This window comes from Rhodoferax saidenbachensis (assembly GCF_001955715.1).
Classification (GTDB): Bacteria; Pseudomonadota; Gammaproteobacteria; order Burkholderiales; family Burkholderiaceae_C; genus Allorhodoferax; species Allorhodoferax saidenbachensis.
Window position 1 is genome coordinate 1190442 of record NZ_CP019239.1, and the last position, 56678, is coordinate 1247119.

A 56678-nucleotide genomic window follows, 5' to 3' on the forward strand; every position below is an offset into this window, starting at 1 on the left:
ATTGGTGGCACCCTGGTGGGGCTGCAGGTCCACGGCCTGCGTGCGCGCATCGCCCAGATCACGGTGGGCAAGCTCGTGGGGCACCCGCTGGCGGTGTTGTTGGTCTTGTTGTGGCTGGTGCCCGTCAATGACCCCGAACTGCGCACTGCAGCCGTGTTGTATGCCGCCATGCCCATGCTGGGTATTTACCCCTTGCTGGCCGAAAAGCACGGCCACCAGGAGCTCAGCGCGGCGACGCTGCTGGTGACGACGGTAGCGTCTTTTTTCACCATCAGCGCGCTGATCGGCCTGCTGCGGTACATCGGCCCCTGGGGCTAACCGCCTGTCCGCAGATGCGGGTTTGGTACCCCACTGGTAACCATCCGCATTCACAAGGTCCCGTTTCCAAGTTACCATCGAACATGTAATTTTGTTACAGAAACGGATTGAAAGCGCCATGTCTAGTTCCTCTGCCCCCAACGCTCTTCACCCCACCGTCTTGGCCGTCACGCGCCGCATTGTTGAGCGCAGTGCCCCCACACGCAGCGCCTACCTGGCGCAACTGGAGCTGGCCGCCAACCGCAAGCCCGGCGCCGACCGCATGGGTTGTGCCAATGTGGCCCACGCCTTTGCCGCCATGCCCGACGCCGACAAGACCCGCGTCACCGGCCTGGACAAGCTCAAGATCGTGGAAGAGAAGGGTGCCAACATCGGCATCGTCAACGCCTACAACGACCTGCTATCGGCCCACGCGCCGTTGCAGCACTACCCCGACCTCATCAAGGTGGAAGCCCGTAAACACGGCGCCACGGCCCAAGTAGCCGGTGGTGTGCCCGCCATGTGCGACGGCGTGACCCAGGGCACTCCGGGCATGGAACTGAGTCTGTTCAGCCGCGATGCCATCGCCATGGCGACCGCCGTGTCGCTGAGCCACGATGTGTTTGATTGCGCGCTGATGCTGGGCGTGTGCGACAAGATCGTGCCCGGCCTGCTGATTGGTGCGCTGCATTTTGGCCATCTGCCCACTGTGTTTGTGCCCGCAGGCCCCATGACATCGGGCCTGTCCAATAACGAAAAAGGCAAGATCCGCGAAAAGGCCGCGCAAGGCTTGGTAGGCCGCCCCGAGCTGCTCGCCGCCGAGAGCGCCGCGTACCACGGCCAGGGTACCTGTACCTTCTATGGCACGGCCAATAGCAACCAGATGCTGCTCGAAGCCATGGGCCTGCATGTACCCGGTACGGCCTTTATCAACCCCGGCCAAGACGTGCGCCAAGAGTTGACGCGCGAAGCCGTGCGCACTGTGCTGGGCATCACCAAGGCCAAGCGTTTTGCGCCCATTGGCCGTGTGGTGGACGAGCGATGTATTGTGAATGCCATGGTCGCTTTGTTGGCCACCGGTGGTTCTACCAACCACCTGATCCATTGGGTGGCCGTGGCCCGCTCGGCCGGTATCGTGATCGACTGGAACGACTTTTCGGCCCTGTCCGACGTGGTGCCCTTGTTGACCCGCGTGTACCCCAATGGCAGTGCGGACGTGAACCAATTCCAGGCCGCAGGCGGCCCCGGTTATGTGATCCGCGAGCTGCTGGATGCGGGCTTCCTGCACCCCGATGTGCTGACCGTGCGCAGTGGCGGTTTGCGTGAATTCACCGCCATCCCTTCCGCGCAGGCCAACGGCGCCTTGCAATGGACAGACGCTGGTGCCAGCAAAGACGAGTCCGTGGTGCGCCCTGCGAGCGCGCCTTTCAGTGCCAGCGGTGGCCTGAAGCTGCTCAAGGGCAATCTGGGCCGCAGTGTGATCAAGGTGTCCGCCGTCCCGGACGACCGCCACATCATTGAAGCTCCGTGCCGCGTTTTTGATTCCCAAGAGGCGCTGCACAAGGCCTTTAGCGCCAACGAGTTGAACCACGATGTGATTTGTGTGGTGCGCTGGCAGGGCCCGCAGGCCAACGGCATGCCCGAGTTGCACAAGCTCACGCCGCCGCTGGCCGTGCTGCAGGGCAAGGGCTTCCGCGTGGCCTTGGTTACCGATGGCCGCATGAGTGGCGCGTCGGGCAAGGTTCCCGCCGCCATCCACGTGTCGCCCGAAGCCGCTGCCGGTGGCCCGTTGGCCAAGGTGCTGGACGGCGATGTGATCCGCCTGGACGCCAATGCCGAGACTTTGCAGGTACTGGTGGACGCAGCCGTGTGGGACACGCGCCCACTGGCCACCATGCCCGCCGATTTGCGCGCTGCCAACGGCATCGGCATGGGCCGCGAACTGTTCGCCAACTTCCGCCGCAATGCGCTCACCGCTGAAGAAGGCGCCTGCACCTGGTTTTAAAACATGCAACACCACACACCGTTCGCTCTGAGCCTGCCCACTCCGTTCGCCCTGAGCGTGTCGAAGGGCTTGCAGGCTTCGACAGGCTCAGCCCGAACGGCATGTGAATTGACTAACTGGACTGAAACACCATGACCACTCCCCAATCCTTTACCGCCCTGCAAGTCATGCAGGACGCCCCCGTGATCCCCGTCATCGTTTTGAATGACGTAGCCCACGCCGTGCCCATGGCGCGTGCACTGGTGGCCGGTGGTGTCCGCATGCTGGAAGTCACGCTGCGCACACCGCAGGCGCTGGCCTGCATAGAAGCCATTGCCAAAGAAGTGCCAGAAGCGGTAGTGGGTGCGGGCACCGTGCGCACCACGTCGGATGCGCAGGCGGCTGCTTTGGCTGGTGCCCGTTTCGCGGTGAGCCCCGGTTACACCCGCGCTGTGGGTCAGGCCTGCCGCGACGCCGGTCTGGCCCTCTTGCCTGGTGTGGCCACCGGCAGCGAAATCATGATGGCGCAGGAAGACGGCTTCACCCAGCTCAAGTTCTTCCCCGCCATGCAAGCCGGCGGCCCCGCCATGCTCAAGGCCTGGAGTGGCCCGTTCTTTGACGTGCAGTTCTGCCCCACCGGTGGCGTGACGCTGCAGAACGCGCCGGAGTTTTTGGCACTGCCCAACGTGGTCTGTGTGGGCGGCTCGTGGATCGTGCCTGCCGATGCGATGGTCAAGGGTGAGTGGGACAAGATCACGCAACTGGCGAAGGATACGCAGGCGTTGCGTAAGTAGGGCGCGCTGGCGTTTGAATATAAAAGGGGGCTGCGGCCCTCTTTCTATTTGCGCGAGCAGCTATTAATTTTGTAGCGTATGGTGCTGCTGGTGTGCAGGCTGCTTCTGATGTTAGAAATCAGATATAACTCAAGGACTTGAAAATATACGGGAGGAAGACATGAGCCCATGCGGCTTTCTTCATAAGACCGGTTTCACTTCCACAACAGGTTAATCCCAATGAATTATGTCCGCGAGAACATCGTTCCAACGTCTATCGGGGCGATCCTGAGTGGGGTGGGCGCGCTGGCGATGAGCATCTACTCAGACTTTCTTCCAGGACTCATCCCAGTGCTAAAGAGCATTGCGCCAGAGATATACATCAAAATTTCGGCGCTTCTGGCTCTTCTCTTTGTTCTCGCTGCAGCTCTTGCACTCGTCGCTTTCATGAAGGCGCGACCATATCGTCCGCGCGCATTGGCAGGGAAAAAGTTTGGCTTTCAATGGACAGCTGAACTTGACTACAGCAACAAGCGCAGCGAAGTAGAGGTTGAGGTTCAGTGGCTTTGCCCGAAGCACGGCGTGCATCTAGGTATTAAGTCCGCAGAGATACCCGAAACGACTTATCACACCCTCTGGTGTATGAAGTGCGACAAGTCTTACCCAATGCAGTCTCACGGAGATGCTGTACATGTCGAGGAGGTGGAACGTCTTGTACGGCGAGAAATACTTGGTAAGTTGCGGCTTGAGTAGTTCCAGGAATTCCCTCTTTACGCAACTCTGTTTAAGCTATTCTGCCGCTCCTCTCGATAACTTTTAGAGACGCCTAGCTTCGGAAATTGAGGCACACTTTCACTCGCACATCAGGGAGACCCCATGTCCAAGCTTCGCGTAGAAAGTTTCACCATCTCCCTAGACGGCTTTGGTGCCGGGCCGGACCAGGATCTGGCCAATCCGCTTGGTGTGGGCGGTACCTCGCTGCATGGCTGGGCGATGTCGACCCGGACGTTTCAGAAACACGTGTTCGGCAAGGATGGAGGGGCAAGTGGTATCGACGAGGACTTTGCCCAGCGCGGTTTCCAGAACATGGGCGCCTGGATCATGGGGCGCAACATGTTTGGCCCCGTGCGCGGGCCCTGGCCCGATGAAAGCTGGCGCGGCTGGTGGGGGGAGAACCCGGTGTACCACGTGCCCGTGTTTGTGCTCACCAACCACGCGCGTCCGCCGCTGGTTATGGAGGGCGGCACGACGTTCCACTTTGTCACCGAAGGCCCGGTCGTCGCGCTGGAGCGCGCCCGTGCTGCGGCTGGGGGCAAGGATATACGTGTGGGTGGTGGCGTGGACACGATCCAGCAGTACCTGCGCCTGCGCCTGATTGACGAGATGCACATTGCCATCTCGCCGGTATTGCTGGGTGCGGGTGAGCGGTTGTTCGAAGGCATCAACCTGCCTGCCTTGGGCTACGCGTGCACCCGGCACGAAAGCTCGCCACTGGCCACGCACGTGGTCTTTACGCGGCAGTGATCACGGTAACGTTGACCCAAGGAGAAGCCCATGACCCCCAAGAACACGATTTGCATCTGGTACGAGGGCGGCGCAGTCGAGGCCGCGACGTTTTACGCCAAGACCTTCCCGGACAGCGCGGTGGGCGCGGTCTACTACGCACCCGGTGACTACCCGGACGGCAAGCAGGGCAACGTGCTGACGGTGGAGTTCACCGTGATGGGCATTCCGTGTCTGGGGCTCAACGGCGGGCCGATGTTCAAACACTCCGAGGCGTTTTCGTTCCAGGTGGCGACGGATGACCAGGCCGAGACAGACCGTTTGTGGAACGCCATCGTGGGCAATGGTGGGCAGGAAAGTGCTTGCGGCTGGTGCAAGGACCGCTGGGGCCTGTCGTGGCAGATTACGCCGCGCGCACTCATGGCCGCCATATCCGATCCCAACCCTGCCGCGGCCAAGCGCGCCTTTGACGCCATGATGCAGATGGGGAAAATCGACATCGCGACAATCGAAGCCGCACGGCGCGGTTGAGATGACTCCATTCTCCAACCCCGAAGTCCAGGCCAGGTTCAACGCGTACCCACCGGGACCGCGCAAACGGCTGCTCGCGCTGCGTGAACTTGTCTTCCGTGTTGCCGCTGCCACACCCGGGGTGGGGGAGATTGCAGAGTCGCTGAAATGGGGTGAGCCGAGCTACACCACCAGCAACAAGGCCGGCAGTCCCTTCCGCATGGACTGGAAGGAAAAATCACCCGACCAGGTCGCGATGTACTTCAACTGCCAGACTGATTTGGTGGAAATCTTCAGAACCCTGTTCCCCCAGGACTTCAGGTTCGAAGGGAACCGGGCGCTGGTCCTTGCGCTGTCCAGCAAGGCGCCTGAAGAGGAACTGGCTTTCTGTATCGCTGCCGCACTCATCTACCGCCTCAAGAAGCGGGAAGGCAAACGTGCGGGAATTTATAGAGAAATTGGGCTCTAGCCCTCGTGGATAGAGCGTGAGCAGCTATTGAAAATATAGCGATTGCGCAACGTCTATTCTGGCTTTTTCCTGGTGTTGCAATAGCCGGTGTCCGCGTAGCCCGGCGCCACCGCGCTCCGCCGGGCTTGGCATTCCTCCGTATTGACAAGCCCACCCTTTCGGCAATTAATGGTGCAAGAACCTGTTCACTTGACTGTCACGCAAGCGAATGGGGGCTTGTCGAAACCACACGTAATTCAAGGGGGAAGTACATGAATTTCAAGAATTTGACGGTTGCTCGCCGGCTGGCCTACGCCTTTGGCGTTGTCCTGGCCATCAGCGTGATTGCGGCCGCGCTGTCCATATCCAAGCTGTCTGACATACAAGACAACCTCAAGGATGTTGTCTTTGACAACAACGTCAAGATCAAATTGAACACGGAGATGTCCGATGCTGTTCACGTGGTTGCGCGGGTGATGCGCAGTGTGGTGTTGTTGAGCGACAAAGCTGAGATGGAGCGCGAGATTGCAAAAATAACCAAGGCCCGTGCTGACTACGACCGCGCATGGGCGGAGTTGGAAAAATTCCCGGCAAGCGAGACGGGGCGGCAGAACCGGCAGAAAATTTCCAGCGCCCGCGATGCAGCGCGCCCGGTGAACAACAAAGTGCTAGAGCTGGGCATGGCCGACAAGGACGACGAGGCCAAAGTGATTCTGTTCAAAGAGGCCATTCCCGCAACGCAGAAGTGGCAGGAGGCCTTGGCCGAGAACATCGCGTTCCAGCAGGCCAAAAGCGAAAAACAATATACCGAGGCGGAAGCCGACTACCAACAGGCGCGCACGCTGCTGATTGCCGCCAACGCCCTGAGTTTTGCGCTGGCCATTGTGCTGGGTTGGCTGGTCACCCGTTCCATCACGTCGCAGCTGGGCGGCGAGCCTGCTGCGGCCGCTGAGGTGGCCAAGGCGGTGGCCAATGGCGACTTGCGCATGCAAATCGTGGTGCGCCCCAACGACAGCACCAGCATGATGCTGCATCTGCAGAAGATGCAGGAGAGCCTGGCCCTGGTGGTGCGCAAAGTGCGTTTGGGCTCCGAAGGCGTTTCCGCTGCCAGTGCCGAGATTGCGCAAGGCAATAACGACCTCAGCAGCCGCACCGAGCAGCAGGCCAGTGCCTTGGAGGAAACCGCGGCGTCGATGGAGGAGCTCAGTGCGACGGTGCAGCAAAACGCCGACAGCGCCCGCCAGGCGAACCAACTGGCGATCAATGCGTCTGCGGTGGCCGTCAAAGGCGGCTCGGTAGTGGGCCAGGTGGTGGAGACCATGCGCGGTATCAACGACTCGTCCAAAAAAATCTCCGACATCATCAGCGTGATTGATGGCATCGCTTTTCAAACCAACATCCTGGCCCTGAATGCCGCCGTGGAAGCCGCCCGTGCGGGTGAGCAGGGCCGCGGTTTTGCAGTGGTCGCCTCCGAGGTGCGCTCGCTGGCGGGGCGCTCGGCCGAGGCCGCGAAAGAGATCAAGGCCTTGATCAGCGCCAGCGTGGAGCGGGTGGAGTTTGGGAGCAATCTGGTCGACCAAGCCGGCGTCACCATGACCGAGGTGGTGGACGCCATCCAGCGCGTCACGGATTTGATGGGCGAAATCAGCGCGGCCAACAACGAACAAAGTTCGGGTGTTTCGCAGATTGGCGAAGCCGTGGTGCAAATGGACCAGGTGACCCAGCAAAATGCGGCCTTGGTGGAGCAAATGGCTGCAGCGGCCAGCAGCCTCAAGGCCCAAGCGCAAGATTTGGTGCGTACCGTGGGTATCTTCAAACTGGGCGAAGAGGGCGCGACACTTCTGCCTGCGCAGGCGGCCCGGCTGGCCCCGATGCAGATGGCGCGCTTGGCGTAAGCGGCAAGCGCCATTGGTGCGGTGGCGACGCTTACGCCGCCCGCCATCCCATCCATAGCGTCCAAACCGCTGTGAGCACCAGCAGCCCCCCCAGCCAATGGCTGAATGCTGTTTGGCTTTTGGAACTGCCCTGTAACCACACGCGCAGTTGCGCGGCGGCCAGTGCCACGCCGCCGTACACCACCATTTGTGCTGTGGCAGTGATGGCACCCAGGACGATGGACTGGGCTGCGATGTTGCCGAGCTGCGGTCGGATGAATTGCGGGAACACCGCCAGCATGAAGATGTAGGCCTTGGGGTTCATCAAGCAGGTGAGGGTGGCGCGCACGAATGTGCTGTGCAAGGGGCGCGAGGGCTGGTCCTGCACGTCGGACAGTGCCTGTGTGTTGCGCAGCAGACCGTAGCCCATCCACGCCACATACAGGCTGCCTGCCAGCAACAACCCATTGAATGCCATCGGAAAGTGCTGCAGCAGCAAACCCACGCCCAGGGCGCCCATGGCTACATGCACCATGCCGCCCAGCACGATGCCCGCCACCGCCGCAGCGCCGGAGCGCCTGCCGTCCACCAGCGTGCTGGCCAGCACAAAGGCCATGTCCATGCCCGGTAGCACCACGATGCCCGCTACCAAAACCGCGTAAAGCCAGAGGTGTTCCATCTCGATTCCTTGTTCATTGGTGAAGATGGGAGCGAGTGTGTGCAGCAATAGCTGCCATCGAATGTCAGCATTTATCGGTACCATGCAGAAATGCGTGCCAGCCGCCTTTTGACCATCCAGATGCTTCTGCAAACCCGCGGGCGCATGAGCGCGCAGGCGCTGGCCCAACTGCTGGAGGTGTCGGTGCGCACGCTGTACCGCGATGTGGACCAACTCACCGCGGCGGGCGTGCCTATTTACGCGGAGCAGGGCCGCAACGGCGGTTTTCAGTTGGTGGAGGGGTGGAAGACCACGCTCACCGGCTTCACGGCGTCCGAGTCGCAAGCCGTGTTCATGAGTGGGCTGGCTGGCCCCGCGACTGAGTTGGGCCTGGGCCAGCAGGTGGTGGACGCGCAGCTCAAACTCATGAGTGCGCTGCCCGTGCACCAGCGCGATGGCGCACAGCGCGTGCAAGCGCGCTTTCACCTGGACCCGGCCGACTGGTACCGCGAGGCAGACCCGGTGCCACACCTGGCCACGGTGGCTGCCGCTGTGTGGCAAGACCGGCAACTGAACCTGCGCTACGACAGCTGGAAGGCCGAAGTGCAGCGCACGGTGCACCCGCTCGGGCTGGTGCTGAAGGCGGGCGTCTGGTACCTGGTGGCCACCCGTGACGCCCAGCCGCGCACCTACCGCATCTCCAACATTCTGGGCGCCGAGCTGCTGGACAAGGCCAGCGCGCGGCCCAAGCGCTTTGACCTACCCGCGTATTGGACCGAATCCATCCAGCGCTTTGAGGCTGCGTTGTACCAAGGGCATGCTGTGGTGCAGGCGACAACCCAGGGTGTGAAGCAATTGCGCCAGCTCAGCAGCGCGGTGGCCAAAGCCGTGGTGGCGCAGGCCCCGTCAATTCAGGCCGGTGAGACGGTGCGCCTCAAGATCCCAATAGAAACGTTGGAGAACGCCAGCTACCAATTGCTGCGCATGGCGCCTGATGTGCAAGTGCTGTCGCCCGTGGCCCTGCGCCGGGCCATAGCGCAGCGCCTGAAGGCGATCCAAGCCTGCTACGCAGACAATTTGTAATGAAATCGGCCTCTAGCCGCCGTGAATATTGCGCAAGCAGCTATCCATTTAATAGCATTTTGGTTGAGGGCAACCCCATACGAATCTACCCGCTGACGATTTCGTCTTGGTGATTGGCGATGTGAAATACATGGGCTTGTGCGAATTCGGCTTTGCTCAGGGCTCCGTAGGCAAAGTGTGGCTTCAGTGGGCCGGTGTTCGCCTCAAACCGTGCAATGGCCGCGCGCAGACGGTTGGCAGCGGGCTTCCAATCGCCCTGGGCGGTGAGGGCGGGGGCACCGGGGATGGGTTCATCTAAACCGTGGCTCATCTTGCCGCGCCACTGAAACACGGCAAACGCTGCAGCACCCAAGGTGTGCTGAAACGCGGCGCTCTTGGGCTGTGGAAAACCATCCAAACTCATCTCTATGCTTTGCGACAGGTGCTCCAGGACGGAGACCAGGGGCCAGGTGCCCGTGGTCTTGGCACCTGGGGCTTTTTCCAACTGGTCGAGCCAGATGCGTGCCTCGGTCAGGGTTTGCACCTTGACCGGCGCAGCCAGGATCAGGCCAGGCCCGAGGGCCAAGCCGGACACTACAAAGTCGCGTCGTTTCATATGGTCTCCCTAGCGCAACCCGCCACCTGCTGCCTGCTCGGCGCGCTGGATCAGCTCGATCTTGTAGCCATCGGGGTCGGTCACAAATGCAATCACCGTGGTGCCGCCCTTGACCGGGCCCGCTTCGCGCGTGACGTTGCCGCCGGCGGCCTTGATCTTGTCGCAGGCCGCGTAGGCGTCAGGTACGCCCAGCGCAATGTGGCCGTAGGCGGTGCCCAGGTCGTAGCTCTCGGTGCCCCAGTTGTAGGTCAGTTCGATCTCGGCCTGGCCGGGGTTGCCGCCGCCAAAGCCGAGGAAGGCGAGGCTGTATTTGTATTCCGGGTTTTCCGAGGTGCGCAGCACCTGCATGCCCAGTACCTTGGTATAGAAATCGATGGAGCGTTGAAGGTTGCCAACGCGCAGCATGGTGTGGAGGAATCGCATGTGCCGATTGTGCCGCAGCCGGCAATTCACGGTTTAAAGCGTAATACCACAAACTTGTATAGACAGCAATACGCCGAAAGTCCCTATACGAACTGCCGTCAGGTGGACTAGTATTGGTTTCGGCAGTCATTTTTGGTGGCGTTTCCTTGCGTTAAGGATTGAAACGGCGGCAAAATAAGCATTCCTGTATATACAAGTACAGGTTGCCTGGTTGGACTGGCGTTAAGCCAGGGTCTTGAAGACGCTGGCGCCAACGGGTCATTTCTTATTCAAAGGGGTTCGTCATGGGTAAATCGGGTTTGAAGATCGCATCGTTGCTGGCCGCCAGTCTGGTGGCTGCGGGCACGGCCTCTACGGCTGTAGCGCAAGAAACAAAAATCGTGTTGGGCATGTCCGGTTGGACCGGCTTTGCACCACTGACCCTGGCCGACAAGGCCGGCATTTTCAAGAAACACGGTCTGGATGTGGAAATCAAGATGATTCCCCAGAAGGACCGCCACCTGGCACTGGCTTCTGAAGCCATCCAGTGCGCAGCCACCACCGTGGAAACCCACGTGGCCTGGAACGCCAACGGCGTGCCCATCGTGCAGATCTTCCAGATGGACAAGTCCTACGGCGCAGACGGCATCGCAGTGCGCGGTGACATCAAGACGTTTGCCGACCTCAAGGGCAAGACCATTGGTGTGGACGCCCCCGGCACCGCACCGTACTTCGGCCTGGCCTGGATGCTCAGCAAGAACGGCATGACGCTCAAAGACGTAAAGACCACTACGCTGTCGCCCCAGGCGTCGGCCCAGGCTTTTGTCGCTGGTCAGAACGATGCGGCCATGACCTACGAACCCTACCTCTCCACCGTGCGTGACAACCCTGCCTCTGGCAAGATTCTGGCCACCACGCTGGACTACCCCATGGTGATGGACACCGTGGGTTGCGCTCCCACCTGGCTCAAGGCCAACCCCAAGGCCGCCAAGGCGCTGGCCGACTCCTACTTTGCTGCGCTGGACATGATCAAGGCTGAGCCCGCCAAGGCCAACGAAATCATGGGCGCTGCGGTCAAGCAATCGGGCGAACAGTTTGCCAAGTCGTCGGCCTACCTGCGCTGGCAAGACAAGGCAGCCAACCAGAAATTCTTTGCTGGTGAGCTGACCGCCTTCATGAAGGATGCCCAAAAGATCCTGCTGGAAGCTGGCGTGATCCGCAAGGCCCCTGAGAACCTGGCAGTGACGTTCGATGACAGCTTCATCAAGTAAAGCCATGCAAGGTGCACCCGCCATTTCCACGCCAGCGGCCGGTGCGCCGGTGCGCCGGCGTGGGCTGGCGCCACTGGAGCCGGTCAGCTTGCGCGCACGCTGGATGCTGGGGCTGGCCTTCTTCGTGGTGTTTGTCGCGGTCTGGTCCTTCTTCACGCTGGGCGGCTTCGTGTCGCCCACCTTCCTGGCCAGCCCGGTCACGATGGCGCGGGAGGGTTGGCTGCTGTTCACCGAGTACAACTTCATCCACGACATCGGCATGACCGTGTGGCGTGTATTGGGCGGCTTTGTGCTGGCCGCCATCGTGGCGGTGCCCCTGGGCATTGCCATGGGCGCGCACAAGGGGGTGGAGGCGTTCCTGGAGCCCTTCGTCTCTTTCTGCCGTTACCTGCCTGCGTCTGCCTTTATTCCGCTGCTCATTCTGTGGGCCGGTCTGGGTGAATTGCAGAAACTGCTGGTGATCTTCATCGGCTCGGTGTTCCAGGTCACGCTGATGGTGGCGGTGACGGTGGGCAGTGCGCGCCGTGATCTGGTGGAGGCGGCCTATACCCTGGGCGCCAACAACAGCGGCATCGTCAAACGGGTGCTGATTCCGGGCGCTGCGCCCGAGATCGCCGAAACCCTGCGTCTGGTGCTGGGCTGGGCCTGGACCTATGTGATCGTGGCGGAGCTGATCGGATCAAGCAGCGGCATTGGCCACATGATCACCGACAGCCAGGCGCTGCTCAACACCGGGCAGATCATCTTCGGCATCATCATCATCGGCCTGATCGGGCTGGTGTCTGACTTTGCCTTCAAGGCGCTGAACCGCCGTCTGTTTGTCTGGAGTGCGATATGAGCGCCAAGTTGTCCATCCAAGGCGTATCGCGCGTCTTCACCAGTCCCAAGGGCGCGAAGACACAAGCGCTCACGCCGGTTGATTTTGACGTGCGCGAAAACGACTTCGTCACCATTCTGGGCCCCTCGGGTTGCGGCAAGTCCACCATGCTGCGCATCGTGGCGGGGCTGGACCAGCCCACCACCGGGCGCGTGCTGCTCGACGGTCAGCCCGTCGACGGCCCGGGCGCGGACCGTGGCATGGTGTTCCAGAGCTACACGCTGTTCCCCTGGCTCACGATTGCGCAGAACATCCGCTTCGGCCTGCGTGAACGTGGCATGCCCGAGGCGCAGCAAAAGGAGCGCTGCGACTACTTCATGGCCAAAGTCGGCCTGCGGGGTTTCGAGCACCATTTTCCCAAGCAGCTCTCGGGTGGCATGCAGCAGCGCACGGCGATTGCCCGTGCGTTGGCGAATGACCCCAAGATATTGCTGCTCGACGAGCCTTTTGGCGCGCTGGACAACCAGACCCGCGTGCTGATGCAGGAGCTGTTGCTCGGCATCTGGGAGGCCGAGCGCAAGACGGTGCTGTTCGTGACCCACGACATCGACGAAGCCATCTTCATGGCCAATCGGGTTGCGGTGTTCAGCGCACGGCCTGGGCGTATCAAGACCGAGCTGGAAGTAGACTTGCCGCACCCGCGGCACTACACCATCAAGACTTCGCCCGAGTTCATGCAACTCAAGGCGCGCTTGACCGAAGAAATTCGGGCCGAGTCCATGGCCGCGGCAGAACACTAAAAACTGCCACCAGAGACAACCCGCCATGAATGCCAAGCTGCACGCCATCACTTCCGCTGCCTCCGCCATCCGGCGGTCGGGGGAGGTGCCGGCCAGCGTGGCGCTGTACCAGCAGATCAAGGACTTCATTGCCAGCCGCATCCAGGACGGCACTTGGCGGCCCGGCGACAAGCTGCCGTCGGAGAACGACCTGGTGGTGCAGTTTGGCATGTCGCGCATGACGGTGAACCGCGCGCTACGCGAGCTGGTGGAACAGGGCCGCATACGGCGTGTGGCCGGTGTGGGCAGCTTTGTGGCCGACGACAAACCGCAGGCCAACCTGCTGCAGATCGCCAGCCTGGCCGAGGACATCCGCCGCCGCGGACATGACTACGCGTGTGACGTGATCGTGGTCGAGCGTACCTCGGCCTCGCTGGAAATCGCCACCGCGCTGGGGCTGACGACCGGCGCCTCGGTGTTCCATTCGGTGTGTGTGCATCTGGAAAACGGTGTGCCCATGCAACTGGAAGACCGCTATGTCAGCCCAGCCATGGTGCCGCAGTTCATCCAGCAGGACTTCGCCCGCGAACAACCGGCCGACTTTCTGGTGCGCACCGTGCTGTTCGACCAGATGGAGCATGTTGTCGACGCCGTGTTGCCCACGGCCGAGCAGGCCCGCCTGCTGCAGATGGATGCGCACCAACCCTGCCTGCTGCTCACGCGCCGCACCTGGCAGCGCGATATTCCCATCACCATCGTGCGTTGCCTGCACCCCGGCATGCGATACCGCCTGGGCAGCCGCTTCCGTACCGACGGCAACGCCCTGTCCAGCTGATACGAAGAACCGCTTTCATTTTTTCGCTGATACCTACTTGTATATACAGGATAAAACATGACAACACCCACTGCATCCACTTTGACGCTGTTGCCCGGCCAGGTGCCATTGGCCCACTGGCGTGCCATCTACCGCGGCGCCACGCCCACGCTGGACGCGTCCTGCGCCGCTGCCGTAAAAGCTAGCGCCGAGACCGTGGCGCGCATCGTCGCCAAGGGTGAGCCGGTTTACGGCATCAACACCGGCTTCGGCAAGCTCGCCAGCGTGCGTATTCCCGCCGAAGACCTGGAAACCCTGCAACGCAACATCGTGCTGTCGCACGCCGCGGGTGTGGGTGAGGCAACCCCCTTGCCCATCGCGCGCCTGATGATGGCGTTGAAGCTGGCGAGCTTGGCGCAGGGCGCATCGGGCATTCGCCCCGCAACCTTGGCCTTGCTCGAAGCCATGTTGGTGCGCGGTGTGATTCCCGTGGTTCCCGGCCAAGGTTCGGTGGGCGCCTCGGGCGATCTGGCGCCGCTGTCCCACATGACGGAAGTGATGATCGGTGTAGGCGAAGCCTTCACCCCCACGGGCCGCATGCCCGCCGTAGAAGCGCTGGCCAGCGTGGGCCTCCAACCTGTGGTGCTCGGCCCCAAGGAAGGCTTGGCCTTGCTCAACGGCACACAGTTTTCCACCGCCAATGCATTGGCCGGTTTGTTCGAGGCGGAGCGTCTGCTGCAGTCGGCCCTGCTGACCGGCGCGCTGTCCACCGACGCGGCCAAGGGCACGGATGCGCCATTTGACGCACGCATCCACCGCCTGCGCAAACACAAGGGCCAGATGGCCACGGCCGAAGCATTGCGCCAGTTGCTGGTTGGCAGTGCCATCCGTGCTTCGCACCTGAGCGGCGACGAGCGCGTGCAAGACCCGTATTGCCTGCGCTGCCAGCCGCAGGTCATGGGCGCATGCCTGGACGTGCTGCACCACGCGGCCGACCTGCTGGAGACCGAAGCCAACGGCGTGTCGGACAACCCGCTGATCTTCCCTGGCGTCAACGGCCAGCCCGACGAGTCCTTGTCCGGTGGCAACTTCCACGCCGAGCCGGTGGCCTTTGCGGCCGACATGATTGCCATGGCGATCTGCGAAATCGGTTCGCTGTCCGAGCGCCGCATTGCCATGCTGGTGGACCCTGCACTGTCGGGACTGCCGGCATTTCTGACCCCCAAGCCGGGCCTGAACTCGGGATTCATGATTCCGCAGGTCACGGCCGCTGCGCTGGTGTCGGAAAACAAGCAACGCGCGTATCCTGCCAGCGTGGACTCCATCCCCACTTCGGCGAACCAGGAAGACCATGTGTCCATGGCCGCCCACGGTGCGCGCCGCCTGATGCCCATGGCCGAGAACGCCATGGCCGTGATTGCCATTGAATGGCTGGCTGCGGCCCAGGGCTGCCATTTCCACGCGCCACTGCAATCCAGCGCTCCGCTGCAGCAAGTGGTGCAACTGTTGCGCACCCAAGTGCCGCACCTGGAGGATGACCGCCACATCCAGCCCGATATGCAGGCCGCGATTGCCATGGTGCGCAGTGGCGCCCTGGTAGCGGCTAGCCAAAGCGTTGCGCTGCCCAGCGTCGCTTGAAGTGCCGTTGATGAAGTCCGTTCCCGTTAAGCTTGTTGAAACGCAGCCCTTGCAAATCCAAGATTGGCAAAAGGCTTCGACAGGCTCAGCCCGAACGGAAGTACTTTTTGCCTAACCCGTTTCTCTCTACCGTACAACGAATGTTCTGAAGGAGCCCACCATGACCACCAACACCGATCCCCGCATTGACCCCACCCGAGTGATCCGCGCCCCGCGTGGCACCGCGCTGACCTGCAAGAGCTGGCTGACCGAAGCCGCGTACCGCATGATCCAGAACAACCTGGACCCCGAAGTCGCCGAGAACCCGCAGGCCCTGGTGGTCTACGGCGGCATTGGCCGCGCCGCGCGCGACTGGGCCTGTTTTGACCAGATCCTGGCGTCGCTCAAAGACCTGAATGACGACGAATCGCTGCTGGTGCAATCTGGCAAGCCCGTGGGCGTGTTCAAGACCCACGCCAACGCGCCGCGCGTGCTGATCGCCAATTCCAACCTGGTGCCCAAGTGGGCCAACTGGGAACACTTCAATGAGCTGGACCGCAAGGGCCTGTTCATGTACGGCCAGATGACGGCGGGTAGCTGGATCTACATCGGCAGCCAGGGCATCGTGCAAGGCACGTTTGAGACTTTTGTGGAGGCTGGCCGCCAGCACTACAACAACAGCCTCGCGGGCAAGTGGATTCTGACCGCCGGTCTGGGCGGCATGGGCGGCGCACAGCCGTTGGCCGCCACGCTGGCCGGAGCCGTCTCGCTGAACATCGAGTGCCAGCAGAGCAGCATCGACTTCCGTCTGCGCACGCGTTATGTGGACAAGCAGGCGCGTGACATCGACCACGCGCTCGAACTCATCGCGCAACACTGCGCCGCGAAAGAAGCCGTCTCTATCGCCCTGCTGGGCAACGCGGCCGACATCCTGCCCGAGCTGGTGAAGCGCGCCAAGGCCGGCGCCATCAAGCCCGACCTGGTGACCGACCAGACCTCGGCGCACGATTTGATCAACGGCTATCTGCCCACCGGCTGGACCGTGGCCCAGTGGAAGACCGCGCAGCGCGACCCCGCACAACACAAACGCCTGACCGATGAAGCTGCCCAAAGCTGCGCGGTGCACGTGCAGGCCATGCTGGACTTCCAGGCCATGGGCATCCCCACGGTGGATTACGGCAACAACATCCGCCAGGTGGCGTTTGACGTGGGCGTGAAGAACGCGTTCGACTTCCCCGGCTTTGTGCCCGCCTACATCCGCCCGCTGTTCTGCGAAGGCAAGGGCCCGTTCCGCTGGGTGGCACTCTCTGGCGACCCGGAAGATATCTACAAGACCGACGCCAAGATCAAGGAACTGTTCCCCGAGAACAAACACACGCACCGCTGGCTCGACATGGCGCGCGAGCGCATCAGCTTCCAGGGCCTGCCCGCACGCATCTGCTGGCTCGGTCTGGGTGAGCGCCACATCGCCGGTCTGGCCTTCAATGAGATGGTGAAAAACGGCGAACTCAAAGCGCCGATCGTCATCGGCCGCGACCACCTGGACACCGGCTCGGTGGCTAGCCCGAACCGCGAAACCGAAGCCATGAAGGACGGCACCGATGCTGTGTCCGACTGGCCGCTGCTCAACGCGCTGCTCAACACTGCTGGCGGCGCCACCTGGGTCAGCCTGCACCATGGCGGTGGCGTGGGCATGGGCTACTCGCAGCACTCCGGCATGGTCATCGTGGCCGATGGTACCGATGCGGCCGCCGAGCGCCTGGCGCGTGTGCTGGTCAACGACAGCGGCTCGGGCGTCATGCGCCACGCTGATGCCGGTTACGACATCGCTGTCGCTACCGCGAAGAAGCAGGGCCTGAAACTGCCGATGATCAAGTGATAGGAAATCCGTTCGCCCTGAGCCTGTCGAAGGGCCCTTCGTCCTTGCTCAGGATAGGCTTCGACAGGCTCAGCCCGAACGGGACTCTTGACACACTGCAACTTCAATAAAACATGCTGCACCGCTTTGACATTGCCACCTTGCCTGCCACACCGTGGAAAAACGGCGGTGGCAGCACACGTGAAATCGTGTGTCGCCCCGAGGGCGCGGGCATGGATGGCTTCGACTGGCGCGTCAGCATTGCCACCATCGCACAGCCCGGGCCGTTCTCGGCCTTTCCGGGAGTGGACCGTGTGATCATGTTATTGGACGGCGATGGCGTGTTGTTGCAATCGGCCAGCGGCATCAACCATAGGCTGGGTGAAGCCTATGCGCCATTTGCCTTCTCCGGCGATGTGGCGCTGGACTGCACACTCTTGGGCGGTGCGTCTACCGACTTCAACGTGATGACGCGGCGCGGCGCCGTACGCGCGGAGGTGCAGGTGCTGCGGTCTGCTGCAGACCTGATGGCCTCAGCGCACGGTCTGCTATTGGCCCTGCAAGGGGATTGGCAGTTGCAGGGCGCGCAAGCTACCCTGTCTTGCACTGCAGGGCAGGGACTGTGGTGGGACGGTGCGCAACACGGCTGGCAAGCCACGCCGCAGCGCAGTGATGCGGCCCTGGTGTGGGTACGTCTGGACACGTAGGAGCCTGAAATTTATGAAAAAAGTGCCTGTAGCCCCCATGCAGTCTGCGCAAGCAGCTACGCATTTGATAGCAAATTTACCTAGCGCCAACGGTGTCTGGACGCATCTGCACCCCATGCCCGGTGCACTGGCCGATGGCGACATGCCTGCGGGTGAAGTCAGCCTGGTGGTGGAGCAGGGCCTCATTCGCTGGATCGGTGCAGGCGATGCCGTACCCGCCGCCTATGCTGCCTTGCCACGCTTTGACGGTGGCGGTGCGCTGCTCACGCCCGGCCTGGTCGACTGCCACACCCACTTGGTCTACGGCGGCCAGCGCGCCAATGAGTTTGCGATGCGGCTGGCCGATGCCAGCTACGAAGAGGTGGCCAAAGCAGGCGGAGGCATTGTCTCCAGCGTGCGCGCCACGCGTGAGGACGATGAAGACACGCTGTTCGCATCGGCCGCCCGTCGGCTCGAAGAGCTGCTGGCCGAGGGCGTCTGCGCGATAGAGATCAAATCCGGCTACGGCCTGGCACTCGAACACGAACGCAAGCAGTTGCGCGTGGCACGCCGCCTGGGCGAGGCCTATGGCGTCACCGTGCGCACCACCTTTCTAGGCGCGCATGCATTGCCGCCCGAATACGCAGGCCGCAGCCAGGACTACATCGATGTGGTCTGCAACGAGATGCTGCCAGCACTCGCCGCCGAGGGTCTGGTGGATGCAGTTGATGTGTTCTGCGAACGCATAGGCTTCTCGCTGGCCGAGACCGAACAAGTTTTCAAAGCGGCGAAGGCTTTGGGTTTGCCAGTCAAGTTGCATGCCGAACAACTCTCGGACATGGGCGGTTCGGCGCTGGCCGCACGTTATGGCGCGCTGTCGTGCGACCACATCGAACACTTGAGCGCGGAGGGCATTGCCACCATGAAGGCCGCGGGCACGGTGGCCGTGTTGCTGCCCGGCGCCTACTACACGCTGCGCGACACCCACCTGCCACCGATCCAGGCGCTGCGCGATGCCGGTGTGCCGATGGCGGTGAGCACTGACCACAACCCTGGCACCTCACCGGCCTTGAGTTTGCTGCTGATGGCGAACATGGCTTGCACGTTGTTCCGTCTGACGGTGCCGGAGGCGCTGGTCGGTATCACGCGCAACGCGGCGTTGGCGTTGGGGTTGCAGGACACCCATGGCACGATTGGTGTTGGGCGGCCGGCCAACTTTGTGTTGTGGGGTGTGCAGGAGGCTTCGGAGTTGGCTTATTGGTTTGGGCAGCGGCCGGTGAGGACGGTGGTGCGGCAGGGTAGGGTGGCGGTGTGACTGCCTCTCTTCTTTTGAGGGGTGCCTGCCGGCGGGGCAGGTCGGGTTGTGCGCCCGACAGATGGTTTGGCCGGGTCTCGCCCCGGCGGGCGACTCACTTTCTCTTGCTTCGCCAAGAGAAAGTAAGCAAAGAGAAGGCGACCCTACTGTCTGCGACCCTCCGCTGCGCTGCGGGCAACCTGCGGTGCTCGGGGTCGGGGGGGTCTGGCTCGAACTCGCCCTGCGGGCTCAAACAATCGCCAGCCCTCATCCGCCGCCCCCTGCGCTCCTCGGCGTATACAGAAGGGATTGGGGGAATACACGCCATCGCTGCGCTCGGCGCGTCCGCGCGCAGGCGCGGACGGGATGTTGGTAGTTGCTACCCGGTGGTTACTGTCACCGCCGTAATGAGGAGGCGAGTAGCGCAGGTTTGGGCGGATCAGGGCTGGCGATTGTTTGAGGCGATAGCCGAGTTCGAGCCAGACCCCGCCCAAACCGAGCAACGCAGCGTGCCCGTAGCGAAGCGCAGGGCCGACGAATCCGGCTCGCCTTTCTTTGCTTACTTTCTTTGGCGAAGCAAAGAAAGTGAGTGCGCTGTCGGGCGCATATCCCGACATGCCACGCAACCAAAACAATCACCATGAATAAAACACTATTCGCCCAGGACGCTTTGTTACCCACCGGCTGGGCCAAAAACGTCCTGCTGCAATGGAACGCGCAGGGTCAACTCACCCAAGTGCAAACCAACAGCACCCCCGACAGCACGGCGCAAAAGGCAATAGGGCCAATCATCCCCGGCACTCCCAACCTCCACTCCCACGCCTTCCAACGCGCCTTCGGCGGCCTCACCGAATACCGCGGTCAAAGCCTGGATGGAGGGCAAGACAGCTTCTGGAGCTGGCGCACGCTGATGTATCGCTTCGCGCAGCGCATCACGCCCGCACAGCTGGAGGCCATCGCCACCTGGCTCTACATCGAGATGCTGGAGGCGGGTTACACCTCTGTCTGCGAATTCCACTACGTGCACCACGACCAAAGCGGCCAGCCTTATGCCGACGACGCGACGCTGGCCCAGTGCCTGCTGCGCGCCGCGCAGAAGACCGGCATGGGTCTGACGCTGCTGCCCGTGCTGTACCAGACCAGCGGTTTTGGTGCCACGCCACCGTCTGAGGGCCAGCGCCGATTTATCCGCAGCACCGACAACATGCTGCGTTTGCTGGAGCGCTTGAAGCCTCTGTGCGAAGCGCAGGGCGCGCGCCTGGGCCTGGCGCCGCATTCGCTGCGTGCCGTACCGCCCGATGGACTGCGCGATGCGCTCGCGGGCTTGAATACCATCGACGCCACTGCCCCGGTGCACATCCACATCGCTGAGCAGACCGGCGAGGTCGATGCCTGCGTGGCCTGGAGCGGCCAACGTCCGGTGGAATGGTTGCTGAACCATGCCGAGGTCAACGCACGCTGGTGCCTGGTACACGCCACGCACATGAACGAGGCTGAGTACCAGCGCGCCGCACAAAGCGGCGCCGTGGCCGGCATTTGCCCCAGCACGGAGGCCAATTTGGGCGATGGTATTTTTGACATGCCACGCTGGCTCTCAAACGGTGGCGCCTGGGGTGTGGGCTCGGACAGCCACGCCACGGTGAATGCCGCCGAAGAACTGATGCTGCTCGAATACGGCCAGCGCCTGCACCTGCGCCAGCGCAATGTGCTGGCCACTCCCCAGCAGTCGCAGGTCGCCACTGCCATGACTTTGCAGGTTTTGCAGGGTGGTGCGCAAGCCGCAGGCCGCACCATTGCTGGCCTGACCGTGGGCCAGCAGGCGGACTTTGTGGCGCTCGACGCCCAGCACATTGCACTCGCAGGTTTGTCCGCGCCCGAGATGCTATCTGCCCATGTGTTTGCTAGCCACCGCACCTCCGCATTGGACGGCGTCTGGGTTGCGGGCCAGCAGCAGGTACAGGCCGGTCGCCATGCATTGCACGACGAGGCCGCACAGGCGTTTGTGCAGGCGCGTCGGCGTCTGCTGGTTGAATAACGTGAAAAATCCGTTCGCCCTGAGCCCGTCGAAGGGCTTCGACAGGCTCAGCCCGAACGGTGTTGATATGAAAGTTCGAAAACCATGACCATCACCACCGAAGCCCCTTTCATCTTTCATCAGGGCACCCGTCCCCTGCTGATTTCCATGCCGCACGTGGGTACGCATGTGCCGCCAGCGATTGCCACGCGCCTGACGCCCGAAGGCCGCGAGGTGCATGACACCGACTGGCATCTGGGCCGCCTCTACGACTTCGCCAAGGCAATGGGCGCTTCCATCCTCATGGCCACGCATTCGCGCTATGTGGTGGACCTGAACCGTCCGCCCGATGGCGCCAGCCTCTACCCGGGCCAGAGCGTCACAGGCCTGTGCCCGGTCGATACTTTCAATGACACGCCGTTGTATGCCGATGGCAATGGGCCTGATGAGGCCGAGATCGCCGCGCGGCGCGAGGCGGTCTGGCGGCCGTACCATGACCAGCTCGCTGCCGAGTTGGCACGTATCAAGGCCCGGCATGGCATCGCGATGCTGTGGGACGCACATTCCATCCGTTCGGTCGTTCCGCGCTTCTTCGAGGGCAAGCTGCCCGATTTCAACCTCGGCACCGCCGATGGCGCGAGTTGCGACCTGGTGCTGGCGCAGCAACTGCTGGCGATTGCCCAGGCCTCGCTGGGCTACACCGCCGTGCTCAATGGCCGCTTCAAGGGCGGTCACATCACCCGCCACTACGGTCAACCCGCACACAACGTCCATGCGGTGCAATTGGAGATGACGCAATGCAGCTATATGCAGGAGCACATGCCGTTCGACTACCTGCCCGACGTAGCCGAGCGTGTGCAGCCTACGCTGCAAGCGCTGCTGCAGACAGTGCTTGCCTTTGCTGAGCGCCGAGACCATTGAGATGACGACGCCAAGCTTGATCGAAGAACTGGTTGCGGCATTGGGTGCTGATGCGGTGCGCAGCGGTGACGCCATTGACGCGCGTTACCAGGCTGACTGGAGTGGTACAGCACCCGTACTTCCTTTGGCTCTGCTGCGGCCCGCCAGCACCGAACAGGTGGCAGCGGCCTTGCGCATCTGCCACACGCACCGGGTGCCCGTGGTGCCACAAGGCGGTATGACCGGCCTGGCCGGCGGCGCTGTTCCGCAGCTTGACGGTGTGGCTTTGTCGCTGGAGCGTATGAACGCTATCGAGCGGGTCGATGCCGCAGCGGCCACCATCACGGTGCAAGCCGGTGCCACATTGCAGGCCGTGCAGGAAGCTGCATTGGCGCAGGGCTTGCTGTTTGGCGTGGACCTGGGCGCGCGCGGCACCTGCCAGATTGGCGGCAACCTGGCCACCAATGCCGGTGGCAATGGCGTAGTGCAGTACGGCATGGCGCGCGAGCAGGTGCTGGGGCTGGAGGTGGTGCTGGCCGATGGCACGGTGTTGCCCATGCTGCGCCCCATGCTCAAGAACAACACGGGTTACGACCTCAAGCACTGGTTCATCGGCTCCGAAGGTACGCTGGGCATCATCACGCGCGCCGTGCTGGTACTGCGTCCGGCGCCGCGCGCACGCGTCAGTACGCTGGTGGCCTTGCCGGACTACGCCAGTGCCATCCGTTTGCTGCGCCGCTTGCAGGCCCGCTTTCCCGGGGCGCTGGCGGCGTTTGAGCTCATGTGGGACGACTTCTTCAGCACCTCGCTGCGCTGGAGCCAGATGGCGTCGCCGCTGTCGCAGGCCTATCCGTTCCAGGTGCTGGCCGAAGTCACTGGACACGTGGAAGCGGATCTGGCCGAAGCGCTGCAAAACACGCTGGGCGAGGCCATGGAAGACGGCAGCGTACTGGATGCCGTGGTGGCCCAGTCGCAGGCCCAGGCGCGCGCGCTTTGGCGCATTCGCGAAGCCACGGCGGAGTTCCCTACGCACCTGGCGCCCATCAACTTTGACATCAGCCTGCCGCTAGACCAGATCGACGCCTTTGCAGAAGAGTGCGTGCAGGCGCTGACTGCACGCTGGCCGACGCAACGCAGTTTTCGCTTTGGCCATCTGGGTGACGGCAATCTGCACCTGACCACCGATGCGCGCTCGCTTGCCGGCGGTATCTCGCTGGCTGAGGCGGAGCATGCGGTGGAAGAGATCGTCTACGGCCTGCTGGCGCAGCGCGGCGGCAGTGTCTCGGCCGAGCACGGCATCGGCCTGCACAAAAAGCCTTACCTGCATGTAAGCCGCACACCTGCCGAACTGGCCGCCATGCGCGCCATCAAGCAGGCGCTCGATCCTTTGAATCTGCTCAACCCGGGCAAGGTGTTTGACCTCCATCCTTTTGCTACGAAAGCGACTCCATGACTGTTGCCACCCTCACCGCAAGCGCTGAACTGCTGACCCGTCTTGCCCGCCCCGAAGTGCGTGATTTGCCGGCCTACAACGCCGGCTTGTCTTCCGAGGTCGTGCGCCAGCGTTATGGTGTCAGCCATGTAGCGCGCCTGGCCAGCAACGAAAACCCGCTCGGCCCCAGCCCGGCTGTGGGCCGGGCGCTGGCGCAGCTCGCGCAGACCATCGGCCTGTACCCCGACGCCAATTGCCGCGCCCTGCGCGCTGCCATCGCCGCACGCACTGGCGCAAAGCCGGAGCAGGTGGTGGTAGGCAATGGTTCGGAGAACTTGCTGGAAGTGTTGTGTCAGGCTTTTCTGGAGCCGGGCGACCGTGTGGTCACGTTGCTGCCCTCCTTTGGTCTGCACGAAATTTACCCTCGCATGATGGGTGCCAAGGTGCAAATGTTGCCGGTCACACCTGCGCTGGAGTTCGATGTGGATGCCTGGTGCGCTGCATTGACCGCAGGGCCAGCGCCTAAGTTGGCCATGCTCAGCAACCCGTCCAACCCGGTTGGCTGCATGCTGGACGCAGCGGCATTTCGCCGCATTGTGCAGGCGACGCCACAGGAAACCCTGCTGGTGATCGACGAAGCCTATTACGAATACGCGTTACGCACGCCCGGCTTCCCGGATGCGCTGGCGGAGCTTCGCGCGCAAAACCGCCCGTGGATCGTTCTGCGTACCTTCTCCAAAGCCTGGGGTCTGGCTGGTTTGCGTGTGGGTTATGGCATTGCCTCGGATGACAAACTGGTGCAGATGCTGGACCGCGTACGCACGCCGTTCAATGTGAATCTGGCAGCACAGACAGCAGCACTGGCCGCATGGAACGATGTTGCGTACATGGAAAAATGCGTAAGTGACACCGTGGCGCAGCGCCAGTGGCTGGCCACGCAATTGCACGCCATGGGCGTGCGCATGGCGCCGTCAGCCACCAACTTCCTGTTTGTCGACCTGCAGCGCCCCAATGGCCCGGTGGCCGAGGCGTTGTTGCAACGCGGCGTTGTCGTTAAGCCGTGGAAGGAAGTGGGCTATGAGAACTTTATCCGCGTTTCCATTGGCAGCGTGCAAGACAACGCGCTGTTTCTGCAGGCCTTTGCAGACGCGATGCGCAACCCTGTTTAAGGTTGTGCTGAATAAGCCCGTTCGCGTTGAGCTTGGCCTGTCCTGAGCTTGGCGAAGGGCGAAACGCAGTCCTTACAAATCAAGGGCTTGCTAAGAGCTTCGACAAGCTCAGCCCGAACGGAGGCATTACCTTAAGACGCCTTCAATTCAAACACCAGGCAGGTGGTGGTGGCGTGCGCGTACAGCGTGCCGTCCGGTCCGACGATGCGGGCTTCTGCGGTGGCCAACTGGCGGCCGCAATGGATCACGGTGCCGATGGCACGCACCCTGGGTGCCTTGGCCGGGTTGATAGCCTTGACCAAATTCACGCCCAGCTCCGCCGTGGTGTACCCGCGGCCCACCGGCATCATGGTGTGCACCGCGCAACCCAGGGCTGAGTCGAGCAGCGTGGCGTACCAGCCGCCGTGGATGCCACCCATGGGGTTCAGGTGCGTTGGACCGGGTGCGCCCTGGAACACAGCACGGCCTTCACTGACCTCGATCAACTGAAAGTCCAGCGTCTTGGCGATGGGCGGGTAGGGCAGTTCGCCGCGCAGCATGGCCTGCATCATTTCCAGTCCGGTTTTGCCTGCCACCTGGTCGGGACGGGACACACCGGCGCCCGCTCCGGCGTTCAGGCGGTTCGTGATTTCCTGCTCTTGGGCGATCCAGGTTTCTAGTACGGATACGTTAGACATTGCTGTGTTCCTTTCAGGGGGATTTAATACTATAGTTGCATATGCATCAATTGTAGCTACAATCATCTGCATGAAAACCGAAGTCAAGCCCGACATTGCAAATTTCCACCCGGACAAGCCGCAGGGCTGTACCAATCTGAAACTGCGCCAGCTCATGCGGCGTGTTGCGCAGCACTACGACGTGGAGCTGGCCAAGACCGGCCTGAAGACCACGCAGTATTCGCTGCTGTCCCATGTGGTGAAGCTTGGGCCGATTCGTGCCGTGGATCTGGCGGGTGTGATGCGCATGAGCACCTCCACCCTGTCGCGCAACCTGCAGCCGTTGGCGGCGATGGGCGTGATCGAAATCCTGCCCGGCGCCGATGCGCGCAGTCGCCTGATCAGTGCGACCGAAGCCGGCCAGCACAAGCGCACCGAAGCGCAGCGCAAATGGCGCATCGCGCAAGAAGGCATCAACCAGACATTGGGCGCGCAGCGCGTGCTGGCCCTGCATGCGCTGATAGACGAATCCCTTGAACTGTTGTCCCCCGCGGACGGAGAAAACGACGATGTCTGAACAAATCAAAAAATATGCCGTCTGGCTGGTGCTGCTGGCGGCGGCCGGCACCTTTGCCCTCACCATGGGCGTGCGCCAGACCATGGGTTTGTTCATGGGTTCGCTGAATACCTCCACCGGTTTGGGCGTGGGCCAGATCAGTCTGGCGTTCGCGTTTGGGCAGCTGTGGTGGGGGCTGACGCAGCCGTTTGCCGGTGCGTTCGCCGACCGCGTGGGCGCCGGGCGCGTGCTGCTCCTCGGTGTGGCGTTGGTGGCCTTGGGCACTTTCATCACCCCCTTCATGACCACCACTGCTGGCTTGATCTTCGCCATCGGCGTACTGGCTGCGGGCGGCGCTGGTATGGCAGGCCCCGCCGTATTGATGGCCGCGACCACGCGCCTGTTACCACCCGAGAAGCGCGGTGTGGCCACTGGCATCGTCAACGCCGGCGGCTCGTTTGGCCAGTTCCTGATGGCGCCGATTGCCGGTGCATTGATCCTGGGCGTCGGCTGGGGCAATGCGATGCAGGTGATGGCGGCCATCGTGCTGTTGGCGCTGCCCGCGGCTTTCTTCCTGAAGGGCAATAACGTGCAGGCTGCAGTGCCTGGCGTCAAATCGGTCAGTACCGGGGAGGCCGTGCGCACAGCGTTGCGCACCCCAAGCTTCTTGCTGTTGGCCACAGGTTTTTTTGTCTGCGGTTTCCACGTCGCATTTCTCGCGACCCATTTGCCCGGCGTCGTTGCTGCCTGCGGCCTGCCGGTGCAATGGGGCGCCTGGGCGCTGGCTACGCTGGGCCTGTTCAATATCGTCGGTAGCATTGCAATGGGCTGGGCGGTTGGTCGCTGGCGCATGAAGTCGCTGCTGTCGCTGGTCTATGCGGTGCGTGCTGTGGCGGTGCTGGTGTTCCTGTTCGCACCCAAGACCGGTCCGGTCGTGCTGGTGTTCGCCGCAGTGATGGGTGTGAGCTTTTTGTCCACCGTCCCGCCCACCGCGGGCCTGGTCGCCAAGTTCTTTGGCACGGCCAATATGGCGACGTTGTTTGGCCTGGTGATGTTGACGCACCAGGTGGGCGGTTTCCTGGGCGCCTATCTGGGTGGCAAGGTGTTTGATGCGACCGGCAGTTACGACTGGATCTGGTACGCCGATATCTTGCTGGCAATAGCTGCCGCGCTGATTCACTTGCCGATCAAAGAGGCCAAGTTGCCAGCGCGCGCGGTGGCTGCATGAGCACTACCGCTGCGCTGGACCCGCGCACTCGCCTGTTGCTCGAAGGCCCCATCGTTTCCACGCTGTTGCGTCTGGGTGCACCGATGGTCCTGGTGATGGTGGCGCAAGCCGCGGTTGGGCTGATCGAGACCTGGTTTGTCGGCAAGCTGGGTACCGACGCACTGGCCGGCATGGCGCTGGTGTTCCCTGCGGTGATGCTGATGCAGATGATGTCGGCGGGTGCCATGGGCGGCGGCATTGCGTCCGCCATTGCCCGCGCTTTGGGCGCGCGCCGCCTTGACGATGCGGATGCCCTGGTGTTCCATGCGCTGGTGATTGGGCTGCTGTTTGCGGCTGCGTTCACGCTGAGCTTGTTGTTGGGTGGGCGCTGGCTGTACACCCGCATGGGTGGCTCCGGCGCGGCCCTGGAAGCGGCCATGCAGTATTCCAACTGGGTGTTCGCCGGGGCGGTGCTGGTGTGGATGTTCAATTCGCTCTCCGCCATCATCCGCGGCACCGGCAATATGGCGGTGCCCGCGGTCGTGACGGTCGGTGGGCTGGTGTTCTTGGTTCCGCTTTCACCCCTGTTGATTTTTGGCTGGGGCCCTGTGCCAGCGATGGGTATTGCCGGTGGCGCGTTGGCGCTGTTGGTCTATTACGCGGTCGGCACGCTGGTGTTGATCGCCTATATGCGCTCCGGCCGCAGCCTGCTGCGCATCGGGTGGGCACATTGCAAGATGCGCTGGCCCTTGTTCAAGGACATTCTGCGGGTCGGCGTGATCGGTGCGGTATCCACGGTGGCGACCAACGTGTGTATTGCCATTGCCACGGCGCTCTCCGGTGCTTTCGGCCCCACCGCCATTGCGGGTTATGGCACGGCTTCGCGGCTGGAATACCTGCTGGTGCCCTTGGTGTTTGGCCTGGGTGCGCCACTGGTGGCGATGGTCGGCACCTGTGTGGGCGCCGGTCAGCGCGAGCGTGCCATGCGGGCCACCTGGATCGGCGCAGGCATGGCGTTTTTATTGGCGGAAGCCATTGGTATTGCGGCGGCGCTGTTTCCCGCGGCCTGGTTGTCGCTGTTTGACAGCGACCCGGCGATGATTGCTGCGGGCGCGCGCTACCTGCAGATCGTCGGCCCGTTTTACGGCTTCTTCGGTCTGGGGCTGGTGTTGTACTTTGCATCGCAGGGCGCAGGCAAGTTGTTGTGGCCCATCATTGGCAACGGGGCGCGCCTGTTGGTCGCTGCGGTGGGTGGTTTGCTGGCGCTGCAGTGGGGCGGTGATCTGGGTATTGTGTTTGCGGCGCAGGCGGCTGCGATGGTGGTGTACGGCGTGGTCAACGCGTATGCGATTGCGGGTGGCGCGTGGTTTGGCAGACCCGGTTGGCCGCGGTTGCCGGGGGCTTGGGCGCGGGCTTGAGTTTTTAAGGCATCGTTTGCGCGAGGGCGCAGTCGGACTATGTGTTTTGCTCCGTGTCCTCCGGGCCGTGAGGGCCCTCCTCCTTTCCCTGCGCAAAACCCAAAGCCCGACTAGGCCTTCTGCAATATGCGTAGCGGTAGTAAGCTAGGCATCTATGACCACCTTCACCAAAGTAATCCTGTTTACCGACACCGATGGCCGCGCGAAGTTTCGGGAAGAAACCGTGCCGCTGGACCAGGGTACGCCGCAATCAATGCTTTCTGAAGTATTTGCCACTGGCGGTTACCAGTTGCGTACCAGCCCGGTGGGGTTTCGCAGCCAGTTCCATTGCTCGGGCCATACGCAGTGGTGCTTCATTTTGGGCGGGCAGATGGAGATTGGCATCCAGGACGGTGTGTCGCGCATCTTCAAGCCGGGTGAACATTTCTATTCGGCTGATCTGCTGCCCGAAGGTGCGGTGTTTGACCCGGCCATCCATGGGCACTGGAGTCGGCAGGTCGGCCCCGACCCGTTGGTGACTTTGTTCGTTCGCGGTTAACCGCGGTCCGCGGCACCCTGCAGCGCACCGGACAGCAGATGTATTACGCCGGATAGCGTGGACTGCACACCCTGCACCAGACCCGCCGCCACATCGCGGGCCGTGATGGAGCGATAGTCTTTGGGGATGAGGGGCTTGAAAACACGGCTGATGACCAGTGCAATGCCTTCACCGGCGCGCGTGGGCTGGTTCAAGGCCTCGCGGTCCCCGGCCAGCATGGAGGGGCGGGCGATGACCACGCTCTGGAAGCCCAGACCGGCCAGCGCCACCTCCATCTCGCCCTTGACCCGGTTGTAGAAAATCGACGAGCGCGGGTCGGCACCCATGGCGCTGACTACTCCTAATTTCGTAGCGCCTTGCGCACGCGCTGCGCGGGCTGCAGCCACAACAGCCTCGTAATCCACGGCGCGGAAGGCTTCCTGGCTGCCAGCCACCTTGATGGTGGTGCCCAACGCAATAAAGACCTCGTCCACGGCCGGCAATGCTGCCAGCGTGGAGAGGTCTTTGAAGTCCACCACATGCTGTGCCAGCTTGCGGTGGGTAGCGATGGAGCCCGCCAACTGGCGGCGCCCCACGCTGTGTACCTTGGTGTAGCGCTTATCGGCTAGAAGATCCGCCAGGACCTCGCGGCCCACGAGGCCCGTTGCCCCCACGACCATTGCCACCGCCGCCGCCGTATCCGCCGCCGTTGCCGCCATAACCGCCACCTCCCGTATTGGAACCTCCGCGGTTGCCGCCACCATAGCCGCCTCCACCGCCACCACGGCGTGCGCCGCGTCCAGCCATCATATCGACGCTGGTACGCATCGGGTCGGGTTGTGCGGTGGAAGGACGCGGAGCGCGGCCTTCATGCGTGAAACCTGCTGGAGGTTGGTGCTCGGAATTGCCACCACCACCTTGGCGAGGTCCACGGTTTTGTGGTGGGCGTGCGCCTTGAGGACGGGGCTGCTGGTCGCCACGGGCTGGGCCCCGGCCACCACCATTGCCGCCACCGCCGTTGCGCGGGCCGCCACGGCCGCCGCCGCCGCCATTTCCACCACCGTTGCCACCGCCTTGACCGGCTTTGTTGTCGCGCACGCGCTGCATCATTTCGGTCCGTGCGGCGCGGGCAGCTGCCTGCATCACGTCACGGCTTGGGGGCTTGCCAGCGCCGCCCCAGATGGTCTGGCGGCCCATGGCGATGGGCTCACCCTTTTCGCCTGGCTCGGGGCCGAAGCCTTCGATGATCTTGACTTCGATGTTCTGCTTGGTGAAGCGTTCGATGTCCTGCATGAAGCCTTCTTCGTCCAGGCACACCAGATTCACCGCGGCGCCATCGGCACCGGCGCGGCCAGTACGGCCAATGCGGTGCACATAGTCCTCGCTGACGTTCGGGATTTCGTAGTTCACCACGTGTGGCAGGTCGTCGATGTCAATACCGCGGGCGGCAATGTCAGTGGCGACCAAAGCGCGCACGTCGCCGCTCTTGAAGCCGGCCAGCGCCTGCGTACGGGCGGCCTGGCTCTTGTTGCCGTGCAGGGCCATGGCAGTGATGCCGTTCTTTTCCAGGAACTCGGCGACGTTGTTGGCGCCGAACTTGGTGCGCGTGAACACCAGCACCTGGCTCCAGTTTTGCTCGTTGATGATGTGGGCCAGCAGGGCCTTTTTCTTGCCACGGCCGACCGGGTGGATCACCTGGGTGATGCGTTGCACGGTGGTGTTGCGCGGAGTCACCTGCACGCTTTGCGGGTTCTTCAACAGGCCATTGGCCAGGTCACGGATTTCGTCGCTGAAGGTGGCGGAGAACAGCAGGCTCTGCTTTTCCTTGGGCACCAGGGCCAGCACCTTCTTCACGTCATGGATGAAGCCCATGTCCAGCATGCGGTCGGCTTCGTCCAGCACCAGGATTTGCACTTGGCCGAGGTCCAGCATGCCTTGTTGTGCCAGATCCAGCAGACGGCCAGGGGTGGCCACCAGAATGTCCACGCCCTTTTTGAGCTTGGAGATTTGCGGGTTCATGCCAACACCGCCAAAAATCACGGTGGAGGACAGTTGCAGGTACTTGCCGTAAATGCGTGCGGACTCTTCCACCTGGGCGGCGAGTTCACGGGTGGGTGTCAGCACCAGGGCACGGATGCCAGTGCCGCCAAATTTGTTTTGCGCACTGCGGCTCATGGAGAGGCGGTGCAGCAGGGGCAGCATAAAGGCAGCGGTTTTGCCGGTGCCGGTCTGGGCGCCGCCCAGCAGGTCATGGCCTTCCATGACCAGGGGGATGGCTTGCTCCTGGATGGCCGTAGGGGTTTCGTAACCTTCCTCGCGCACGGCTTTCACAATGGCGGGGGCCAGTTTCAATTCTTCGAAGTTCATAGTAGTGCGCCCATCCGGGGCGCTTAAGGATCGGCCTGTACCGCGGTCGCAACAGCGGTTCAGTCAAAGGCAGATGGATTTCAGGGGTGGACGCAAATTGTCGGTCTGGTCCCCAGCAAGGTGCTGGCGTTGTGGGCAACTGACGCGCCACAACAGGCCGTATTGTCGCACGTTGTGCCTTCAACCCCGAAATGGGCGGTTTACCACCGCCTGTTGTGCGGCTTTGGTGGTAACAAAATGTTAGGGAATGTGCGCCCGGGCTGGCCTTGTGCAGGCGCCCGGGTGAGAATGAATAACGATGAACAAATTCCTCTTGCGACGCCTGGGTGTGGCGGATGACCCCGGTGGCTTCAAACCTTCGTTGCACGATTGTCTGGAGGCCGTTCTCACCCAAAGCGACGCCTTGGTGGAAGACATGCTGGCCGGTCTGCAGGCCTCGCTGGCGCCTGCCCGCGGCAAATCGCAGGCCACCCAGCACAGCCCCGCAACGCGGGCCGCCATCCAGATCCTGACCACCCAACCCAGCGCATTGAAGCAACTGTTCGGCAAGGCGCTGCGTGCGGCGGTGTATGGGGGAGACACCCAGCGCGCCAGCGCAGCGGTGCAGGTGCGGTTTGACGATTTCCAATTCCTCGAAGAAGAGCAGATCGACGCCAACATCGAGATGGCCCTGACGCAGCAGGAAGTCCAGATGGCGGTGGACGATGTACTGCCCGCACTCAACGCCCTGGTCAGCAGCCTGATGGGTTTTGTGACGGTACAGGCGCACCTGAGTCCGCTCAAACCGGAGTCGTTTGTTTACGCCCTGCGCGAGAGTCTGTCGGAGCTGATCCCCGAAGACGCGGTTCGGGCTGCGCTGATGACGCCCGTGGCCGGCATGCTGGGTAACAGTCTGCGCCAGTTGTACAAGGAGGTGGGTGAGTGGCTGCGATCCCAGGGTGTGGAACCGGTGGCGCCCCATTCTTCTTCGGTGGGGGGCTTTGGTGCGCCCATCAAGGCGCCGGAAAACGCCGTGTCCCGCACCATGTTGACGCTGGACAAGTTGCGCCGCCTGTTGTCGGGCGAACTGGACCCCGGTCCGCTGGCCGCCGGGGCCAAGGATTTCATGCACACCGTGCCGGCCTCTTATGTGGCGCTGGAAGACATGAAACTGGTTGAGCCCATGATGAAGCGCCTGGCTGCCCGAGCCAACCAGGCGGTGAGCAACACCACGGGCGAAAAATTGGCAGGGCCAACAACCCTGGTGCGCGGTGATACTCCCGCCCAGCGCCAGCACGCCCAGAGCAAAAAATTGGGCCGTCAGCTTGGCGAGGAAGTGGTGCGCCTGATGCTGGAAAACCTGATGCAGGACCACCGCCTCTTGCCCCCGGTGCGCGCAGGCTTGCACGCGCTGGAGCCGGTCCTGATCAAGCTGTCCCAGACCGACGCCCGCTTTTTCAGCGAACGCCAGCACCCGGCGCGCCAGTTCCTGGACAAACTCACCAGCCGCAGCCTGGCGTTTTCTTCTCCCGAAGAACCTGGTTTCCCCCGTTTTCAGAAAACGCTGGAGAACGCCGTCAACGTGCTGGCTTGGGGCGAGAGCGACGCAGCGGCCTTTGCCCGCGTGCTGCGCAAGCTGGAAGAGGGATGGAGCAAGGACGAGCAGGAGCAGCGCATACGCGCCGAAGAAGCGGCGCGCGGCCTCATGCATGCCGAGCAGCGCAATCTCTTGGCCGAGCGCATGGCCCATGACTTTAACGAACGCCTGCAGAAAAAGAAGGTTCCGGAGATGGTGGCCAACTTCCTGCGCGGGCCTTGGGCCCAGGTGGTGGCGGAGTCCCAGTTGCTGCGCACCGATGGCGGTGCCGATGCCGATGGCTATCTGGCACTGGTGGAGGATTTGATCTGGAGCGTGCAACTCAAGCTGGCGCGGCGCAACCGCGCCCGCCTGGTGGCCATGGTGCCCGGCATGCTGGTCACCATGCGCCAGGGTCTGGGACTGATCTCCTACCCCGAGGAACGTATTGCGGTGTTGTTTGACGAACTGATCACCTTCCACGAACAGGCTTTCGAAGCGGGCAGGCCTGTACCTGCGGACGCCACGGTGGCGCCTGCCACCGAAGTTCCAGCAGAAGAGCAGACCGGGCTGTCCCGGGATGCCTTCTGGATCGCCCAGGACGAGGCGGCCGATTCGGGTTATCTGCGTGGCGACGAAGAGGCTGCGTTGGACTTCACCCAGATGCCAGAGCCCCCCGAGGTGGCCCAGCCGCAGGATTGGAGCACCGAAAGTTTGACGACCGGGTCCTGGGTGGACTTGGCCTTGGGCGGTGTCTGGGTGCGCGCGCAGCTCACCTGGGCCAGTCCGCACCGTACGCTTTTCATGTTTATTTCGGGCGCGGGCATGGCGCATTCCATGTCGCGGCGGACCATGAACCGCCTGCATGGGCTGGGTTTGATCCGGCTGGTGTCGGACGGGCGCGTCATGGACAACGCGCTGGACGCGGTGGCCCAGGCCGCGCTGCGCAATGATGTGGAGAAGGCCGGGGGAGTGTGACCGTGGCCCCTGGGGCCGCTTACGGCGTGTAGTTCCCGGTGTCCTGAGAGGGGCGTTTTTTCTCCGGCAAGGGCGCGGCAGTCGATAATGTCGGTTTTACGCCTCTGAAATCAATACTGCAATGGCCCAATACGTTTTTTCCATGAACCGCGTCGGCAAGATCGTGCCGCCCAAGCGCCACATTCTTAAAGATATTTCGCTGTCCTTCTTCCCTGGCGCCAAGATCGGTGTTTTGGGGACCAACGGCTCCGGCAAGTCCACGCTGTTGAAGATCATGGCCGGTATTGACAAGGAAATCGAAGGCGAGGCGATTCCCATGGCCGGCCTGAACATCGGCTACCTGCCCCAGGAACCCCAGTTGGACCCCACCCAGACCGTGCGCGAGAGCGTGGAAGCGGGCATGGGCAAGGTGTTTGCCGCCAAGGCGCGCCTCGAAGAGGTCTATACGGCTTATGGCGCCGAAGACGCCGACTTTGACGCACTGGCAGCCGAGCAGGCCGAGCTGGAAGCCATCATTGCTACCGCCGGGACCGACTCCGAGCACCAACTCGAAATTGCCGCCGACGCGCTGCGCCTGCCACCGTGGGACGCCAACATTGGCGTGTTGTCCGGTGGTGAAAAGCGCCGCGTCGCACTGTGCCGTCTGCTGCTGTCCAAACCCGACATGCTGCTGCTCGATGAACCCACCAATCACTTGGACGCCGAATCCGTGGACTGGCTGGAGCAGTTCCTGCAGCGCTACGCCGGTACCGTGGTGGCCATCACCCACGATCGCTACTTCCTGGACAACGCGGCCGAATGGATTCTGGAACTGGACCGTGGCTCCGGCATTCCCTACAAGGGCAACTACTCCGACTGGCTGACGCAAAAGGGCGCCCGTCTGGAAGCCGAACAAAAGGGCGAAGAAGCCCGCGCCAAGGCCTTGAAGAAGGAATTGGAATGGTCGCGCCAGAACCCCAAGGCCCGCCAGGCCAAGAGCAAGGCCCGTCTGGCCCGCTTTGAAGAACTGAGCGACTTCGAATACCAGAAGCGCAACGAAACCAACGAAATCTTCATCCCAGTGGCGGAACGCCTGGGTAGCCAGGTGATCGAGTTCAAGGGCGTGACCAAGTCCTTTGGCGACCGCGTGCTGATCGACAACCTGAGCTTCAATATCCCAGCCGGCGCCATCGTCGGCATCATCGGCCCCAACGGCGCCGGTAAGTCCACGCTGTTCAAGCTGATCGCGGGCAAAGAGAAACCCGATTCGGGCGAAGTCGTCATCGGCTCCACCGTGAAGATGGCCTTTGTCGACCAGCACCGCGATGATTTGTCCAACGACAAGACCGTGTGGGAAGACGTCTCAGGTGGACTCGACATCCTCAACGTCGGCAAGTTCCAGATGGCCAGCCGCGCCTATTGCGGCCGCTTCAACTTCAACGGCGCGGACCAGCAGAAGAAGGTCGGCATGTTGTCCGGTGGTGAGCGCGGGCGTTTGCATTTGGCCAAGACGCTGATCGCCGGCGGCAACGTGCTGATGCTCGATGAACCGTCGAACGATCTGGATGTGGAAACCTTGCGTGCGTTGGAAGACGCGCTGCTGGAATTCGCTGGCACCATGCTGGTGATCTCCCACGATCGCTGGTTCCTGGACCGTATCGCGACGCACATCCTGGCCGCCGAAGGCGACAGCCAGTGGACCTTCTTTGACGGCAACTACCAAGAGTACGAAGCCGACAAGAAGAAACGCCTGGGCGAAGAGGGTGCCAAGCCCAAACGTGTGCGTTACAAGGCGCTCAAGTAACTCCATTTACCTCCATCACTGACCATGCCATCAGCCTCCGCCCAGTACCAAGCGCTTTACCAAGCCACTGTGAGGGAGGCGGCCAGTGGTGGCAGTCTCTTGATGGGCAAGCTGGTGGAGGCCGCGCGCGCTGCTTTGCAGACGCGTGAGGCCGCATCGCGCGACTTGCGTGAGCGCGATGCGCTGACGATGTCGATCAAACACCTGCGCGCCTGGGAGTCGGAGTTGTGCAAACGTTATCCGCTGGCCTTGCTGGCAGCGTTTGACAACCCCGAAGTGGCGAAGAAAGCCGCCCCCAGTGCGGGAGGCGGCCTGCAGTTCGACCAGCTTGAACTGATGGACGAAGTGCAGGTGCTTACCAGCGTGGCGCTGGCACGCACGCAGCAGGTCACCATGCTCGCGGCCGAGGCCAGCCTGGCCGAACTCAACACCCTGATTTGCAGCACGCTCGGTCTGACCGCTGTGCGTCCCGAGAGCAATCCGCTGCGTCCTGACGTTTACATCAAGGCGCTCAAGGACGTGGTGGAGCAGACCCAGGTGTCCGCCGCTACGCAGCTCGACTGGCTGGGCGCCATGAGCGTGACGCTGGGGCAGGAGCTGCGCAAACTCTACGAACACCTCTCCGGAAAACTGCGCGTGGAAGGCGTGGTGGCGGCCGGCTACAAGGTGGTGCAGACGCCCAGTGCCAGCGGTGTGGGCCGCGGTGTGGCGCAGGGTGTCAATGAACCCGCTTTGGCGCAGCCGCCCCAGGTATCTAGCGGTGCGCCGGGCGCTCCTGCGCGTGTGGCACCGCCAACCGCCCAGTCTGTGCGTGAGCGCAGTACCGATGATGCGCTGCTGACGCTGGACAAGCTGCGCCGCTTGCTGGCCGGTGAGCTGGAGCCACAGCAGGCGCCTGCCAACCGGGTGCAGAGTTTTGCGGAGCAGTTCTCCCGCGACTTTGAAAGCGGGCCGCAGGCCGCCGAGCCGCACGCCACCGATTTCGACTCCACCGTGCCCGCTGCACTGGAAGCGTTGACCGAAATGAAACAGGTCGACCGCGTGGTGCAAAACCTGGAGGCACGCCGCGCGGCGCCCGCTGCACCGTCTGCAGACAATTCGGTGGCGGGCGTGCGGCAAAGCCTGCGGCGCGGTGCCCGGGGCATGGCCCAGGCGCTGAGCCTGGAAGTGGTCACGCTGATGGTGGACAACATTGCGCACGACCCGCGTCTGTTGCCACCGGTGCAGGAACTGGTGCGGAGCCTGGAGCCGGCGCTGTTACGCCTCTCGCTGGTGGATCCACGTTTTTTTACCGACAAACAGCACCCGGCCCGCGTGTTGTTGCAGGAAATCACGCACCGCAGCCTGGCCTATGTAACGGTGGAGGCGCCCGGCTTTGATGGTTTCCTGCGTCACCTCAAACTGACGCTGGAGCCACTGATCAGTGCCGACATCCAGGGCGCGGAATTGTTTGTCGAGGTCTTGGCCCAGTTGCAGATCGCCTGGATGCAGGCTGACGAGCGCAAGACTGAAGGCCGGCAAGAGGCCGTGCAGGTGCTCAAACACGCCGAGGCGCGCAACCTGCTGGCCGAAAAAATTGCCCGCGAGATCGATGCCCACCCCGATGCGTCGCGCGTGCCGGCCGTTGTGATTGACTTCTTGTGTGGCCCCTGGGCGCAGGTGGTAGCGCAGGCGCGAATTGCCGGCGGTGCGGGTTCCAGCGTGGCGGACAAATACCAGGCGCTGATCTCGGCGCTGTTGTGGAGCGCGCACCCGGATCTGGCGCGCAAGAACGTGTCCAAACTCACACGCCTGGTACCGTTGCTGCTGAACACGCTGCGCGACGGTCTGGACAGCATCCGTTACCCGGCCACCAAGACCAGCGCTTTTCTCGAAGCGCTGATGGGCTTGCATCAACTGGCTTTCCGTGGTGTTGCGCCCGCGCCAACCGACGCAGCACCCACCACCAGTGCCCGCGCGCGCTGGCTGGAAGGCGGCGACCCTTGGGTGGCTCCCGAGGAAGCCCAGGCTTCCAATTTCATCGAATTGCCGGATGTGCCGCAACAGCCTGCGGCTGCCAATGCAGCACCCGCTGCGGTTAATGTGGATGTACCCGTCGATGTTGCGCTGGGCGACCTGCCGCTGGGTTCGTGGGTGGAACTGCTCGTCAACGACCAGTGGGTACGCACCCAGCTCACCTGGGCCAGCCCACACGGCACCTTGTTCCTCTTCACCAGCGTGTTTGGCACCACCCAGTCCATGACACGGCGCTCGCGTGACAAGCTGGTGGAAGCTGGCAAGTTGCGCGTGATTTCCGGTCAGGTGGTTGAAGGTGCGTTGAACGCTGTGGCGCAGATTGCTATGCGTAATAGTGTGGATGGGTTGTAGGTTTTTCTTTTTCTTGGATGGATGTTTGATGTTTTGGCGTGTCGGGATGTGCGCCCGACAGCGCAGTAACTTTTCTTTGCTTCGCCAAAGAAAAGTCACCAAAAGAAAGGCGACCCTGCTGTCTGCGACCCCGGCTGCGCCGTGGCAACCTGCGGTGCTCGGGCTCAGTGGGGTCTGGCTCGAACTCGCCCTTTGGGCTCAAACAATCGCCAGCCCTAATCCACTGAACCCTGCGCTCCTCGGCGCACACAGAAGGGATGAGGGCGATTCACGTGCCATCGCTGCGCTCGGCCCAGTGAGATGAATACCCGTCCGCGCTACGCGCGGACGAAGTTCTGTCTTTGGTATCCGGTTGTTGGATTTGCGATAGCGCCGTAATGAGGAGGCGAGTAGCGCAGGTTTGGGCGGTTCAGGGCTGGCGATTGTTTGAGCGAAGCGAGTTCGAGCCAGACCCCGCCCAAACCGAGCAACGCAGCGTGCCCGCGTAGCGGGCCGACGAATCCGGCTCGCCTTTCTTTGCTTACTTTCTTTGGCGAAGCAAAGAAAGTAAGTGCGCTGTCGGGCGCACACCCCGACATGCCAAACAAACCAGTCATCCCGTCGGAGCAAACTGCCGTAGCCACAAGAGGCCCAGACGCTTCCCCCAGCGTTATTTCTTGAGAAGCCGCTGCCTCACCAGATCAATGTGGTTACGCAGCGCGTACAGCTCATCCGCATACGACAGCGGCACGATCACCTTCTCAACACGGGTTTCCATGTCGTTCAGCTCCTGTAACAAATCGGCGACCGGTACGTTGCCTGCTTCCAGCCGTTCTTCCAGGTCACGCAGTTGCCCGTACCAGCGGAACACGCGGGAGCGCACGCGAAAGGCGTACAGCGGCGGCGCAATCTTGCCCAGGGGCAGCAACACCGCCACGATGATGCCCAGTGCCAGCCACATGCGCTCCACCAGATTCGCCCAGGAAAACGGCAGGTAGCGCTGCAGCGTGGGCACGCCGTTGCGCAGCGTGCGCTCGGCCTCGGGTGCCAGCGGGAACTCACCGATGCTGGCCTTGGGGAACTCATGCGCCCGGTTGAACCAGCCTGCGTTGCTGTGTAGCGTCAACGTGGCCTGTGACACCAGTTGCAGCAGGGCCGGGTGCACGCCGTCGCGCGCCAGCATGGCGGTGGTGGTGGCGATCAGGCGCACGTCTTGCGCGGGCATGTTGCGCGCCAGGTCCACCACACCGCGTGGCAGCACCACTGGCGTCAGGAACGACAGGCGGCGTGCGTAGGCTTCGTTTTGTGGAAAGTCCATGAGCCGGATGCCCGGCGTCTGCAGCAACATCTGCACCATGGGGGATTCGGGGGCCGATGCAAAGACCACCGCGTCCAGCGTGCCACCGAGCAGGCCTACCGTGGCCGGTGTCTGGTCCAGCCGCGACAGCGTGATGGACTTGGGGTCCACATGGTTCATGTCCAGCAGCGTGCTCATCAGGTTGGGCACACCACTGCCGGCCGCCCCCACGTTGATGCGCAGGTTGCGCAGTTGCGCCAGGGAGGTCAGGCGGCCCGACTCGGTCACGCGCAGCGCGGCGGCCTCGCGGTAGAACAGCCAGATGGGCTCGACAAACAGGCTGCCCAGGGACTGCATCTCCTGCTCTTCTTCTGCGGCCTGACCGGCGCTGCCGCCCTGGACGAAACCGATGTCTGCCTTGCCCTCGCGCAGCAGTTGCAGGTTGGCCGAAGAGCCCTCGCTGGGCAGCAGGCGCACTTCAATGCCGTTGGCCTTCAGGGCCTGGGCGTAGCGCGCACCAAACTCGGCGTAAGCGCTTTGCGCCGGGCCGGTGGCCAGCGTGATGTGTTTGGGCGGCGTCGGGTTGAGCCACCAGTAGGCTAGCCACAGCAGGGCCACTGCGGCGATGACCAGCGGGCTGGCGGAGGTCAGCAGCTCGCGCAGGGACAACAGGAAGCGGCGTATCGAAGTTGACATATAAATTGGCCTCAAGCCCTTATGGATATTGAGCAAGCAGCTACTGAATTAATAGCATTATGGGGCCCGCCGGTTGACCAGCACAATGCCCACCGCCACCAGAGCCAGCGCCGCCAGGAGTGCAGGTGTGATGGCCTCACCCAGCCACAGCGCGCCAAACAGCAGCGCAAACAGCGGCGTGAGGAAGGCAAAGGCGCTGACTTTGGTGGCCGGGTAGTGGCCCAGCACCCACATCCACACCAGGTAGCTGGCGAAGGCGCCCACCCCAGCCTGCACCAAGAGCGAGAGGCTGGCAAAGGGGCTGAAGTGCCAGCTCCATTGTTCGCCCAGTGCGAGCGAGATCAAGGGCAGGGCCAGCGCACTCAGGGCCACCTGGTACATCAGCAGTTTTTCGGGCGAGATGCGTGCCAGGCGTGTGCCGCGTATCACCACGGTCGTCAGCCCCCACAACATGCCGGCCAGCAGGCCCAGCAAATCACCGAGCCATTGCATGGGTGTGCCACCGTTGGAAAAACCTTCGCGCAGCGTGAACACCACCGCCGCAAATGCAAACGCCAGACCCAGCCACTGGATGGGCGAGAGCCGTTCGGACCTCACGACAAAAGGCAGTACCAGTGCTACCCACAGCGGCGAGGTGTAGAGAAACACCGTGAGGCGTGACGCCGCCGAATACTGCAGGCCCACAAACAGGCACGCAAATTCCAGCGCGAACAACGTGCCGGCCACCAGGCCCGCGATCAACGAACCATCACGCTCCAGCAGGCGCACACCGCGCCAGCGGCACCACAGCCACAACAGCAGCGTGGCGCCGCCAAAACGGATGGCCGCCTGGAACACCGGCGGTACTTCGGCGATGGTGACTTTCACCAGTACCTGCTGGAAACCCCAGAAGAGAAAACACACCAGCAGCAGGGCGATGGCGATGGGGTCGAGGTGTTCTTTGCGTTGGTGCATGGGGAAACAGAGAGAGAGTGGGGCTGGCAGCAAGGTCTGCCCGCCGCCAGAGACGGTCAGAGCGGGTGTTCGGCGTAGAAGCGGCCACCGTGGAAGAGCAGGGGCGATGCCCCGGCCCGCGCGGCGCAGCGCTCCACTTCGCCGACGAAGATGACGTGGTCACCTTCTTCGTAGCGGCTGCGGTTGAAACATTCAAAGGTGGCTGCGGCGCCGTGCAGCAGCGGTGCACCGCCGGCCCCGGGTGTGAACTGCACGCCGGCAAAACGGTCATCGCCCCGCGCGGCGAACTGTTTGGCCAGGTCCTGCTGGTCGGCGCTGAGGATGTTGATGGCGTAGTGGGAGCCGGTGCTGAAAGCGGCCATGGAGCCGGCCGAGCGGGCCAGGCTCCACAACACCAGTGGGGGCGCAAGCGACACCGAGTTGAACGAGTTGGCGGTCAGGCCTATGGGTTGGCCTTCGGGCGAGAGCGCGGTGACGATGGTCACGCCGGTGGCAAACATCCCCAGGGCGGTACGGAACTCGGTCTGTGAAAAATTCGGTGGCACCGCCTGCGACGGTTTGAGGGGGGAATGCATGGCTGCAATTTACCTGAAATCCCGCGGTCGACCGTCGCCCAGGCGCAGCGCCAAACGCCCCGGACGCCCCAGACGGCCCCTCTACAATGCAGAGATGCATTTGAAATCCCTCGCAGCCATCCTGATTGCTACTGTTTCCATAGCTGCTCACGCAGCCCCACCAAGGGTTTGCGTCGATTATTCTTACAAAATCCCAAATGTGCGGCCGGCCTTGTGTGAGGCCGCCCAGTTGCAGGACATGCAGGCGCGTTCGGTGCAGGGCCGCACCGTCTGGGGGCGCGATATACGTCCTGCAGATGCCAAGCTGCGCATCCTGGTGGTGGGCGGCATCCATGGCGACGAGATGTCGTCCAGCTCGCTGGTGTTCCACTGGATTGCACTGGCCGGCGCGCCGGTGGCCGACATGCCACAACCCGTGCATTGGCGCTTCATTCCCACGCTCAACCCCGACGGCCTGTTTGCCCGCCCCTCGCGGCGCATGAATGCCAATGGGGTGGACCTGAACCGCAACTTCCCCACGCCCAACTGGGACCGCGATGCCAAGCTCTACTGGGAAGGCCGCACCAAGCGCGATCCGCGCCGCTGGCCTGGCTCGAAGCCCTTGTCCGAGCCCGAGTCGCGTTTCTTGCACGAGCAGATGGACAGCTTCAAACCCAACCTGATCGTCAGCGTGCACGCACCCTATGGCGTGCTGGACTTTGATGGCCCGTCGGTGCCGCCCAGCAAACTGGGGCGCCTGTACCTGGACCAGGTGGGTATCTTCCCGGGCTCGCTGGGTAACTACGGCGGCATCCACAAGGGAGTGCCAGTGGTGACGATTGAGCTGCCCAGCGCGACCCACACACCGCAGGACCCGGAGATCCGCCAGATGTGGATTGACCTGTTGCGCTGGACCAGCGATCGCCTGGGTCCCAGCATCAAGACTGCGGCAGTGCCCTTACCCAAGTAAGCCACTGGGCTGTTCCAGTGTGACAGGCCTTTGCAAAGGCCTGTGGTAAGTTGCCGCCATGAATATTCTTGACGTAGCGGTGGTGGGTGCAGGGGTAGGCGGTTTGTGCGCGGCCATCCGCCTGCGCGAGAGCGGTGTGCAGTCCCTGGTGGTGCTGGAGCGCAGCAGTGAAGTGGGCGGAACCTGGCGCGACAACGTGTACCCGGGCTGCGCCTGCGATGTGCCTTCGCACATGTACTCGTTCTCCTTTGAACCCAACACGCAGTGGACGCGCCCTTACCCGCAGCAGCAAGAGATTCAGAACTACATCTTGCGCGTGGTCGACAAATACGCGCTGCGCCCGTTGATCCGTTTCAACACCTCTATCGACGCCATGCGTTGGCTGCCTGACTTGGCGTGCTGGCAGGTCGATGTGGCAGGGCAGGAGCCAGTGCTGGCCCGCCATGTGGTGCTGGCCACCGGCCCGCTGAACAAACCGCTGATCCCCGACATTCCCGGCGTGCAGGACTTTGCGGGTGTTGCATTCCACTCCAACCAGTGGCGCGGCGATGTGGAACTGCGTGGCAAACGCATTGCCGTGGTCGGCACCGGTGCCAGCGCGGTGCAGATCGTGCCCGAGATCGCGCCCGATGCAGCGCATGTCGATGTGTTCCAGCGCACCGCCGCCTGGGTGTTGCCACGCTGGGACCAGCCCTATGGCGCGTTGCGCCGCTGGGCCTACCGCTGGGTGCCGGGCCTGCAGCGCCTGAGTCGCTGGCGTGTGTACTGGTTCAACGAGTTGGTGGGCATGGGCTTCATGGGCTCCAAACGCATGCAAGGCATGCTGATGAAACTCTCGGGGTACCACCTGAAGAGCCAGGTGGCAGACCCGGAGATGCGCAAGGCGCTCACCCCCAACTTCAACCCCGGCTGCAAGCGCCTGTTGATCTCCAACACCTGGTTCCCCACATTGCAGCGGCCGAACGTGCAACTGGTCACGCAAGCCGTAGCGCGCATTGCGCCCGAAGGTGTGGTGGGCGCGGATGGCGTGCTCTACCCCTGCGACGTGATCGTCTGGGGCACCGGCTTCAAGGCCACCGAGTTCGTGGCGCCCATGCAGATTCATGGCGAAGCACAAGGTGGCGTTGCGCCCGAGTTGGGCGCCCTGTGGCGTAGCCAGCCCGCACAAACCCGCCTGGGCATCACGGTGGCAGGCTTCCCCAACCTGTTCATGCTGGTAGGCCCCAACACGGGGCTGGGCCACAACTCCATCATCTTCATGATCGAGGCGCAGGTGAACTACATCGTGGGCGCGCTGCGCAGCCTGCGCCAGCAAGGCAAGACGGTTCTGCGCTTGCGCACCGATGTGCAGCGCGATGACTACGCGCTGATGCAGCAGAAGATGAAGGGCACCGTGTGGTCTTCGGGCTGCAAGAGCTGGTACCAGAATGCCGATGGGCATATCGATACCTTGTGGCCAGGGTACACGTGGGAGTACTGGTTGAAGACGCGGCGGTTTCAGGTTTCGGACTACCTTTAACGGCCTTGGCGTTGGCTACGCCCCACCGGGCTGGCCCAGCGCAGGGCCTCAGAGGCGCTTCGCTTGCCAAGTCGGCCCCACGCCGGGCCAGCCCGTTGGGGCTGCGGGGTGACTTTGGACTGCTAAGTGGCGGAAGAAGACGTTCAAAAATTCACCCGAATGGGGGATGTTCGGGCCATGCCAGGACAGTCACAATGCAATTTAATTTGGTTCCACGCCACAGCCTTCATGAAACAGAAAATAGCGATTGTCTTTATCGGTTTACTTTTGGGCGCGTGTGCAGATGTGCCACAGTCGTCAAATTCACGTCCTTGTGATGTAACGGTTTTTCAGGATGGGAACCAGGTTGTTGGTGTAACACCGCCTAATGGCGTCACAACGTTCACTCTTCAAAATAGGCCGTTTACGCTCAGAGTTGCAAAGCTCGAGTGCAAGCCAAGTATTGGCACCTTCAGCAGTTTTGAAAGAATGCGCTCGCTCGGTGCTCAAAACAGCAAACTATTCACAACCACAGGTTTTGAAATGGCTGAGGATCCCGCAAACCTGCGCGTTTTGCCTGCGCCCCGCGACGCTGAGCGCATTGCTGCTGCCGATTTCGGCAACATGTTTGGTGACGTAGGTACAAGACACTTTAACGATATTTGCAAACGAGATGGCAAGTGTCCGATTCCTGTCATGGCATTTAGAAGTTACTGGAATTTTTCGAAAAATAAAGAAGGCACTCCAAATACGGAAGCGACGCTTGATCCCACTGCACCACGTGGCTCTGCACTACCTCGTAAGCCAGTTTCACTCATGGTCTACACAGAAACTGAACGTTTTTTGCACCCTCAAGCGATAGGGAATTGGCCAGCAGAGATCGTCTTGGAAACACACCCTTTACTGCTTGTATTTAAGAATTGAGACCTGGAATCCACGGGCATCACAGCCATCGACGCCTATGAAGCTCGCGCTCTGCCTTTTGCTCATGCTTGCATCGACTGCCGCAACCGCGCAGCCCGAGGCCAAAGACTTCCCAAGAGCGGCGACCGACTTTCTTGGACAGGAACTTCCTCAGATGGAGGCAGCGATCAAGGTCTCTGATCGCGCATATTTCGTCTCAGCTACGACTCGCATGAAGAATTTTCTTGAGGGTTGGGGCCTTAGCGGGGACGCAGTCGCCCTAGAGCAATTCCCGATGTGCACTGAAGCAGTAACGGATTTTGTGATCGTTGGGTTCTGCAAAATATCGCCGCCCGGCGCCATCTGCGATCCTGAAACCTTCTTCCCAAAATTCGAACGCAATCTATTGAGGTGCCGCAGTGCAGCTGGCGTCTAGACGCCCACAGACTGATTGCGGTCTTTCACAGCACTCCAAAGCAGTTATTCAGCGGTATCTCCGAATAGGGCTGGGTGCGGGCGTAGTCGTTTGCCCAACCCTCGGCCCTTATTTGCCCCCATTTAGATCATCGCCGCATTCCATCGCCCCCATTGAAGACGCTCAATCCTTTGGCAATGCTTTCGCAGATATCCAAAACCACATCGTCTCTCATGGAAGGACCGAACAGAGCGTGCAATCTGGCAATCAGCAGGTGTTGGCCTTTGGGGCCACTTAGGTTGATGGACCAGCCAGCATTTCTTGCAAACGGGCTTGCATATACCCTTGTGAATTCACGCAGAGAGATGGTCTTTGATTTGCGAACTGGATTGAAGACGGAGTAAAAAAAGGTCGCTTCCCTCGAGTGGAATGAAATGACAACTTTCTCAACTCGGGATACCCACCATGCTGCAAGCAGTGCGACGATGATGAGTACAAACATCGCTTTAAGGGTGATGCTTGGGGGCGCAAGCGCGCTGCCCAAGAGCATCCAGACACCCATGAAAGGTATCCCCGGATGTCTAGGTATTTGAATCGAGATTTCGTTCCGTTCCTGTTGATGCATTTGAGCTCATGTTTTCAAACATGACCAAGAAACCTACAGCGGTCGTTGAGTGACCGCTTTCGCCGCAGTGCGGAATTTCGAATTCACTGCCAAAAAGTGAACATTGCCCAACGACTACTGCATAAGCGCCACAAAACCCGGGGTTGAATAGACTTTGGACAGGAATGACTCAATCCCCGTTTCCATCGCTTTCATGATTTCACCGCATCCCGTTACCGCCTTGAACGAAACAGGAAAGGTGTATTCATTTTTAACGGAAAAAGAAGCCTTGCCAGGGGCAGAAAATGTCGCAGACATTTTCCAAGCGCCGCCGCCAAAAGAGCTAAAGTCAAACTCATCCAGCGTCGCTTGTATCCGCGCGGAGTTTTCATTGGTCACACCAGATGCCACCAATTCCATATTGAGGGCCGCCTCCATCAGGGAAGAAAATGGGGTTTTATTGGGCCCATATACCGGAAAGCTGCCGCGGCACAACAACATATTCCTATTGTCTTTTGCAGCATCAAATGTGACCAACTGCATTTCGGGAATCTTTTCCTTGAGGCTTTTCAGGAATTCAATGTTCTTCTCTGAAGGCTTATAGCCAGTAGCCACATAAACGCGAAAGGCGGGAGTCACAATGGTTTGCCCGCCGGGCAAGATGAAAACTTCATTTTCTTGCGCCATGGCAGCGCACGAAACAAGCATTCCGCAAATAATGTAGACAAACTTCATGGGTTGATTCTTAGAGGTTGGAGTGATTGAAAACGATTACCTTGACTAACTTAGTCGACTCCACTGTCGGGCTCTCTACGGTAGATAAATTCAAGAGTTCGATGTGAAGCCGAGGCGATTCTGATTGCTTCCCCGTGGTTTGGCTATCCCCCGTTCAGGTGAATTTTTAGACCTAGTACTCGACTTACAGCTGGAGACAGTGCGCCCGTTTGAAAGCAGACATTGTCCGATGACTGGTTGTGGCCCTTAGCCGCAGTCGACCCAAAGCGGTCCTCCGCACTCCTGGAATACAAGCCCGAAAGCGGACATCCGATCTGCTACAAATGAGATGCGCCTGCCGAGGTCGCCTATGCGGCGGAAGCAGTCGTTCAAAGAATCACCCGAATGGGGGATATTCAAGCATCTGAATTGAGTTAAGAATTGGTACGACCATGCCTGTATGTCGACTTTTAAAGAATTGCGTCTATGACACCTGAGGTACAGAAGAAGGGCCTTGAGTTGCCCCACGTAACTGCTGCATTGGCGGGCGCGATAGGTCTTCTAAGTCTGATTCAACGGCAGGAAATTTCTGCTGGAGACTTCTGCGTGCGCTTTGAGCACATGTGGAATTTTGAATTTAATAATGAAGCCCTCTCGGATAAAGAGTACCAATCGTTGGACGCATTATTCGACGAAGTGGTTTGGTTTTCCCCACTGCCGCGAGCGCAATGGGAGTATCCAAAATACAGGGATGAAGCCGAAATTCGGGCGGCAGTTGCGGCAACAATTCGTTCGTTCGATTTACCAAACGCGTGACCGCTTTCAGTCTCTAGGCGTCTCAACTAGGCTTCAAATGAACAAGATTCCTTCAGACCAACTTCTCTTTGAAGTCGAGGACGTGCTGCGAACAATGCCTCCAGCCCAGAGTTTGGGGAACGACGACTTCGAGGTGCTTGCATGGTTGGGTCGCGCATCAGCAGCAGTTCATGCATGGGACCCGTTGAAAGCCGTTGCACTCTTTGACAGCCACGTAGGGCGCTTAAGTTCGGCTGGGGCGCGGGACTTCAACTCAGCAATGCGTGGCGTGCTTGTGATGTTGCATCAGGCTCGCAACGATCTTCGGATGAAGACCACCGGCCCACTTTCCGTGGGCGTAGTGAAGGGCAGCGTCTTTGAGTACTTCGACGAGATTCGCCGGGTCATCGAAGTCGCGCGAAGTGACCTACTCTTTGTCGATCCATTCCTAGATGCCGAGTTTACCTCTAGATATTTGCCATTCGTCGCCAGCGGAACATCAGTGAGACTGCTAGGCAGAGAGAAGATCCCCGGGTTGGTCGCGGCCGTCGGTCTCTTTGCAGCACAACACGGCCTGTCCATCACCGTACGCTCATCTGGCGGCCTGCATGATCGATACATACTGGTTGACGGCGTGGCCTGCTACCAGTCTGGAGCCTCATTCAAGGATGGCGCGAAGAAGGCCGGGACGACACTCACTCAGATAACTGACGCATTCGTTGGCGTCCGCGACACGTACGAAGCACTGTGGGCAGCAGGAACAGTCCATGTCTAGTGCGAGCGAGGCCCAACCCCTCGCTCAACCGGACCCGCTACGGCAGGCCACCTTGGCCCGGCCGCGGCAGCAGTAACATCGTCGCAGTCCAGGCCAAGGCGTCCCGCCTTCGCGGGCCGGTTAGCTCGGACGTTATGACTGTTTCGGAGCGCCGCAAAAGACCGCTATCAGTCTAAAGCAGCAGTTTTACGTATCAATTCACGTGCAGGCAATTGGCTGTAGATTTATAAGAAAAATCAGCCTGTAGCCCTCGTAAATAGAGCGCAACAAGCTATAAATTTAATAGCATTTGCAGTGCCCACGCCCTCAGTCCTAAGGGGCAGGCCGGGGCTGGGGGCCGACTTGGCAAGCGAAGCGCCTCTGAGGCCCTCGGCTCCGGTCTGCCTCTTGGGGAGGACCACTTAAAGGGATTCAGCCGACAGCAGAAGCCACCAACTGCCCCCGCGCCTTGTCCACCCACACCTGCAGGTTGTCCAAGAGACCCTGCTGGCTGAACGAACAACTCTCTTCGCTGAACAGCGCACTGGACTCCAGCCGGTCCAGCAGACCCAGTAGCACCTCGGCATAACGAGGCGCCAGTGCATCCAGCAGTACGTTCTGGGAACGCGCCAAATCGGATAACGCGTGTGGCGTCAAGGCGCCGCTGCGCAATTGTTCCAGCGCGGTTTGCACCGCGTCGAGTTGGGTCTGGGCAGTCGTTGGCATATGTGGTCAGTGCCCCAAAATCTTCGACAGGAAGTCCCGGCTGCGTTCGCTTTGCGGGTTGTTGAAGAAGTCGTGCGGGTTGTTCTGCTCGACGATCTGGCCTTGGTCCATGAAGATCACACGGTCGGCCACGGCCTTGGCGAAGCCCATTTCGTGGGTCACGCAGATCATGGTGATGCCGTGGCTGGCCATCTCGACCATCACGTCCAGCACTTCCTTGATCATCTCGGGGTCAAGCGCCGAGGTGGGCTCATCAAACAGCATGATCTTGGGCGTGAGACACAACGCGCGCGCGATGGCCACGCGTTGCTGCTGACCGCCGGAGAGTTGCAGCGGGTACTTGTGGGCTTGCTCGGCAATACGCACGCGCTTGAGCTGTTCCATGGCCTTTTCTTCGGCGTCTTTCTTGGGCATCTTGCCCACCCACATGGGCGACAGCGTCAGGTTTTCCAGCACCGTGAGGTGGGGGAACAGGTTGAACTGCTGGAACACCATGCCGACCTTTTTGCGCACGTCGTCGATGGCTTTGATGTCGTCGGTGAGTTCTACGCCGTCGACGATGAGGTTGCCTTGTTGGTGTTCTTCAAGGCGGTTGATGCAGCGGATTAGCGTGGACTTGCCCGAGCCGGACGGGCCGCAGATGACGATGCGTTCGCCTTTGGTGACGGTCAGGTCAATGTCGCGCAACACATGGAAGTTGTTGCCATACCATTTGTTGACTTTGTTAAAAGTGATGATGGGTTCAGAGGTTTCGGACATGGTGTTTCCTGGACGCAATATTTAACGCAATTTGGACTTGTTGACCTGCTTCTCGATCCACAGGCTGTAACGCGACATGGAGAAGCAGAACACGAAATAAATCATGGCAATGAACAAGTAGCCTTCGATCTTGAACGGGCGCCAATTGGCATCCGAGTTCAGGGCCAGGCTCATCGCACCGGTGAGTTCGTACAGGCTCACGATGGTCACCAGCGAGGTGTCCTTGAAGGTGGAGATGAAGTTGTTCATGATGCCGGGCACGACCATGGCCAGGGCCTGGGGCAGCACGATCTTGCGCTGGGTCTGCCAGTACGACAGGCCCAATGTGGCGGCGGCTTCGATCTGGCCCTTGGGGATGGCTTGCAGGCCACCGCGGATCACCTCGGCCATATAGGCCGCAGCAAACAGCGTGATACCGGCCAGCACCCGCACCAGCACGTCGATGCTGAAGCCCTGGGGCATGAGCAGCGGGAACATGAAGGACGCCATGAACAGCACCGAGATCAGCGGCACACCGCGGATCAGCTCCACATACACGGTGCAGACGCTGCGAATGGCGGGCAGACTGGAGCGGCGCCCCAGCGCAATCACCAGCGCAATCGGGAAGGCCATGGCCATGGAGAGCGAAGCCAGCAGCAGGGTCAGCGGCAGGCCGCCCCAGCGGTCAGTTTCCACGCGGGACAGGCCCAGCACGCCACCGTACATCACGGTGAAGAAGAAGCCGAGCACGCCGATCCAGAGGATGGCCAGCCAGGGCTTCCAAAAGGCACGCATGCAACTGGCGACCAGCAGGCTCAGCAGCAGCAGGGTGGATATCAGCGGGCGCCATTGTTCTTCAAACGGGTAACGCCCGAAGATGATGATGCGGTACTTCTCACCGACCACACCCCAGCAGGCACCGGCAGCGGTGTGGCAGGCTTCGTAATCGGTGGTCCAGACGGCGTTGATAAACGCCCAGTGGAAGAAGCGGGGCAGCACGGCCAGCAGGATCGCAGCGATGACCAGCGTGCCAATGGTGGTGGGCAGGTTGCCAAACAGGTTGCTGCGGATCCAGGCCACCAAACCGGTGCTTTTGACCGGGGCGGGGCGGGCTGCGATAGGTTGAAAGGTTGTAGCGCTCATGGCAGTCCTAACGTTCCTTGATGGCCGAACGGGTGTTGTACCAGTTCATCAGGATGGAAGTGAAAAGCGAAGTGCTCAGGTAGATCACCATGATGATGGCGATACATTCCACCGCGCGGCCGGTCTGGTTGAGCGCCGTGTTGGCGATCGACACCACATCGGGGTAACCAATCGCCACCGCGAGCGAAGAGTTCTTGGTCAGGTTGAGGTACTGGTTGGTCACGGGCGGGATGATCACGCGCAGTGCCTGCGGCAGCATCACCAGGCGCATGGTGTGGCCGCGTGAGAGGCCCAGCGCAGCAGCAGCCTCTGACTGGCCCAGTGCGACGGACTGGATACCACCACGCACCACTTCAGACACAAAGGCGGCGGTGTAGACGGTCAGGCCCAACAGCACCGACAGGAATTCGGGGGTCAGCGCGCCGCCGTTTTCAATGGCGAACTCACCCAGCACCGGGCGGTTCAGCGCGGTGGGCGCACCACCGAGCAACCAGCCCAATACACCAAAGGCCAGGACCAGCGCGATGGGCGCCAGCAGCATGCTTTTGGCCACGCCGGTTTTCTCGAACGAGATGCGGGCAAAGTGGCGGTACGCAAAAGCAGCGACCACGCCCACCAGCAGACCCCAGGCGCCCCACACGTGGCCACTGGCCCATACGGGAACGGGGAAACTCAGGCCCCCTTTGCTGAGAAACAGCGGTCCCAGTGCCCAGGGTTCGGATGCGGCGGGCAGCAACTCGGTAAACATCAGGTACCACATCAGCAGTTGCAGCAGGACGGGGATGTTGCGGAAAAATTCGACGTAGACGGTGCAGAAGCCGCGCACCAGGGCGTTGCGCGAGAAGCGGCCGACGCCGATCAGGGTGCCCAGGATGGTGGTCAGGATGATGCCCAGCACGGCCACACGCAGGGTGTTGGTCAGGCCGACCAGAAAGGCGCGCCAGTAGGGTTCGCCGGAATCAAAGGCAAACAGGCTTTCACCGATGTCAAAGCCTGCAGAGCCGGTCAGGAAGTCGAAGCCGCTCTGGATGCCGCGCAGCTTCATGTTGGTGATGGTGTTGTTCGCCAGGTACCACACGGCCAGCGCGATCAGCGCGATGGTGATCACTTGGTAAATCAGGCCGCGGAATGCCTGGCTGCGCCAGGACCACGATTTTTTGGGGGCGGTGGGCGGTGTGGACATGGTTTCCCTTGTGGGGCTAAGAGTCGCAAGAGGAGCAAGAGAAAAGGGGCAGGGCAACTGGTTGCGCCTGCCCCTTCGGTCAATCAAGGAGCCAGGCCCCTTGCACGAGGATCAGCGTACGGGGTAGGCGTACTGAATGCCACCCTTGTTCCACAGGTTGTTCAGACCACGGGGTAGTTGCAGTGCCGACTTGGGGCCCACATTGCGTTCGAAGATTTCGCCGTAGTTGCCGGTGGCCTTGACAGCACGTGCCAGCCATTCCTTGTCCAGACCCAGCAGCTTGCCGGTGTCTTCGGTGGAGCCCAGCAGGCGGCCAACGACGGGGTCTTTGCTGGAGGATTTCAGCTCGTCCACGTTGGCAGAGGTCACACCGTATTCTTCGGCTTCCAGCAGACCGTAGACAGTCCATTTGACGATGGCGAACCACTCGTCATCACCGCGGCGCACCAGTGGGCCCAGGGGCTCTTTGGAGATCAGCTCGGGCAGGATGAGGTGGTCAGCCGGGTTCTTGGCAACCTTGTTACGGGTGGATGCGAGGCCGGATGCGTCAGTGGTGTAGGCAATGCAACGACCGGCGAAGTACGCGCCTTCAGCAGCTTCGAGCTTTTCAAACACGATGGGTTTGATGCCCAGGCCGGAGGCCTTGGAGTAGTCGGTCAGGTTCTTTTCAGTGGTGGTGCCGGATTGCACACACACGGTCTGGCCCTTGAGCTGCTTGGCGCTCTTGATCTTGCTCTTGACGGGGACCATGAAGCCCTGACCGTCGTAGTAGGTCACGGCGGTCTGGTTCAGGCCCAGGGATGCGTCACGGGTCAGGGTGAACGTGGTGTTGCGCGACAGGATGTCGACTTCACCAGATTGCAGTGCGGTGAAACGGGCTTGTGCGTTCAGGGGAACGTATTTCACCTTCTCAGCATCGCCCAGGGTGGCAGCAGCCACGGCGCGGCACACGTCCACGTCCAGGCCGGTCCATTTGCCACTGGAGTCGGCTGCGCTGAAACCGGCCAGACCGGTATTCACGCCACAAACCACCTGACCACGTGCCTTGATGCCGTCCAAGGTTTTGCCGGCGTGGGCTGTGGCGCTCCAGAGGGCACCCAAGGCCACCATGACGGCGGCCGCTGTTTTGAGTTGAGGGTATTTCATTGTCTGGTACTCCAAGTGGGTTGGGTTGAACGATGGGGACAAAATCGACGAGGCTCAGTGCTGAAGAATCTTGCTGAGAAAGTCCTTGGTGCGGGGTTGGCGGTTTTCAGGGTGGCTGAAGAATTCGTCCTTGCCGCAATCTTCCAGAATATGCCCGCCCACGTCAATGAAGATAACCCGGTTGGCCACTTTGCGGGCGAAGCCCATTTCGTGGGTGACCACCATCATGGTCATGCCTTCCTTGGCCAGGCCAACCATCACGTCCAGCACTTCGCCCACCATCTCGGGGTCCAGTGCCGACGTGGGTTCGTCGAACAGCATGACGATGGGATCCATGGACAGTGCGCGGGCAATCGCCACACGCTGCTGCTGCCCACCGGACAACTGACCGGGGAATTTGTCCTTGTGTGCGGTCAGACCGACGCGGTCCAGCATCTTCAGGCCGCGCACCTTGGCCTCGTCGGCGCTGCGGCCCAGTACCTTGATCTGCGCAATGGTCAGGTTTTCGGTCACGCTGAGGTGCGGGAACAGCTCGAAGTGCTGGAACACCATGCCCACGCGACTGCGCAGCTTGGGCAGGTCGGTGCTGGGCGCGTTGACGCGGGTGCCGTCCACGGTGATCTCGCCCTGCTGGATGGGTTCCAGGGCGTTGACAGTCTTGATGAGGGTGGATTTGCCGGAACCCGACGGCCCGCACACCACCACCACATCTCCCTTTTTGATACTTACCGAGCAGTCGGTGAGCACCTGCACCGGGCCATACCACTTGGACACGTTCTTCATTTCAATCATGTGGATTCTCCAGATCAATTCAATTCAATTTATGCAATACCGTTGCCGCTGGGCCGCCCCAAGGCGACGACGACCCCCTCCGGGGGCAGCGCAGCACACGCAGTGGCAAGCGTGGGGGTCATATCTTCAGCGAATGATGGCGATCTTCTTGTGCAACTGCTTGACCGCAAAAGACAGGCTGTAGCAGATCACGAAATACACCACGGCGGCCAGCAGGTAGGACTCAATCGGGCGGCCGTAGTTTTTGCCCGCTGCATCGAAGCCCTTGAGCAGGTCATAGGCACCAATGGCGTACACCAGCGATGTGTCCTGGAACAGGATGATGGTTTGCGTCAGCAGCACCGGCAGCATGTTGCGGAAAGCCTGCGGCAGGATGACGAAGCGCATGTTCTGGCCATAGGTCATGCCCACCGCCTGACCTGCATACACCTGGCCGCGTGAAATGGACTGAATGCCCGCGCGCATGATCTCGCTGAAGTAGGCCGCCTCGAAGGCCACAAAAGTGATGACAGCCGATATTTCCGAGCGGTAGTTTTCACCCAGTTTCCAGGGGATAGCGGAGTAGAACGAGCCGGGCACCAGCAGGTAGAACCACAAAATCACCATGACCAGCGGAATGCTGCGCATGCTGTTGACATAGATGGTGGCGGGATAGTCCAGCCACTTCACGCCGCTAAGCCGCATCATCGCCAGCAGGGTCCCAAAAATCACCCCGCCCAAGGTGGCAACGATGGTCAGCAGTACGCTGAAATAGAGGCCCTTGAGGATGAAGGTGCTGACGATTTCCCAGTTGTAAAAGGAGAGGTCGAGATTCATGTCAATGACCTCCGCCGCCACTGGCTTTGACAATGGTGCCTGGTATGCGGGTTTTCTTCTCGATGTAGGCCATGATGCGATTGATGGCAAAGGCCGAGACCATGTAGCAGGCCGTCACGGCCAGGTAGACCTCAACACCGCGCGATGTTTCTTCCTGGGCCTGCATGGCGAACATGGTCAGCTCGGAAATGGACACTGCGAACGCCACGGAGGAGTTCTTGAAGATGTTCATTGACTCACTGGTCAGGGGCGGAATGATGATGCGGTAGGCCATGGGCAGGAGCACATAGCGGTAGTACTGGGCTGTGGTGAAGCCCATGGCCATGCCGGCATAGCGCTGGCCTTTGGGCAGGGTCTGGATGCCGGCGCGCACCTGCTCGGCAATGCGGGCCGAGGTAAAAAAACCCAGCGCGAATATCACCAGATAAAAGCCATGTACATCTTTCATCGGCGGGATCAACGCAGGGATCACGTGGTACCACAGGAATATCTGGACCAGCAGCGGTATGTTGCGAAACAGTTCCACCCAGGCATTGCCAAAACGCACCAGCCACGGGCTGTCAGGCAGGGTACGCAGAATACCGACGATGGAGCCTATGCTCAAGGCCACCAACAGCGACAGTAGTGATACGGAGACGGTCCAACCCCAGGCGGACATCATCCACTCCCAGTAGGTCGCTTGTTTGCCCCCTGGGTCTTGTAAAAAGATTTCCCATTGCCAATTCATTCAGGCAGCTCCTCAACGTTTGATGGTGTCGTGTTTGACGCGCAGCACCGGTGCAGTGCTACGCATCCGGCCCTTGAAAAAAGCCCGCGACCTGGGTGGTGCGGGCTTGTGTTCATGCCAATTCCTTGGCGGAATTATTTCTTGGCGTAGTCTTCGGCAGGCTTGTCGTTCGGATTGGCCCAGGCAGCCTTGGTTGCCTCGCTGGCTGGCAGGCCGACGCGGGTGTTCTTGGGGGGGATGGGCTGCACAAACCACTTGTCGTAAATCTTGGCCAGCTCACCCGTCTTGATCAGGTCTTTCACGGTGTCGTCAGCCAGCTTCTTGAAGGCGGCGTCGTCCTTGTGGACCATGATGGCGATGGGCTCGACGTTCAGCACTTCACCGACGATCTTGTAGTCAGCAGGTGACTTGGAAGTGGCGATGTTGCCAGCCAGGATCTGGCCATCCATCACAAACGCATCGGCACGGCCGGATTCGAGCAGCAAGAAGCTGTCGGCGTGGTCCTTGCCAAAGACTTCCTTGAAATCAATGCCGGTGGCGCGTTCATGCTTGCGCAACAGCTGCACCGAAGTTGTGCCCGTGGTGGTGGCCACGTTCTTGTCCTTGAGCTGGTTGATGGAAGTGATGCCAGATGCGGCCTTGACCGCGATGCGCACTTCTTCCACATAGGTGGTCACGACAAAGGACACGTCCTTCTGGCGCGTGGCATTGTTGGTGGTAGAGCCGCATTCGATATCGACCGTGCCGTTTTGGATCAGCGGGATGCGGTTTTGCGAGGTCACTGCCAGGTACTTGACTTCCAGCTTTTTGCCAGCGGCTTTTTCCAGGTTGCCCACAATGCGTTGGCAGACTTCGACATGGTAGCCCCCGTATTTGCCGTCACCCAGGGTGTAAGACAGTGCGCCGGACGAGTCACGTACGCCCATGGTGACGGTGCCGGAAGCCTTGACTTTGGCGATGGTATCCGTGGCCTGTGCCTGGGCGCTCAAAGGTGTGAGGGACGCGGCGATGGACGCGACGGCGAGGGCAAGCAGATGTTTTTTCATATCTTTTCCTAATAAGTCTTTGGTTTATGTGGATGGAAAGCGGATT

54 protein-coding genes (1 of these 54 only partly in view) are annotated in these 56678 nt (G+C 61.5%); 34 read left to right on the forward strand and 20 right to left on the reverse strand.

Annotation, left to right across the window (positions count from 1 at the left end):
• The 8 genes from RS694_RS05690 to RS694_RS05725 all read left to right on the forward strand — a co-directional run.
• Positions 1–318: the end of an AEC family transporter gene (locus tag RS694_RS05690; RefSeq protein WP_029706061.1), read on the forward strand. 633 nt of this gene lie to the left of the window's left edge; 318 of the gene's 951 nt are visible here — the last part of the coding sequence; its start codon lies off the left edge, out of view; its stop codon occupies positions 316–318.
• A 118-nt stretch (positions 319–436) separates the two neighbouring features.
• Positions 437–2302 carry a phosphogluconate dehydratase gene (gene edd, locus RS694_RS05695; RefSeq protein ID WP_029706060.1) on the forward strand — a complete coding sequence of 622 codons (1866 nt, stop codon included), beginning with the start codon at positions 437–439 and terminating at the stop codon, positions 2300–2302.
• Positions 2303–2433: 131 nt separating this feature from the next.
• Positions 2434–3075, forward strand: a complete 642-nt coding sequence (gene eda, locus RS694_RS05700; RefSeq protein ID WP_029706058.1) for a bifunctional 4-hydroxy-2-oxoglutarate aldolase/2-dehydro-3-deoxy-phosphogluconate aldolase — start codon at positions 2434–2436, stop codon at positions 3073–3075.
• Between the two features lie 219 nt (positions 3076–3294).
• Complete coding sequence (locus RS694_RS05705; RefSeq protein WP_029706056.1) at positions 3295–3807, forward strand: hypothetical protein; 513 nt, start codon at positions 3295–3297, stop codon at positions 3805–3807.
• A gap of 123 nt (positions 3808–3930) precedes the next feature.
• Positions 3931–4578, forward strand: coding sequence for a dihydrofolate reductase family protein (locus tag RS694_RS05710; RefSeq protein ID WP_029706055.1), 648 nt, complete (start codon positions 3931–3933; stop codon positions 4576–4578).
• A 30-nt stretch (positions 4579–4608) separates the two neighbouring features.
• Positions 4609–5088 carry a VOC family protein gene (locus tag RS694_RS05715; RefSeq protein WP_029706053.1) on the forward strand — a complete coding sequence of 160 codons (480 nt, stop codon included), beginning with the start codon at positions 4609–4611 and terminating at the stop codon, positions 5086–5088.
• Between the two features lies 1 nt (position 5089).
• The gene (locus RS694_RS05720; protein WP_029706052.1) at positions 5090–5536 is read left to right on the forward strand and encodes a DUF1801 domain-containing protein; all 447 of its coding nucleotides are present in this window, start codon (positions 5090–5092) and stop codon (positions 5534–5536) included.
• Between the two features lie 251 nt (positions 5537–5787).
• Complete coding sequence (locus RS694_RS05725) at positions 5788–7410, forward strand: methyl-accepting chemotaxis protein (protein ID WP_029706050.1); 1623 nt, start codon at positions 5788–5790, stop codon at positions 7408–7410.
• A gap of 31 nt (positions 7411–7441) precedes the next feature.
• On the opposite strand, the gene RS694_RS05730 is transcribed toward RS694_RS05725, so the two are convergent.
• The gene (locus tag RS694_RS05730) at positions 7442–8068 is read right to left on the reverse strand and encodes a LysE family translocator (RefSeq protein ID WP_029706049.1); all 627 of its coding nucleotides are present in this window, start codon (positions 8066–8068) and stop codon (positions 7442–7444) included.
• Positions 8069–8158: 90 nt separating this feature from the next.
• On the opposite strand from RS694_RS05730, the gene RS694_RS05735 reads away from it, so the two are divergent.
• The gene (locus tag RS694_RS05735) at positions 8159–9130 is read left to right on the forward strand and encodes a helix-turn-helix transcriptional regulator (RefSeq protein WP_029706048.1); all 972 of its coding nucleotides are present in this window, start codon (positions 8159–8161) and stop codon (positions 9128–9130) included.
• 85 nt (positions 9131–9215) lie between these two features.
• On the opposite strand, the gene RS694_RS05740 is transcribed toward RS694_RS05735, so the two are convergent.
• Both RS694_RS05740 and gloA read right to left on the reverse strand, forming a co-directional pair.
• Positions 9216–9725: a DUF1569 domain-containing protein gene (locus tag RS694_RS05740; protein WP_029706046.1), complete on the reverse strand. Its 510-nt coding sequence runs from the start codon at positions 9723–9725 to the stop codon at positions 9216–9218.
• A 9-nt stretch (positions 9726–9734) separates the two neighbouring features.
• On the reverse strand, positions 9735–10148 hold the full coding sequence (gloA, locus tag RS694_RS05745; protein WP_029706045.1) for a lactoylglutathione lyase: 414 nt from the start codon (positions 10146–10148) through the stop codon (positions 9735–9737).
• 284 nt (positions 10149–10432) lie between these two features.
• Between gloA and RS694_RS05750 the strand changes: the two genes are divergently transcribed.
• The 12 genes from RS694_RS05750 to RS694_RS05805 all read left to right on the forward strand — a co-directional run bounded on the left by RS694_RS05750 (position 10433) and on the right by RS694_RS05805 (position 24778).
• Positions 10433–11398, forward strand: coding sequence for an ABC transporter substrate-binding protein (locus RS694_RS05750; protein WP_029706044.1), 966 nt, complete (start codon positions 10433–10435; stop codon positions 11396–11398).
• A 4-nt stretch (positions 11399–11402) separates the two neighbouring features.
• Complete coding sequence (locus tag RS694_RS05755; RefSeq protein ID WP_051391682.1) at positions 11403–12236, forward strand: ABC transporter permease; 834 nt, start codon at positions 11403–11405, stop codon at positions 12234–12236.
• Positions 12233–13015, forward strand: a complete 783-nt coding sequence (locus RS694_RS05760; protein ID WP_029706042.1) for an ABC transporter ATP-binding protein — start codon at positions 12233–12235, stop codon at positions 13013–13015. The genes RS694_RS05755 and RS694_RS05760 overlap by 4 nt, the downstream gene beginning before the upstream one ends.
• 25 nt (positions 13016–13040) lie before the next feature.
• Positions 13041–13829, forward strand: a complete 789-nt coding sequence (gene hutC, locus RS694_RS05765; RefSeq protein WP_029706040.1) for a histidine utilization repressor — start codon at positions 13041–13043, stop codon at positions 13827–13829.
• A 57-nt stretch (positions 13830–13886) separates the two neighbouring features.
• Positions 13887–15446 (forward strand): histidine ammonia-lyase, encoded by a 1560-nt coding sequence (gene hutH, locus RS694_RS05770; RefSeq protein WP_029706038.1) that lies wholly within the window; start codon positions 13887–13889, stop codon positions 15444–15446.
• A 160-nt stretch (positions 15447–15606) separates the two neighbouring features.
• Entirely contained in the window at positions 15607–17304 is a 1698-nt protein-coding gene (hutU, locus tag RS694_RS05775; RefSeq protein ID WP_029706037.1) for a urocanate hydratase, read from the forward strand.
• 113 nt (positions 17305–17417) lie between these two features.
• Entirely contained in the window at positions 17418–17990 is a 573-nt protein-coding gene (locus tag RS694_RS05780) for a HutD/Ves family protein (RefSeq protein WP_029706035.1), read from the forward strand.
• A 37-nt stretch (positions 17991–18027) separates the two neighbouring features.
• Positions 18028–19284: an imidazolonepropionase gene (gene hutI, locus RS694_RS05785; protein ID WP_029706034.1), complete on the forward strand. Its 1257-nt coding sequence runs from the start codon at positions 18028–18030 to the stop codon at positions 19282–19284.
• Between the two features lie 619 nt (positions 19285–19903).
• Complete coding sequence (locus RS694_RS05790; protein ID WP_029706033.1) at positions 19904–21298, forward strand: formimidoylglutamate deiminase; 1395 nt, start codon at positions 19904–19906, stop codon at positions 21296–21298.
• A gap of 84 nt (positions 21299–21382) precedes the next feature.
• Positions 21383–22198, forward strand: a complete 816-nt coding sequence (hutG, locus tag RS694_RS05795; RefSeq protein ID WP_029706032.1) for an N-formylglutamate deformylase — start codon at positions 21383–21385, stop codon at positions 22196–22198.
• A 1-nt stretch (position 22199) separates the two neighbouring features.
• Positions 22200–23630, forward strand: a complete 1431-nt coding sequence (locus tag RS694_RS05800) for an FAD-binding oxidoreductase (protein ID WP_029706031.1) — start codon at positions 22200–22202, stop codon at positions 23628–23630.
• On the forward strand, positions 23627–24778 hold the full coding sequence (locus RS694_RS05805; protein WP_029706030.1) for a histidinol-phosphate transaminase: 1152 nt from the start codon (positions 23627–23629) through the stop codon (positions 24776–24778). Before RS694_RS05800 ends, RS694_RS05805 begins: the two co-directional genes overlap by 4 nt.
• 131 nt (positions 24779–24909) lie before the next feature.
• On the opposite strand, the gene RS694_RS05810 is transcribed toward RS694_RS05805, so the two are convergent.
• Entirely contained in the window at positions 24910–25455 is a 546-nt protein-coding gene (locus RS694_RS05810; protein ID WP_029706029.1) for a PaaI family thioesterase, read from the reverse strand.
• A gap of 70 nt (positions 25456–25525) precedes the next feature.
• Here RS694_RS05810 and RS694_RS05815 point away from each other — a divergent pair, with 70 nt between their 5' ends.
• The 4 genes from RS694_RS05815 to RS694_RS05830 all read left to right on the forward strand — a co-directional run bounded on the left by RS694_RS05815 (position 25526) and on the right by RS694_RS05830 (position 29153).
• Complete coding sequence (locus tag RS694_RS05815; protein WP_029706028.1) at positions 25526–26011, forward strand: MarR family winged helix-turn-helix transcriptional regulator; 486 nt, start codon at positions 25526–25528, stop codon at positions 26009–26011.
• Complete coding sequence (locus RS694_RS05820; RefSeq protein WP_076069457.1) at positions 26004–27218, forward strand: MFS transporter; 1215 nt, start codon at positions 26004–26006, stop codon at positions 27216–27218. The genes RS694_RS05815 and RS694_RS05820 overlap by 8 nt, the downstream gene beginning before the upstream one ends.
• Positions 27215–28615, forward strand: coding sequence for an MATE family efflux transporter (locus tag RS694_RS05825; RefSeq protein ID WP_029706026.1), 1401 nt, complete (start codon positions 27215–27217; stop codon positions 28613–28615). Before RS694_RS05820 ends, RS694_RS05825 begins: the two co-directional genes overlap by 4 nt.
• Before the next feature lie 154 nt (positions 28616–28769).
• A complete protein-coding gene (locus tag RS694_RS05830; RefSeq protein WP_029706025.1) occupies positions 28770–29153 on the forward strand; it encodes a cupin domain-containing protein in 384 nt (127 codons plus the stop codon).
• Here RS694_RS05830 and RS694_RS05835 read toward each other — a convergent pair.
• Both RS694_RS05835 and RS694_RS05840 read right to left on the reverse strand, forming a co-directional pair.
• Positions 29150–29788: a Rossmann-fold NAD(P)-binding domain-containing protein gene (locus RS694_RS05835; protein WP_241463849.1), complete on the reverse strand. Its 639-nt coding sequence runs from the start codon at positions 29786–29788 to the stop codon at positions 29150–29152. The genes RS694_RS05830 and RS694_RS05835 overlap by 4 nt on opposite strands.
• A complete protein-coding gene (locus RS694_RS05840; protein ID WP_076069459.1) occupies positions 29751–31499 on the reverse strand; it encodes a DEAD/DEAH box helicase in 1749 nt (582 codons plus the stop codon). Before RS694_RS05840 ends, RS694_RS05835 begins: the two co-directional genes overlap by 38 nt.
• A gap of 298 nt (positions 31500–31797) precedes the next feature.
• On the opposite strand from RS694_RS05840, the gene RS694_RS05845 reads away from it, so the two are divergent.
• The 3 genes from RS694_RS05845 (at position 31798) to RS694_RS05855 (ending at position 38182) form a co-directional block, all read left to right on the forward strand.
• A complete protein-coding gene (locus tag RS694_RS05845; RefSeq protein ID WP_037246443.1) occupies positions 31798–34032 on the forward strand; it encodes a DUF1631 family protein in 2235 nt (744 codons plus the stop codon).
• Positions 34033–34153: 121 nt separating this feature from the next.
• A complete protein-coding gene (gene ettA, locus RS694_RS05850) occupies positions 34154–35815 on the forward strand; it encodes an energy-dependent translational throttle protein EttA (protein WP_029706020.1) in 1662 nt (553 codons plus the stop codon).
• A 24-nt stretch (positions 35816–35839) separates the two neighbouring features.
• On the forward strand, positions 35840–38182 hold the full coding sequence (locus tag RS694_RS05855) for a DUF1631 family protein (protein WP_029706019.1): 2343 nt from the start codon (positions 35840–35842) through the stop codon (positions 38180–38182).
• 649 nt (positions 38183–38831) lie between these two features.
• On the opposite strand, the gene RS694_RS05860 is transcribed toward RS694_RS05855, so the two are convergent.
• From RS694_RS05860 to RS694_RS05870, 3 genes are read right to left on the reverse strand one after another with little or no spacing between them, the layout of a single operon-like run.
• Positions 38832–40154 carry a TAXI family TRAP transporter solute-binding subunit gene (locus RS694_RS05860; RefSeq protein WP_029706018.1) on the reverse strand — a complete coding sequence of 441 codons (1323 nt, stop codon included), beginning with the start codon at positions 40152–40154 and terminating at the stop codon, positions 38832–38834.
• A 57-nt stretch (positions 40155–40211) separates the two neighbouring features.
• Positions 40212–41108 (reverse strand): DMT family transporter, encoded by an 897-nt coding sequence (locus RS694_RS05865; protein WP_029706017.1) that lies wholly within the window; start codon positions 41106–41108, stop codon positions 40212–40214.
• A 56-nt stretch (positions 41109–41164) separates the two neighbouring features.
• Complete coding sequence (locus tag RS694_RS05870) at positions 41165–41683, reverse strand: flavin reductase family protein (protein ID WP_029706016.1); 519 nt, start codon at positions 41681–41683, stop codon at positions 41165–41167.
• 199 nt (positions 41684–41882) lie between these two features.
• Here RS694_RS05870 and RS694_RS05875 point away from each other — a divergent pair, with 199 nt between their 5' ends.
• The 4 genes from RS694_RS05875 (at position 41883) to RS694_RS05885 (ending at position 45469) form a co-directional block, all read left to right on the forward strand.
• Positions 41883–42632, forward strand: a complete 750-nt coding sequence (locus tag RS694_RS05875) for a M14 family murein peptide amidase A (protein ID WP_241463847.1) — start codon at positions 41883–41885, stop codon at positions 42630–42632.
• A gap of 58 nt (positions 42633–42690) precedes the next feature.
• Positions 42691–44151, forward strand: coding sequence for a flavin-containing monooxygenase (locus RS694_RS05880; protein WP_029706014.1), 1461 nt, complete (start codon positions 42691–42693; stop codon positions 44149–44151).
• 126 nt (positions 44152–44277) lie between these two features.
• Positions 44278–45054: a hypothetical protein gene (locus RS694_RS20435; protein WP_152528753.1), complete on the forward strand. Its 777-nt coding sequence runs from the start codon at positions 44278–44280 to the stop codon at positions 45052–45054.
• Between the two features lie 37 nt (positions 45055–45091).
• Complete coding sequence (locus RS694_RS05885) at positions 45092–45469, forward strand: KH domain-containing protein (RefSeq protein ID WP_051391679.1); 378 nt, start codon at positions 45092–45094, stop codon at positions 45467–45469.
• 127 nt (positions 45470–45596) lie between these two features.
• Here RS694_RS05885 and RS694_RS05890 read toward each other — a convergent pair whose 3' ends face one another.
• On the reverse strand, positions 45597–46073 hold the full coding sequence (locus tag RS694_RS05890) for a hypothetical protein (protein WP_029706012.1): 477 nt from the start codon (positions 46071–46073) through the stop codon (positions 45597–45599).
• 114 nt (positions 46074–46187) lie between these two features.
• Positions 46188–46787 carry a hypothetical protein gene (locus RS694_RS05895; protein ID WP_037246439.1) on the reverse strand — a complete coding sequence of 200 codons (600 nt, stop codon included), beginning with the start codon at positions 46785–46787 and terminating at the stop codon, positions 46188–46190.
• A gap of 465 nt (positions 46788–47252) precedes the next feature.
• Here RS694_RS05895 and RS694_RS05900 point away from each other — a divergent pair, with 465 nt between their 5' ends.
• Positions 47253–47582 (forward strand): hypothetical protein, encoded by a 330-nt coding sequence (locus RS694_RS05900; protein WP_029706010.1) that lies wholly within the window; start codon positions 47253–47255, stop codon positions 47580–47582.
• 37 nt (positions 47583–47619) lie between these two features.
• Complete coding sequence (locus RS694_RS05905; protein ID WP_029706008.1) at positions 47620–48336, forward strand: hypothetical protein; 717 nt, start codon at positions 47620–47622, stop codon at positions 48334–48336.
• A 411-nt stretch (positions 48337–48747) separates the two neighbouring features.
• Here RS694_RS05905 and RS694_RS05910 read toward each other — a convergent pair whose 3' ends face one another.
• The 9 genes from RS694_RS05910 to RS694_RS05950 all read right to left on the reverse strand — a co-directional run bounded on the left by RS694_RS05910 (position 48748) and on the right by RS694_RS05950 (position 56632).
• Positions 48748–49041, reverse strand: a complete 294-nt coding sequence (locus RS694_RS05910; protein WP_029706007.1) for a hypothetical protein — start codon at positions 49039–49041, stop codon at positions 48748–48750.
• Between the two features lie 6 nt (positions 49042–49047).
• Positions 49048–49800 (reverse strand): amino acid ABC transporter ATP-binding protein, encoded by a 753-nt coding sequence (locus tag RS694_RS05915; RefSeq protein WP_029706006.1) that lies wholly within the window; start codon positions 49798–49800, stop codon positions 49048–49050.
• Between the two features lie 21 nt (positions 49801–49821).
• The gene (locus RS694_RS05920; protein ID WP_029706005.1) at positions 49822–50922 is read right to left on the reverse strand and encodes an amino acid ABC transporter permease; all 1101 of its coding nucleotides are present in this window, start codon (positions 50920–50922) and stop codon (positions 49822–49824) included.
• Positions 50923–50929: 7 nt separating this feature from the next.
• Entirely contained in the window at positions 50930–52105 is a 1176-nt protein-coding gene (locus tag RS694_RS05925) for an amino acid ABC transporter permease (RefSeq protein ID WP_029706003.1), read from the reverse strand.
• Between the two features lie 111 nt (positions 52106–52216).
• Complete coding sequence (locus tag RS694_RS05930; RefSeq protein ID WP_420805919.1) at positions 52217–53215, reverse strand: amino acid ABC transporter substrate-binding protein; 999 nt, start codon at positions 53213–53215, stop codon at positions 52217–52219.
• A 90-nt stretch (positions 53216–53305) separates the two neighbouring features.
• Complete coding sequence (locus RS694_RS05935) at positions 53306–54043, reverse strand: amino acid ABC transporter ATP-binding protein (protein WP_029706001.1); 738 nt, start codon at positions 54041–54043, stop codon at positions 53306–53308.
• A 126-nt stretch (positions 54044–54169) separates the two neighbouring features.
• Positions 54170–54859: an amino acid ABC transporter permease gene (locus tag RS694_RS05940; protein WP_029706000.1), complete on the reverse strand. Its 690-nt coding sequence runs from the start codon at positions 54857–54859 to the stop codon at positions 54170–54172.
• A gap of 1 nt (position 54860) precedes the next feature.
• Positions 54861–55586: an amino acid ABC transporter permease gene (locus RS694_RS05945; protein WP_029705999.1), complete on the reverse strand. Its 726-nt coding sequence runs from the start codon at positions 55584–55586 to the stop codon at positions 54861–54863.
• Positions 55587–55720: 134 nt separating this feature from the next.
• Complete coding sequence (locus RS694_RS05950) at positions 55721–56632, reverse strand: amino acid ABC transporter substrate-binding protein (RefSeq protein ID WP_029705998.1); 912 nt, start codon at positions 56630–56632, stop codon at positions 55721–55723.
• Between the last annotated feature and the right edge of the window lie 46 nt (positions 56633–56678).

Bases quoted from the DNA above. Each gene is read 5' to 3' on its own strand.
- edd (WP_029706060.1), top strand. From the start codon at position 437: ATGTCTAGTTCCTCTGCCCCCAACGCTCTTCACCCCACCGTCTTGGCC.
- eda (WP_029706058.1), top strand. From the start codon at position 2,434: ATGACCACTCCCCAATCCTTTACCGCCCTGCAAGTCATGCAGGACGCC.
- RS694_RS05705 (WP_029706056.1), top strand. From the start codon at position 3,295: ATGAATTATGTCCGCGAGAACATCGTTCCAACGTCTATCGGGGCGATC.
- RS694_RS05710 (WP_029706055.1), top strand. From the start codon at position 3,931: ATGTCCAAGCTTCGCGTAGAAAGTTTCACCATCTCCCTAGACGGCTTT.
- RS694_RS05715 (WP_029706053.1), top strand. From the start codon at position 4,609: ATGACCCCCAAGAACACGATTTGCATCTGGTACGAGGGCGGCGCAGTC.
- RS694_RS05720 (WP_029706052.1), top strand. From the start codon at position 5,090: ATGACTCCATTCTCCAACCCCGAAGTCCAGGCCAGGTTCAACGCGTAC.
- RS694_RS05725 (WP_029706050.1), top strand. From the start codon at position 5,788: ATGAATTTCAAGAATTTGACGGTTGCTCGCCGGCTGGCCTACGCCTTT.
- RS694_RS05730 (WP_029706049.1), bottom strand. From the start codon at position 8,068: ATGGAACACCTCTGGCTTTACGCGGTTTTGGTAGCGGGCATCGTGGTG.
- RS694_RS05735 (WP_029706048.1), top strand. From the start codon at position 8,159: ATGCGTGCCAGCCGCCTTTTGACCATCCAGATGCTTCTGCAAACCCGC.
- RS694_RS05740 (WP_029706046.1), bottom strand. From the start codon at position 9,725: ATGAAACGACGCGACTTTGTAGTGTCCGGCTTGGCCCTCGGGCCTGGC.
- gloA (WP_029706045.1), bottom strand. From the start codon at position 10,148: ATGCGATTCCTCCACACCATGCTGCGCGTTGGCAACCTTCAACGCTCC.
- RS694_RS05750 (WP_029706044.1), top strand. From the start codon at position 10,433: ATGGGTAAATCGGGTTTGAAGATCGCATCGTTGCTGGCCGCCAGTCTG.
- RS694_RS05755 (WP_051391682.1), top strand. From the start codon at position 11,403: ATGCAAGGTGCACCCGCCATTTCCACGCCAGCGGCCGGTGCGCCGGTG.
- RS694_RS05760 (WP_029706042.1), top strand. From the start codon at position 12,233: ATGAGCGCCAAGTTGTCCATCCAAGGCGTATCGCGCGTCTTCACCAGT.
- hutC (WP_029706040.1), top strand. From the start codon at position 13,041: ATGAATGCCAAGCTGCACGCCATCACTTCCGCTGCCTCCGCCATCCGG.
- hutH (WP_029706038.1), top strand. From the start codon at position 13,887: ATGACAACACCCACTGCATCCACTTTGACGCTGTTGCCCGGCCAGGTG.
- hutU (WP_029706037.1), top strand. From the start codon at position 15,607: ATGACCACCAACACCGATCCCCGCATTGACCCCACCCGAGTGATCCGC.
- RS694_RS05780 (WP_029706035.1), top strand. From the start codon at position 17,418: ATGCTGCACCGCTTTGACATTGCCACCTTGCCTGCCACACCGTGGAAA.
- hutI (WP_029706034.1), top strand. From the start codon at position 18,028: ATGCAGTCTGCGCAAGCAGCTACGCATTTGATAGCAAATTTACCTAGC.
- RS694_RS05790 (WP_029706033.1), top strand. From the start codon at position 19,904: ATGAATAAAACACTATTCGCCCAGGACGCTTTGTTACCCACCGGCTGG.
- hutG (WP_029706032.1), top strand. From the start codon at position 21,383: ATGACCATCACCACCGAAGCCCCTTTCATCTTTCATCAGGGCACCCGT.
- RS694_RS05800 (WP_029706031.1), top strand. From the start codon at position 22,200: ATGACGACGCCAAGCTTGATCGAAGAACTGGTTGCGGCATTGGGTGCT.
- RS694_RS05805 (WP_029706030.1), top strand. From the start codon at position 23,627: ATGACTGTTGCCACCCTCACCGCAAGCGCTGAACTGCTGACCCGTCTT.
- RS694_RS05810 (WP_029706029.1), bottom strand. From the start codon at position 25,455: ATGTCTAACGTATCCGTACTAGAAACCTGGATCGCCCAAGAGCAGGAA.
- RS694_RS05815 (WP_029706028.1), top strand. From the start codon at position 25,526: ATGAAAACCGAAGTCAAGCCCGACATTGCAAATTTCCACCCGGACAAG.
- RS694_RS05820 (WP_076069457.1), top strand. From the start codon at position 26,004: ATGTCTGAACAAATCAAAAAATATGCCGTCTGGCTGGTGCTGCTGGCG.
- RS694_RS05825 (WP_029706026.1), top strand. From the start codon at position 27,215: ATGAGCACTACCGCTGCGCTGGACCCGCGCACTCGCCTGTTGCTCGAA.
- RS694_RS05830 (WP_029706025.1), top strand. From the start codon at position 28,770: ATGACCACCTTCACCAAAGTAATCCTGTTTACCGACACCGATGGCCGC.
- RS694_RS05840 (WP_076069459.1), bottom strand. From the start codon at position 31,499: ATGAACTTCGAAGAATTGAAACTGGCCCCCGCCATTGTGAAAGCCGTG.
- RS694_RS05845 (WP_037246443.1), top strand. From the start codon at position 31,798: ATGAACAAATTCCTCTTGCGACGCCTGGGTGTGGCGGATGACCCCGGT.
- ettA (WP_029706020.1), top strand. From the start codon at position 34,154: ATGGCCCAATACGTTTTTTCCATGAACCGCGTCGGCAAGATCGTGCCG.
- RS694_RS05855 (WP_029706019.1), top strand. From the start codon at position 35,840: ATGCCATCAGCCTCCGCCCAGTACCAAGCGCTTTACCAAGCCACTGTG.
- RS694_RS05860 (WP_029706018.1), bottom strand. From the start codon at position 40,154: ATGTCAACTTCGATACGCCGCTTCCTGTTGTCCCTGCGCGAGCTGCTG.
- RS694_RS05865 (WP_029706017.1), bottom strand. From the start codon at position 41,108: ATGCACCAACGCAAAGAACACCTCGACCCCATCGCCATCGCCCTGCTG.
- RS694_RS05870 (WP_029706016.1), bottom strand. From the start codon at position 41,683: ATGCATTCCCCCCTCAAACCGTCGCAGGCGGTGCCACCGAATTTTTCA.
- RS694_RS05880 (WP_029706014.1), top strand. From the start codon at position 42,691: ATGAATATTCTTGACGTAGCGGTGGTGGGTGCAGGGGTAGGCGGTTTG.
- RS694_RS05885 (WP_051391679.1), top strand. From the start codon at position 45,092: ATGAAGCTCGCGCTCTGCCTTTTGCTCATGCTTGCATCGACTGCCGCA.
- RS694_RS05890 (WP_029706012.1), bottom strand. From the start codon at position 46,073: ATGCATCAACAGGAACGGAACGAAATCTCGATTCAAATACCTAGACAT.
- RS694_RS05895 (WP_037246439.1), bottom strand. From the start codon at position 46,787: ATGAAGTTTGTCTACATTATTTGCGGAATGCTTGTTTCGTGCGCTGCC.
- RS694_RS05900 (WP_029706010.1), top strand. From the start codon at position 47,253: ATGACACCTGAGGTACAGAAGAAGGGCCTTGAGTTGCCCCACGTAACT.
- RS694_RS05905 (WP_029706008.1), top strand. From the start codon at position 47,620: ATGAACAAGATTCCTTCAGACCAACTTCTCTTTGAAGTCGAGGACGTG.
- RS694_RS05910 (WP_029706007.1), bottom strand. From the start codon at position 49,041: ATGCCAACGACTGCCCAGACCCAACTCGACGCGGTGCAAACCGCGCTG.
- RS694_RS05915 (WP_029706006.1), bottom strand. From the start codon at position 49,800: ATGTCCGAAACCTCTGAACCCATCATCACTTTTAACAAAGTCAACAAA.
- RS694_RS05920 (WP_029706005.1), bottom strand. From the start codon at position 50,922: ATGAGCGCTACAACCTTTCAACCTATCGCAGCCCGCCCCGCCCCGGTC.
- RS694_RS05925 (WP_029706003.1), bottom strand. From the start codon at position 52,105: ATGTCCACACCGCCCACCGCCCCCAAAAAATCGTGGTCCTGGCGCAGC.
- RS694_RS05930 (WP_420805919.1), bottom strand. From the start codon at position 53,215: ATGGTGGCCTTGGGTGCCCTCTGGAGCGCCACAGCCCACGCCGGCAAA.
- RS694_RS05935 (WP_029706001.1), bottom strand. From the start codon at position 54,043: ATGATTGAAATGAAGAACGTGTCCAAGTGGTATGGCCCGGTGCAGGTG.
- RS694_RS05940 (WP_029706000.1), bottom strand. From the start codon at position 54,859: ATGAATCTCGACCTCTCCTTTTACAACTGGGAAATCGTCAGCACCTTC.
- RS694_RS05945 (WP_029705999.1), bottom strand. From the start codon at position 55,586: ATGAATTGGCAATGGGAAATCTTTTTACAAGACCCAGGGGGCAAACAA.
- RS694_RS05950 (WP_029705998.1), bottom strand. From the start codon at position 56,632: ATGAAAAAACATCTGCTTGCCCTCGCCGTCGCGTCCATCGCCGCGTCC.